Here is a 42,616-nt window from a genome sequence, read left to right as displayed (position 1 = left end):
CCCTTTCCGGCGGTTCCGACTCTATCAGATCCTTTCGGTTCCGATTTCCGGTCTCCCGGAGTCAAGTCGGTTTGTCTTCCCGGCTGTTGGTCCGTTCCGACTCCCGAACTCTAGCGGACTTTCCCGGCAACCCGTAATCGGGTCTTCCGGGCCCGATCGAAATGAATTCGGCATGCCGAAAACACTCCCGGTCGGGAGATCGTGCTGAGTTGGGTGGCCGCAGAATCTGCGGCGGATGGCTGTTGCAGAACCGTATCGGCTCCGCGACAACTCGAAGAACCTTACGGATCGGGGAGGGGTGTGTCAACTCCGGCCCCGGCTCCTGTCCACTGGTTTTTCAGTGCAGGTCAGTCGCGCGCGATCCGTCGATCGAGGTCAGTCGAGGTCGGTGAGGCGTCCGCCCGCGTCCGGCTGCGCGTGCTCCACCCGGCGGAGGAGGCGGATCAGCATCTCGCCGAGGAGGCCGCGCTCCTCGGCGGAGAGGTCCTGGAGGAGGTCCTCCTCGAAGTCGCTGGCCATGCGCATGGCCTCCAGCCACTTCGTACGGCCCTCGTCCGTCAGCTCGACGATGACGCGCACCCGGTTGTTCTCGTCGCGGTCCCGCGTGACCAGGCCTTCGCCGGCCATGCGGTCGATGCGGTGCGTCATCGCGGCCGGGGTCAGGCCGAGGCGCTTGGCGAGTTCGCCGGGGCCCAGGCGGTAGGGCTCGCCCGCCAGAAGCAGGGTCTTGAGGACCTCCCACTCCGCGTTGCTGATGCCGAGGGCGGCGACCTGGCGGCCGTACGCCACATTCATCCGGCGGTTCAGGCGGCCCAGCGCCGAGACGACCTTTTCCACCTGGGGGTCGAGGTCGCGGTACTCGCGCTGGTACGCGGCGATCTGCTCGTCGAGGGTCGGCTCCTGGGGGCCGTCGGGCTCGGCGGGCTCGGTGGTCTCAGCCATGTCGCGAGTATGGCACGGGGTCCGTTGGCGTCTAAGTCCTTGAGTGTGTATTGTTAAGGATCTAATTTTAGTGTTGAAGTCTTCAGTTCTGAGCCCTTCAGGTTCAAGTCCTCCAAGCTTCCAGACCCCAAGGTGGTGAAGTGTGACCAAGGCGATGGGTGCAGCGATGCGCCGGATCCAGGCAGGTAACGCGCTGAGCGCGTTTGGACTCGGGTTCACCGTTCCGTACCTCTATGTGTACGTGGCTCAGGTGCGGGATCTGGGTGCGACCACGGCCGGTGTCGTGCTCGCCGTCTTCGCCATGGCCGCGCTTGTGGTGCTGCCGTTCACCGGCCGTGTCATCGACCGGCGCGGGCCGTTGCCGGTGCTGGTCGGCGCCGCCGTGCTGGCCTCGGCCGGTGCGCTGAGCATGGGGTTCGCCTCCAGCGTGCCCGCCGCCGTGGCCTCGGCCGCGCTGCTCGGTGCCGGGACCGCCGTCATGCAGCCGGCGCTCGCCACGATGATCGTCTGGTGCTCCGGCCCGGCCACCCGCACCCGTGCCTTCGCCATGCAGTTCTTCCTGCAGAACCTCGGGCTCGGCATCGGCGGTCTCATCGGCGGCCAGATCGTCGACGAGAGCCACCCCTCCAGCTTCACCCTCCTCTTCTCCGTCGAAGCGGTGATGTTCCTGGTGCTCGCCGGGATCGCGGGCTCCGTGAAGATGCCGCGTTCGGCGGTCCTCTCGGACGCGCGTCCCAAGGGTGAGCAGGGCGCCGGCGGCGGGATCCGCACGATCCTCGGGCACCGGGCCATGGTGCAGCTGTGCGTTCTGGGCTTCGTGTTGTTCTTCGCCTGCTACGGGCAGTTCGAGTCCGGTCTTGCCGCGTACGGCACCGAGGCCGCCGGGATCCAGCCCTCGACGCTCGGGATCGCGCTGGCCGCCAACACGGCCGTCATCGTGGTCGCGCAGTTCCTGGTGCTGAAGTTCGTCGAGCGCCGCCGCCGCAGCCGCGTCATCGCGTCGGTCGGCCTGATCTGGGCCGTGGCCTGGATCGCGGCCGGTTACGCCGGGCACGGCAGCCAGGCGATGGCGACCGCCGCCTTCATCTCGACGTACGCGCTCTTCGGGCTCGGTGAGGCGATGCTGTCGCCGACCGTGGCGCCGCTGGTCGCCGATCTGGCGCCGGAGTCGATGGTCGGGCAGTACAACTCGGCGTTCGCGCTGGTCAAGCAGCTCGCGCTGGCTGTCGGTCCGGCGGTGGGCGGGCCCATGGGGGCTGCGCTGCACGGCCCGTACATCGTGACGTTCGTGCTCTTCTCGCTCGGGATCACCTTCCTCGCGCTGCGGCTCGGCAAGAAGCTGACGCTCGCGCAGGACCATCCGATGCTCGCGGCCACGTCGCGCGTGGTCGCGGTGCACAAGCCCGAGCAGGCGCCCGCCAACGCCTAGGCGGGCAGCGCGAACTCGCACCACACCGCTTTGCCGCCGCCCGGTGTGCGGCGCGAACCCCAGGACGAGGCGATCGTCGCGACGATCGAGATGCCTCGTCCTGCTTCGTCCCCGGGGTCGGCGCGGCGGCGGCGCGGCAGGTGGTCGTCGCCGTCCGTCACCTCGATGATCAGGCGGCGGTCGGTGCGGCGGAGCCTGAGGCGCATCGGCGGGGTGCCGTGCTGGAGCGAGTTGGCCACCAGTTCGCTCGCCGCGAGGACGCCCAGGTCGCGCAGTTCCACCGGGAAGCGCCACGAGGCGAGGACGCCGGAGGCGAACGCCCGGGCGCGCGGGGCCGCCTCGATGCCGCCGAGCAGGTCGAGCGCCGCGTTGTGGAAGAGCTCGGCCGCAGGTCCCGTACGGGCCGGGTGCTGGCAGACCAGGACCGCGACGTCGTCGTCGTGTTCGGCGGTGACGCCGAGCGAGCGGATCAGGCGGTCGCACACCACCTGGGGCGTGCCGACCGCGCCGGACAGGGCCCGCTCCAGGGACGCCACGCCCTCGTCGATGTCCTCTCCCCTGCGCTCGACCAGACCGTCCGTGTAGAGGACGGCGGTCGCGCCGGGCGGCAGCGCGATCGTGCCCGATGTGTGGAGCCAGCCGCCGGTGCCGAGCGGGGGGCCCGTCGGGTCCGCGGCGCGGTGGACGGTGCCGTCCTCATGGCGTACGAGAACGGGCAGGTGGCCCGCCGACGCGTACACCAGGCGGCCCTCGTTGGGGTCGTGCACGGCGTAGACGCAGGTGGCGATCTGGCTCGCGTCGATCTCGGCGGCCAGGCCGTCCAGGAGCTGGAGCACCTCGTGCGGGGGCAGGTCCAGGCGCGCGTACGCCCTCACCGCCGTGCGGAGCTGGCCCATCACGGCGGCGGCGCGCACCCCGCGGCCCATCACGTCGCCGATGACCAGGGCGGTGCGGCCCGCACCGAGGGTGATCACGTCGTACCAGTCGCCGCCGACCGCCGCGTCCTTGCCGCCGGGCTGATAGGTGGCGGCCACGCGCAGGTCGTCCGGCTGTTCCAGCTCCTGCGGGAGCAGGGAGCGCTGGAGGGTGACGGCGGTCTCGCGGTGGCGGCGCTCGCTCGCGCGCAGCCGCTCGGCGGCCTCGGCGTGGTCGGTGACGTCGGCGGCGAAGACGAGCACGCCGCCCTCGTCATGGCCGGGGATCCCGACCGGGCTGCACGTCACCGTGTACGAGCCGGCGGCCTGGGTCTTGCGGGACTTGACCGTACGGGGCTTGCCGCTGCGCAGCACCTGGTCCATCAGCGGGAGCAGGCCGAGCTCGTCCAGCTCGGGCAGCGCCTTGGCGGCCGGGGCGCCCAGCGGGCGGGGCCCGAAGGCCGCGGCGTAGGCGTCGTTGACGTACGCGACGCGGTGCTCGGGGCCGTGCAGGAGCGCGACCAGGGCGGGGAGCTGGCCGAGGATGTCGCGCACGGAAAGGTCGTCGAGGGCCGGGGCCTCGGCCGCATCGTCCGGCCAGGGCTGCGGCCCGGATTCACCGCGGGCCGCGGGCACGGAGCCCCGGTCGGCGCGGTCGGGCCGTGCTGCGGCGCGGCGCGGCGTACCGGGGAGCCGGGCGCTCCAACGCGTGAAGTTCACGGTGTTCCAAGCCTCGTGTGTTGCTGCGGGTGCTGTGCTGCCGGTCCTGGTGCGGTGCTGGGCCGCTGGATCACTCTGTGCAGGTGTGGGCCCACCTATGGTCACACGCCCAGTGTGACGGACCGCACTGACAACCGTCAGTTCTCCTGCGGGGCGGGGCCCTTGGCGGGCGGGCCGCCGCCGGCCGCGATCTCGAATTCGGCGCGCGGGTGTTCCAGCGAGCCGAGCGAGACGATCTCGCGTTTGAAGAGCCCTGCGAGCGTCCATTCGGCGAGCACGCGGGCCTTGCGGTTGAACGTCGGGACGCGGCTCAGGTGGTAGGCGCGGTGCATGAACCAGGCCGGGTAGCCCTTGAGTTTGCGGCCGTAGACGTGGGCGACGCCCTTGTGCAGGCCCAGCGACGCGACCGAGCCGGCGTACTTGTGCCGGTACTCCTTGAGCTCTCCGCCCCGTACGGACGCCGCGACGTTCTCGGCGAGGACCTTCGCCTGGCGGACGGCGTGCTGGGCGTTGGGCGCGCACTCCTTGCCCTTCTCCGCCGAGGTCACATCGGGTACGGCGGCCGCGTCACCGGCCGCCCACGCGTGCTCGGTGCCCGCCACGCGCAGCTCCGCCGTGCACTTGAGGCGGCCTCGCTCGTTCAGGGGCAGGTCGCAAGCGGCGAGGATCGGGGCGGGCTTGACGCCGGCGGTCCACACGACGGTGCGGGTGGGGAAGCGGGCGCCGTCGCTGAGGACGGCGACCCGGTTCTCGCAGCTGTCGAGCCGGGTCTGAAGGCGTACGTCGATGTTGCGGGCGCGCAGCTCGCGGATCGCGTACCGGCCCATGTCCTCGCCGACCTCGGGCAGGATCCGGCCGCTGGCCTCGACGAGGATCCACTTCAGGTCCTCGGGCCGGATGTTGTGGTAGTACCGCGCCGTGTAGCGGGCCATGTCCTCCAGCTCGGCGAGCGCCTCGACGCCCGCGTAGCCGCCGCCGACGAAGACGAAGGTGAGGGCCGCGTCGCGGATCGCGGGGTCGCGCGTCGAGGAGGCGATGTCCATCTGCTCGATGACGTGGTTGCGCAGGCCGATGGCCTCCTCGACGGTCTTGAAGCCGATGGCGTAGTCGGCGAGGCCGGGGACGGGCAGGGTGCGCGAGATCGAACCGGGCGCGATGACGAGGTGGTCGTACGCCAGCTGGATGGCGCCGGTGCCGTCCTCGGGGGACGCGAGGGTGGTGACGGTGGCGGTGCGCTTGGTGTGGTCGATGCGGTCGGCCTCGCCGATGACGATGTGGCACTGGTGCAGGACCCGGCGCAGCGGGACCACGACATGGCGCGGGGAGATGTTTCCGGCCGCCGCCTCGGGCAGGAACGGCTGGTACGTCATGTAGGGGTCGCGGGTGACCACGGTGATCCGGACGGCGCCGCTCTTCAGCTCTGCCTTGAGCTTCCGTTGCAGGCGCAGCGCCGTGTACATCCCGACGTATCCGCCGCCGACCACGAGAATGCGCACAGGTTCTGTCACCACCCCATGACGCAACGGGCCCCGGGCTTTGTCCACAGGCCCGACAAATTGTGTGACTGGAGGGAACTGCTGTGGCGGGTGGCTCATTCTTCGCGCCGCGATGACAGATGCGCAGGTCAGAGAGTGAGTGACACGTGACGGCCCGGGTCCGATTCGGTCCGGTTTCGTTCCTTGGTCCGATCGGGGGGCACACCGTGCGGAAGAACCTCTTCTGAATTGACTCCGGCTCAACTATGTTCGTATCCCGTCGGGGTGTCGGGTTAGGGACCGGTCCCCGACTGTCAGGGCGGGGAGTCTCCGGGGGGAGACGTTATTACCGGGGGATAAATGCACATTCAGGACTCTCATTGGCAGACCGCCGTCGCGGCTTCCGACGGAAACGGTCGCGTGGGTACGGGTCCGGGAGCGGGCGGATCGCGTTCCGCGCCGCTGCGGGTGGATGCCCAGCGCAACCTTGAGCACGTGCTGCGCGCGGCACGTGAAGTGTTCGGCGAGCTCGGCTACGGGGCGCCGATGGAGGACGTGGCGCGCCGCGCCAGGGTGGGTGTGGGCACCGTCTACCGGCGGTTCCCGAGCAAGGACGTCCTGGTGCGGCGGATAGCCGAGGAGGAGACCTCGCGCCTCACCGACCAGGCCCGCACGGCACTCGGTCAGGAGGAGGAGCCCTGGTCGGCGCTCTCCCGCTTCCTGCGCACCTCGGTCGCCTCGGGCGCCGGGCGGCTCCTTCCGCCGCAGGTGCTGCGGGTCGGCGTCGACGCCGAGGAGACCGACGGCGTACGTCCCGAGGGCCCGCGGTCCGACGGCGTGCGGGACGGACTCGACGAGGCGCGGGTGCCGCAGCAGCGTCAGGTGGGCCTGTCCGAGCAGGGCTCCGGCTGGGGCCGGGTCATCGAGCAGCGCACGGCGCCCGAGGCGGAGCTCGACGACGCGGGAGCGGCCGAGCTGCTCGACGTGGTCGGGCAGTTGGTGGACCGGGCGCGGGCGGCCGGTGAGCTGCGCGGTGATGTGACCGTCGCCGATGTGCTTCTGGTGATAGCCACCGCGGCGCCCTCGCTGCCGGACGCCACGCAGCAGGCCGCGGCCTCGTCGCGGCTGCTCGACATCCTCCTCGAGGGGCTGCGTTCACGGCCGTCCTGAGGCTCAACTCTCTTCCACAGGGCGCCAGTTGAGGTACGCGGCGACCGCTCCCGAGCCTTCGAGTCTTCCCCGAACGGGTGACGGGCAGTGCTCGGGTGCGGCAAGTCGCCCCGGATGAGTGGTTGCCGGGTCTGAGACTCGGCTCCGCTTGAGCTCTGTGGCACGCTTGCCCGGTGTTCGGGTCTGAGCGTGCTTACGGGAGCTTCCGCGATGGGCGTTGAAGAGCGGGACGAGTCGCGCTCGGGCGGCGGCGGTCCGGAATCCGGCGGCCCTGACGGCGGTCTTCCGCCGCACCAGGTGCCGAGCCAGGGCGGCCCCGGCGGAGGTTCGCCGGGCGGGCCCGCACCCGTTCCGGGGCAGCCCCGCGGGGATTCTGGTTCCGAGTCCGCCACGGAGCTCGGCGGGACCGTGCTGCCCGGGCCCTGGGGGCCGATGGACGGTGTCGGAGAGCCGGGCGCGACCGTGCCGCCACAGCGCGAGGGCGGTCTGCGCGACGGCGTGGCACTGGGGATCGCCGAGGGCGGGCAGTCCGACGCCGACCTGATCCACGCGATGCGGACCGGCGACGACAGCGCGTACGAGGAGCTGTTCAGGCGCCACTCGGACGCCGTGCGGCGCTACGCCCGCAGCTGCTGCCGCGACGCGCACACCGCCGACGACCTGACGGCGGAGGTCTTCGCGCGGACGCTTCAGGCGGTACGCGGCGGAGCCGGGCCCGAATACGCCGTGCGCGCCTACCTGATGACCACGGTGCGCAGGGTCGCCGCCTCCTGGACGCGGACCGCCAAGCGGGAGCAGCTGGTCGACGACTTCGCGGTCTTCGCCCAGCAGTCCGCGCGCTCGGCCGAGGTGTCCGACGACGACACCATCGACCTCGGCGCCGACGTGCGGGCCATGCACGAGGCCGAGCAGACCCTCGCCATGCAGGCGTTCCGCTCGCTGCCCGAGCGCTGGCAGGCGGTGCTGTGGCACACCACCGTCGAGGAGGAGTCGCCCAGCGAGATCGCGCCGCTGTTCGGACTGAGCGCCAACGCGACCGCGGTACTGGCGAGCCGGGCCCGCGAGGGCCTCAAGCAGGCCTATCTCCAGGCCCATGTCTCCAGCGCGCTGACCTCCGGCGGGGACTGCGCCCGCTATGCCGACCGGCTCGGCGCGTACGCGCGGGGCGGGCTGCGGATGCGGGCCGAGCGCGGGCTCAGCAAGCATCTGGACGAGTGCGCGAGGTGCCGGGTCGCGGTCGTCGAGCTCCAGGACGTCAACGCCGGGATTCCCGCGCTGCTTCCGGTCGCGGTCATCGGCTGGTTCGCCGCGGGGTTCTCGCTCAAGGCCGCCGGAGTGGTGGCGGGCGGCGCCGTCGGGGCCGCGGGCGCGGGTGCCGCGGCGACGGCGACGGGCGGCGGTTCGTCCGGCGGTACGGCGGGGGGTGCCGCGGCCTCCGAGGGGCTCGGCGCCCCGGCCAAGGCCGGCATCGCGGCGGCGGTGGCCGTCGCGGTGGCGGCGGGTGTCGTGTTCGCGCTGACCGGCCACGACGCGCCGGCGCCCAAGCCCGACGCGAAGCCGCATGCGGTGGTGCCCGTCGTGCCGCGGAAGCCGCCGCCGCCCTCGCCGCCCGAGGCCCCCGCGCCGAAGCCCGCGCCTCCGGCTCCGCCCGCGCCGAAGGAGCCGGCCGCCCGGCCGACACCGCCGAAGCCGACGCATCCCCGGCCCACGCCGCCCCGGCCGGTGCCGCCGCCCAAGCCGACCCCGCCGAAGCCGACGCCTCCTCCCCCGCCGCCGCCCGCGCCGACCGTGTTCCAGGTGAACCGGCTGCGGTACGGCGTCCTCGGCGACGGCACCGAGCCCGAGGTGCGGCTCGGCGAATCCAGCTGGCTGTGGCAGCGCTCGGGCATGCGCGTCGGCGAGCACCGGTATCCGCACGGGGTGACCGTGCACGGCCGGTCCTCGGTGACCATCGACCTCAACCGCCAGTGCCGTACGTACGACGCGTACGCGGGCGTGGACGACCTGGCGATGGGGCTCGGGGCGGTGCGGTTCTCGCTGTACGGGGACGGGGCGAGGCTCTGGCAGTCCCCGGTGGTGCACGGCGGCGACCCGGCGGTGCCGGTGCACGCCGACATCTCGGGCCGCAGGACGATCCGCCTCGTCGTCGAACCGGCGGGCCCGTTCGGCGGGTCGACGCTGGCGGACTGGGCGCAGTCAGCGATCAGCTGCGGGTAGCTCCGTACGAGACAGCGGGCCGTCGGTGGCTGGTCACGCGGTTCCCCGCGCCCCTTCAAGGGAGCTCAGCCCCCGGTGACCTCGTCCAGGAGCGGCGGGACCCCGGCCGGGGCCAACGCCGAGCCGGCCGAGCGTTCGGCCTCGTACGACTTCGGCGTGAGCGCGTCGCGGGCCCGGGCCGTGATGGACTCCTCCATCGCCTGCTCCGGCGCGGACCGCGGGATTCCGGCGCGCCAGGCCGTGGCCGCCGCCAGGACCCGTACCGCGAGCGCGTGCTCGTCGAGGTCGCCGAGGAACTGGGCCGCGCGCCCGGCGAGATGGGCCAGGACGATCTCGGTGCACTCGCCGGCGGCCGCCGTGCGCAGGGCGTCCGCCATGGCCCGCAGGCCCGCGAACGGTCCCGACTCGGCGGCGGTGATCCGGGCGCCCAGCGCGTCGAGCAGCGCGGCGAAGTGCGGGGGCAGCGGGCCCGTCATCGCGAGCGCGACGGCCTCTTCGCGCAGGGCGCGGGCGGTGGCGGGCTCGCCCCGGTCGAGGGCGATGGTGGCGAGCAGCGAGTGGATGTACGGAGTGGCGTCGCCGACCCGGTAGCGGTCCGCCTCCGTGGCGGCCTCGGTCAGGGACTTCTCGGCGGAGTCCAAGTCCCCGCTGCGGTAGGCGAGTTCGGCGACCCGGGCGATGAGGAACGGCGCCTCGTGGTGGGCGCCCACCTCGCGGGCCAGTTCCAGTGCCTCCTCGTAGGCGGGCCGGGCCTGTTCGGGGCGGCCGCGCATCATCGCGGCCTCGGCGGCGGCGCTGGCCACCTGGGCGCGCATCCAGCGGTCGCCCACGCGGCGGCCGAGCTCGCGCAGCTCGGCGAGGTCGTCGTCGATGCCCGCGAAGCCGCCGGGCGTGTCGATGGCCATGTGCGTACGGAACATCAGGGCCACTCCGGTCGCCCATGCGTCGCCGTGGAGGCGGCAGTTGGCGACGACCGCGTCGATCGACTCGCGCACGAGGCCCGGGGTGTCGGTGAAGAACGTGGTGAACGGCCAGAGCAGCCCGGGGAAGCGGGCCGACTCGGGCCCGCCGGCCTCGAAGGCCTTCCGGAGCTGGACGAGGCGGTCCTGCACGACCGGGCTGTCGAGGCCCTCGCGGGGATTGGCGTCGGAGAGCAGGAAGAACCGGAGCAGATCGAGGTGCAGCCGTGGCCAGTAGCGGGGATCGGACTCGTCGGCGGGCGCGGGAGAGAGCTCGGCGGCGGCGAGGCCCCAGGCGGCACCCTCGGTCCGGTAGTTGCGCAGCCACCAGAACCAGCCCATGGCGAGGGCCAGTTCGGTGGCGGCCACCTCGTCGGCGGTGGGCGGGGTCGTCGTGCGGCGCAGTACGGCCCGGATGTTGTCGAGCTCGGTCTCCAGGCGGGCGATCCAGGGGAGCTGCTCGCGTGAGCGGACCCTGGGTTCGGCGCGGCGGGCGAGCTCGCGGTAGTGCGCGGTGTGGGCGTCGGCGGCCTCGCGCAGCGCCTCGGGGGTCTCGGCGGCGCGCTCGGCGGCGTACTCGTGGATGGTCTCCAGCATGCGGTAGCGCATGCCGGTGCCGTCGGGCGCGGGGACGGCGATGACCAGGGACTTGTCGACGAGGGCGGCCAGGTCGTCGGTGGCGCCGCACACCGCCTGGGCGGCGGCGAGGTCCCAGCCGCCGGCGAAGACGGAGGCGCGGCGCAGGACGGCGCGTTCGGGTTCGTCCAGGAGGTCCCAGGACCAGTCGACGACGGCCCGCAGGGTCTGCTGCCTCGGCAGTACGGTGCGGCTGCCGCTGGTGAGCAGGCGGAAGCGGTCGTCGAGCCGGTCCGCGATCTGACGGGGTGTCAGTACGCGGAGTCGCGCCGCGGCCAGTTCGATGGCCAGCGGGAGTCCGTCCAGGCGGCGGCAGATCTCGGCGACGGCCTCGGGGTCGGCGTCCGGGTCGAAGTCGGGGCGTACGGTGCGGGCGCGTTCGGCGAACAGGCGGTGGGCCGGGATCGGCGGCAGCGGCTCGACCGGGCGGACCGCCTCGCCGGGCACGCCGAGCGGTTCGCGGCTGGTGGCGAGGATACGGAGCCGGGGGCAGCGGGTGAGGAGCGTCTCGGCGAGATGGGCCGCGCCGTCGATGACGTGCTCGCAGTTGTCGAGGACGAGCAGCGTGTCCGGGCGGCGGGAGAGGTCCTCGACCAGGCGGGCCGTCGGGTCGTCGTGGCCGGGCGCCTGGCCGGCCTGCGGCAGCAGGATCGTCTCGCGCAGGCCGAGCGCGGAGACCACGGCGCCGGGGACGGCCTCGGGGTGGTCGAGCGGAGCGAGCTCGACGAGCCAGGCGGCCGCTTCCGACCCCGCCGCGGCCTGTTCCGCGAGCCGGGTCTTGCCGGTGCCGCCGGGTCCGGTGAGCGTGACGAGCCTCGATGCCCCCAAGTCGTCCCGGATCAGGGCGAGTTCTGGCTCACGGCCGACGAAGGAGGTCAGACGGGGGCGGAGGTTGCCGTCGGCGGGGCGGGGGGCTTCGGCCGGGCCGGGGGTGCCGGTGGCGGGGCGGGGGGCTTCGGCCGGGCGCGCAGGCGAGGCTGCCAGCAACTCCGCGTGCAGGGAGGCCAGTTCGGGGCCCGGGTCCGCGCCGAGCGACTCCGCCAGGGTGCGGCGGGCCCTCTCGTAGGCGGCCAGGGCGTCGGCCCGGCGGCCCTCGTCTCTCAGCGTACGGATCAGCTGGGCGTGCAGCGTCTCGTCGTAGGGGTGTGACGTGAGCAGCTCCGTCAGCTCGGGGAGCAGTGCGTTCGTGGCGCCTCGCCTCAGGTCGGCCTCGATGCGGTTGCGCTGTGCGGCCAGGCGCTGGGCTTCGGGGCGTACGGCCGCGTCGCGTTCGGGGAGGTCGTTCAGGGCGGGGCCGCGCCACAGGGCGAGGGCGGCGCGCAGGGTCCGGGCGGCGGACTCCGGGTCGCCCCCGGCCAGCTGGGCCGCGCCCTCGGCCGCGCGGTCCTCGAACTCGTACAGGTCGATCGCGTCGCGCGGGGCCGTCAGGCGGTATCCGGCGGGGCCGGACTCCACGGCTTGCCTGCCGAGAGTGCGGCGGAGCCGTCCCACCAGGGCCTGGAGGGCTGCGGGGGCGTCCTGCGGGGGATCGCCCGCCCATACGTCGTCGATCAGGGTGGCTACGGGTACGGGGCGGGGGGTGCGCAGCGCAAGGGCGGTCAGCAGGGTGCGCAGCCTGGGCCCGCCGAGGGGTATGGCGGTGCCGTTGTCGTCGTGCGCCTCGGTGACGCCCAGGATCAGGTACCGCACGGTTGCCATTGTGACGGGGATTGCCGGTGCAGGGGGAATCGTTTTCCCCGGCGGGGCGATTCCAGGCCCCCTCAAGACCGCAGCGTAGGCCGCCTCGGCGGAGTCACTCCCTGCGCCACCGCCCGCTGCCTCGGCGCTGCCGTGCCTGTCCAGCACGTTCCCCTTCGCGACAGCAGTCGCCTCAGCCACAGCTCCGTCGAGATCAGGTCCGCCAGGCCGTCCAGGGGGAGGGCTTCGCCTTCCGCCGCCGCTCTCAGCGCCTTGCGGACCGTCCGGGCTTCCACCAGGCCCGCGTCCGCGAGCAGGGGGGCCTCGAAGAGGGAGATCAGCGGGTCGGCCGACTGGCGCAGGCCCGCTCTTGCGGCGGCCGTCGAAGGGGCGTGGGACGGGGCGCCCCAGCCGGGGGGCAGGTCGCGGACCCCGGATGCCGAGAGCACCGTACGCAGGATCGTCGCGCGGGCGCCCGGCTGGACCCGCAGGGATTCCGGCAGGGCCCGGCACGCCCGTACCACCTGGTTGTCCAGGAACGGGGCGTGCAGGCGCTGGCTGCGGACCTCCGCGGCCTGTTCCAGGATGCGGTGGTCCGCCGCGTAACGGGCGAGCGCCGCCGACGCGCGGGCCTCGCCCGGGCGCTGCGACGGCGCCGGGCGCGTCGCCGAGGCCATCAGGCGAACCGATACTTCGGCGAGTGCTTCCCCGGTCAGCCAGCGCGCCGCCGGGCCGGGGCGCGTCCATGACAGTGCGGCGAGCGAGATCGACAGCGGGCTCGCCGCGTCGTCGGGGCGGGGCGCCCCCGTGCCGTCGGCCGCCGACGCCCGCAGCGCGTCCGCCGCCGATTCGATCCCGGTCCGGTAGGGGGTACGGGCCAGGCGTCGGGCCGCTCTGTAGACCGTCAGGGGGACGAACAACGAATGCGCCGACGGGCCTCCTGCTTTTGCCAGGGCTGTTGCCGGGCGGAGCAGGTGGCGGCGCTGACGATCCATCAGCAGATCGGCCAGGCGGGCCGGATGGGCGTCCAGGACCTGGCGGGCGCCGCTTCCCGTGAAGTGGTCCGCGCTGCCCGAGAGCAGGCGGCGGCGGTGGCGCGGGGCCGCGATCAGGGAGGGCCCGGGCTCGTCCGTCAGGGGGCCCTCCAGGTCCGCGTACGGCAGGCACTCCTCGCCCCCCGTCACCACCACGTGGTGCAGGCGGGGGTTGGCCGCCATCGCTCCGGCCCGCTCCAGCTCGGCCTGGCGGCCCGCGCCGGGGACCGTGAGGTCGTTGAAGGTGACGGCCAGGAGGCGTTCGCCCGCGCCCGTGCCATGGCCGAGCACCGTGCCCGGCACCCCGGGCAGCCCGGCCGCGAGCAGGGCGAGGGTCGCGGAGGCGGGGCCTCCGGACAGGTCGGCCCCTATGCCGGGGGCCGGGCCCCCGCGGGCGGCGCGCCGCTCGGCCGGACCCATGCCGGGGACCGGGCCGGGGTCGGGCGGCAGGGTCTCGGGCGCGTGCCGGGGTGCGGTGAGCCTGGCCCGTACCGCGGAGACCAGGGCGTCGCGGACACCCTCCACCGCTGCGGCGGGCGCCAGTTGGGGCGCGGCCACCGCGAGCGAGGCGACCGGCTCGTACCCGGTGATCTCGCGCGAGCCCTCGCGCAGGACGAGCGCGTGGCCGGGCGGGATGCGGCGCACGCCCGCGTACGGGGTGGAGTCGCCGAGCGCCTCGGGCACGTCGGGACAGGCCAGCAGGGCGGCGAGGTGGCCGATGTCGAGCTGGGCCTCGATGAGGTCGGCGAGCGGAAGTGCCGCCGTTCCGTAGGCCGTTCCGCCCGCCCAGGGTGTGTAGAAGACGGGCCGGGCGCCGGCCAGGTCGCCGACGACCGTGACGCGGCGGGCCACTTGGGCGACGGCCGTGTAGCTGCCGGGCCACGCGGAGAGGTGGCGCAGCGCTCCCCCGCGCGCGGCGAACAGGCCGACCCGGAGCTCCTCGTCGGTGGCGGCACAGCAGCCCAGTACGGCGAGGCGGGTGTCGGCGCCGACGCTGACGATGCGGATCTCGTCGGGGCGCCAGTCCCCCACCGCCCACAGCGGATCCGGGTCGCCCCACAGGAGCTGGGCGCCGACGGGGTGGACCGTGCGCCCCTCGTCGGGCTCGCCGACCGCACCGGCCGTGCCGTATCCGCCCGGACCGTAGCTGCCCGCGCGGAAGCTTGCGGCGACGCTGCTCCACCCCACCAACCACCGCATCGCGCCTCCACAGGCTGTGGACAACTCGTGGACAACCTCGGGCCGGCCTCGACATGACGAGCCGTCAGGTTGCTCGGCGCTGGGGCTCAGCACCGGGCTCGCGTACGGGCCGAAGGAGGCCGGGACCCCATGCTGCCACGACAACGGCGCCCCGGAGGGGCTACGGGTAGCGGGCGCAAAAAGTGAATGCGCCCCGGCGGGTGGCCGATTGGCGTCGCCCCCGGGACACGGGGTGCCCGCCATCGGTGATCGGCAACCGGCTCCGGGGGTCTCGACCCAGGGGCGATATCCAGCCATTCTCGGGGCTCGGGGGGCTCGTCACACCCGCCTCCGGAGGCCCTCAACACACAGTCCGGGAGGCGCTGTTCGCCTCCCGGACCGGTCCGCCGCCCGCGGGGATTGAGGCGGCGGTGTCCCCCAGCCCACTGGATCCATGCAGCGGGCCGACCCACGCACCACACATGGAAGCGCTCCCCTGGGCGACCGGCGAGAGCGCACGGCCGGGCGCACGGCCACACGGCGGGAGCGCGGCGGCGGCCGGTCCCGCCTCACCCCCGGCGCAGCGGCCCGGCGATCGCCGCGCGCCCGTGGGTGTCAGCAACTGTTCGTACGGAAAACAATCTCGCCATACGGAAGACCGCCTCTTAACGGTCGGGATGCGGCGAACTACGCTGTGTTTACTGCTGTTCCCCGCGAGCGGCATATTCCCGGGGGTTCGGCCACGTGCTTTTGCGGCCGACGATCCGGACACCACACCGCCCGGGGGGACGCCGTCTGTGTCGAGGGGTGGCGCATGTCCAGGGAGCAACGCGGGCCGAACGAGAAGCTCGGCACGGTTCTCGCCCTCGCGGGAATAAGCAATGCGGGCCTGGCGCGACGGGTCAACGACCTCGGCGCGCAGCGGGGCCTGACCCTTCGCTACGACAAGACCTCCGTGGCCCGGTGGGTCTCCAAGGGCATGGTGCCCCAGGGCGCCGCGCCCCATCTCATAGCGGCGGCGATCGGCGCCAAGCTGGGCCGGCCCGTCCCGCTGCACGAAATCGGCCTCGCGGACGCGGATCCGGCCCCCGAGGTCGGGCTCGCCTTCCCGCGCGACGTGTCGGAGGCCGTGCGCTCGGCGACCGATCTGTACCGGCTGGATCTGGCCGGGCGGCGGGCCGGCGGCGGCATCTGGCAGTCCCTCGCGGGCTCGTTCGCGGTCAGCGCGTACGCCACGCCCGCGTCCCGCTGGCTCATAACGCCCGCCGACTCCTCGGTCGCCCGCAGCATCGACCTGACCGACCTGCCACCGCTGAAGGTGGGCCACAGCGATGTCGCCAAGCTGCGCGAGGCGGCCGAGGACGCGCGCCGGTGGGACTCCAAGTACGGCGGCGGCGACTGGCGTTCCTCGATGGTTCCCGAGTGCTTACGGGTCGACGCGGCCCCGCTGCTGCTCGGTTCGTACAGCGACGAGGTGGGCCGCGCGCTGTTCGGCGCGACCGCCGAACTGACCAGGCTCGCCGGGTGGATGGCCTTCGACACCGGCCAGCAGGAAGCCGCCCAGCGCTACTACATCCAGGCGCTGCGGCTCGCCCGCGCCGCGGCCGACGTGCCGCTCGGCGGCTACGTCCTCGCGTCCATGTCGCTCCAGGCCACCTACCGCGGCTTCGCCGACGAGGGCGTCGACCTCGCGCAGGCCGCCGTCGAGCGCAACCGCGGCCTCGCCACCGCCCGCACCATGTCCTTCTTCCGCCTCGTGGAGGCGCGCGCCCACGCCAAGGCCGGCGACGGGCACCCCGCCGAGGCCGCCCTGAAGGCCGCCGAGGCCTGGCTGGAGCGCTCGCGCGACGGCGACTGCGACCCGTCGTGGCTCGGCTTCTACTCCTACGACCGCTTCGCGGCGGACGCGGCGGAGTGCTACCGCGACCTGAAGGCGCCCCGGCAGGTGCGCCGCTTCACCGAGCAGGCGCTTTCACGGCCGACCGAGGAGTTCGTGCGCTCGCACGGGCTGCGGCTCGTGGTGAGCGCGGTGGCCGAGCTGGAGTCGGGGAACCTGGACGCGGCGTGCGCGGCGGGCACCCGCGCCGTCGAGGTCGCGGGCCGCATCTCCTCGGCCCGTACGACCGAGTACGTGCGCGATCTGCTGCACCGCCTGGAGCCGTACGGGGACGAGCCGAGGGTCGCCGAGCTGCGCGAGCGTGCGAGGCCGCTCCTGGTGACCCCGGCGTAGACCCCTCGACCGGACGTTTACCGGGATTGTCAGTGGGTCAGTGCAGTATGTGGTGAGGGGGTCCGGGGCCGTCCTCCGGGAAAGACGCGACCGGGGTGGGAGGTGTGTGGGTGACGACGTACGACTGCGATGTCCTGGTGGTCGGCGGCGGGATCGTGGGTCTGTCGACGGCGTACGCCCTCACGCGGGCCGCGCCGGGCACGCGCGTGGTGGTCCTGGAGAAGGAGAGCGGCCCCGCCCGGCACCAGACGGGGCGCAACAGCGGGGTCATCCACAGCGGCATCTACTACAAGCCGGGCTCGCTCAAGGCGCGCTTCGCAGTGCGGGGCGCGGCCGAGATGGTCGAGTTCTGCGCCCGGCACGGCATCGCGCACGAGGTCACCGGCAAGCTGATCGTGGCCACCGAGCGCGCCGAGCTGCCCCGGCTGCACGCCCTGGTCCAGCGCGGCCGGGAGAACGGCATCCCGGTGCGCGAGCTGGGCCCGGCCCAGATAGCCGCGTACGAGCCGGAGGTACGCGGGCTCGCGGCGATCCACGTCGGCACGACGGGGGTGTGCGACTACGCGGCGGTGGCGGCCCGCCTCGCCGAGCTGTCCGGCGCGCAGGTGCGGTACGGCGCGGAGGTCGTCCGCATCGACCGCCGCCCCTCGCTCGGCGTCGCCGTGCGCACGGCCGACGGTACGGTGCTGCGCGCCCGGGCCCTGGTGAACTGCGCGGGCCTGCACTGCGACCGGGTGGCCCGGCTCGCGGGCGACGATCCCGGGGTGCGGATCGTGCCGTTCCGCGGCGAGTACTACGAGCTGGCCCGGCCCGGCCTGGTCAAGGGCCTGGTCTACCCGGTGCCCGACCCCGCCTTCCCCTTCCTCGGCGTCCACCTCACCCGGGGTGTCGACGGCTCGGTCCACGTCGGCCCCAACGCGGTACCGGCCGCGGCCCGCGAGGGCTACGACTGGCGTACGGTCCGCCCCGCCGAGCTGGCCGGCACGCTGGGCTGGCCCGGCAGCTGGCGGATAGCCCGCCGTCACTGGCGCTACGGCGCGGGCGAACTGCACCGCTCGCTGTCGAAGCGGGCCTTCACGGAGGCGGTCCGCCGCCTGCTCCCCGGGGTGGAGGAAGCCGACCTCCGCACGGCCCCGGCAGGCGTCCGGGCCCAGGCCGTCCTGCGGGACGGCACCCTGGTGGACGACTTCCTGATCCGGGAGACCCCGAGGGTGGTGCACGTCCTGAACGCCCCGAGCCCGGCGGCGACGGCGTCGTTGCCGATCGGGAGGGAGGTCGCGGCAAGGGTGCTGGCATCCCTGCCGCGCCCCTGACCCGGCGCCCCGCTCGCGCGGGGCCGTGGGGCCGAGGCCCCGCTGGACGGCAGCACCCCCGCCGGCGCCGGGGTCGTAGAATTGGGCGCATTGTGTCTGAGCACCCCCACACCCCAGAAGCCCCGGCCGCGGCGGCCACCGAAAAGGTCCTGCCCAGGGACAAGGCGCCCCGGTTCCCCGGCGGCCCGGCGGCCGACCCCGCCGGATCGCACCACGAGCGCAGGATCCGCAGCTTCCAGCCCCGCCGCAGCCGCGTCACCACCGGCCAGGGCGAGTACCTGGAGCGGCTGTGGCCGGTGTGGGGCTTCGACATCGACGGGCTGCGCACGATCGACCTGGGCGAGATGTTCGACGGCCTTCCCGTCGTCCTGGAGATCGGCTTCGGCATGGGCGAGGCCACCGCGCAGATGGCCGCGGACGACCCCGCCACCGGCATCCTCGCCGTCGACGTGCACACCCCCGGCCAGGGCAACCTCCTCGGGCTCGCCGAACGCGGCGGCATGAGCAACATCCGCGTGGCCAACGGCGACGCGATCATCCTGCTGCGCGAAATGCTGGAGCCGGAGGTCCTGGACGGGCTCCGGGTGTACTTCCCGGACCCTTGGCCCAAGGCGCGCCACCACAAGCGCCGTCTGATCCAGCCCGAGTTCCTCTCGCTGGCCGCGACGCGGATGAAGCCCGGCGCCGTCCTGCACTGTGCGACGGACTGGGAGGACTACGCCGAGCAGATGCTCGAAGTGCTCGGCGCGCACCCCGACTTCGAGAACACGGTGGAGGGCGGCGGCTATGCGCCGCGGCCCGCGTTCCGGCCGCTGACGCGGTTCGAGGGGCAGGGTCTCGACAAGGGCCACGTGGTACACGACCTGCTGTTCCGACGGGTCGGGCACAGCGGGTAGTGCAGGCACCGTCGCGGATTGTCAGTGACCCTCGTTAGGGTCGTCTGGTGTCCTTCGAGTCGCTTCCGCATCGCCCGCATCCCGGGCAGGCGCCCCAGCAGGCCGGGTCGGCCCTTCCGGCCCAGCCGGTTCCGGCGTGCGCGGACGAGCCCCGGTTCGACGCGGTCCCTCCGGACCGGTCGAAGTGGCGCTACCGGCCACGCCGTGACTTCTGGCGTTCCAAGGCGGTCCGCGCGGGGGCGCTGATCACCCTGCTCGCCCTGTGCGGCCTGGTCATCCTCGCGCTCGTACGGGAACAGACTGGCACCGAGGGGTTCCTGGTCGGCCTGGGGCTCGCGGTGCTTCCGGTGCCCTTGCTCGGCGCCGCGTTCCGCTGGCTGGACCGGGTCGACCCGGGGCCGTGGCGCAACCTCCTGTTCGCCCTGGCGTGGGGCGCCTGCGCCGCCGCCCTGGTGGCGATCATCGCCAACTCGTTCGCGACGCGCTGGATAGCCACGGCCACCGCCGACCCCTCCTCTGCCGACCATCTGGGCGCCAGCGTCATAGCCCCGATAGTCGAGGAGAGCGCGAAGGCGGCGGCCGTCCTGCTGCTCTTCCTCTTCCGCAGACGCGACTTCAAGGGGATCGTCGACGGCGTGGTCTTCGCCGGTTTCACCGCGACCGGCTTCGCCTTCACCGAGAACATCCTCTACCTGGGCAACGCGTTCGGCGAGGACCAGGCAAGCCACAGCGCGGGCCTCGCCTCGACGACGGCGGCGACCTTCTTCGTACGGGTCGTCATGTCGCCGTTCGCGCACCCGCTGTTCACGGTGCTCACCGGCATCGGGTTCGGCGCGGCCGCGCTCGCCCCGCCCGGCAAGCGGCTGCGCCGCGTCGTGTTCCCGCTGGGCGGCCTGGTGTGCGCGATGGGCATGCACGCCCTGTGGAACAGCTCGACGCTGTTCGGGGTGTACGGCTTCTACATCGTGTACGGGGCGTTCATGGTGCCGGTGTTCGGGCTGCTCACCTGGCTCGCGATCTGGAGCCGGCAGCGCGAGCTGCGTACGGTCGCCGCCGAGCTGCCCGCCTACGCCGCGGCCGGCTGGCTCGGGCCCGCGGAACCGCTCGCGCTGTCCTCGATGGCGGCCCGCGCGGCGGCCCGCGACTTCGCGCACCGCACCTTCGGGGGGAAGCCGGCGGCGCGGGCGGTCGCCGAGTACGAGGCGTTCGCGACCGCGCTCGCCTTCCTGCGGCACCGCGCCTACCGCAGCGCGGGCGCGGTCGGCCCCGGTCCCGACTTCGCGGCCCGCGAGCAGGAGCTGCTCCACCATCTGTGGGAGCGCAAACCGGTCGCGGGCCCGGCGCTGCTGTACGCGGCGGGGGCCACGGGCCGGATCTGGCTGCCCCCGCAGCCGGGCCCGCCGCACCCCTACACCCAGCACGCGCAGTTCGCGCCGTATGTTCCCTACGTTCCGCAGGTTCCCTACGGGCAGCCGGGCCCGGCCGCGGGCCCCGCGCCGTACAACCCGTACCTACGCTGAGGCGGCCGTCAGCTCGGAGACCTGCGCGTCCGTCAGCTCCAGGTCGGCAACCGCGAGCAGCGCCGGGAGCTGCTCGACGGTACGGGCCGAGGCGATGGGCGCCGCGACGGTCGGCCGGGCGGCCAGCCAGGCCAGCGCCACCGTGGCGATCTCGGCGCCGGTCTCCTGGGCGACCTTGTCGAGCGCGGCGAGCACCTTGCGGCCCCGCTCGGTCCCCAGGTGCTCGCCCGCGCCCTCGGCCCGCCGGCTGTTCACCGACTGGCCCGGGCGGTACTTGCCGGTGAGGAAGCCCGAGGCGAGCGCGAAGTAGGGGACGGCGGCCAGGCCCGCGCGGGACGCGGTCTCCTGGAGGGCGCCCTCGTACGTGCCGCGCGAGACCAGGTTGTAGTGCGGCTGGAGCACCGCGTACTTGGCGAGGCCCTCGCGGTCGGCGAAGTCCAGGGACTCCTGGAGCCGCTCCGGGCTGATGTTGGAGGCGCCGAGCGCGCGGACCTTGCCGTCCCGCACCAGCTGGTCCAGGGCGGTGACGATCTCCTCGACGGGGACGGAGGGGTCGTCGAAGTGCGTGTAGTACAGGTCGATGAAGTCGGTGCCGAGGCGGCGCAGCGACTCCTCGACGGCGGCCTTGATGTTGGTCGGGGCCAGGCCCTTGTACCCGGGGTGCGCGCCCACCTTGGTGGCCACGACCACGTCGTCCCGGTTGCCGCGGGCGGCCAGCCACTTCCCGATGATCGTCTCGGACTCGCCACCGGAGTTTCCTTCGCCCCACGCGGAGTACAGGTCGGCGGTGTCGATGAAGTTGCCGCCGCCGTGGGTGTAGGCGTCCAGGACGGCGAAGGACTGGTCCTGGTCGGCCGTCCAGCCGAAGACGTTGCCGCCGAGGGAGAGGGGGAAGACGGAGAGGTCGGAGCTGCCGAGCGTACGGAGAGAGGTCATGGGTTGATCAACTCCCTTACGGGAGTGGGTATTCCGGACCACGCCCACCAGCACCCCCTGGGGCTCCGCCCCAGACCCCGGGATGCCCCACCCCGCCCCTCCCCGTGAAGATGCTTCTGGGGCTCCGCCCCAGACCCCGTTCGCGCCTGAAGGGCGCTCGTCCTCAAACGCCGGACAGGCCAGGAGTGGGCTGCTGTCCGAGATCGGCTGACAGGCTGAAGACGCTCGGCCTGCCAGCATCAACCCTGTTAGGGGCGGGGCTGTGACATGTGCGGCTCCGCCGCGATGGGGGTCCCCCCTGTTCGAGCGGAGCCGAGAACTTGGGGGAGCGATCAGCCACGTACGGCCCGCACCCGAACGCCATCCAGCCCCTCCGGCGTTTGAGGAGCGGGGGTGTGGGGGCAGCGCCCCCACCAGGGACCAGCCCGCCTCAGGGATTCAGCCCCTTCGACTGGAGCCAGGTCATCGGGTCGATGCCCGTGCCGGACGGGGTGTGGACCTCCAGGTGGAGGTGCGGGCCCGTCACGTTCCCGGTCGCGCCCACGCGGCCGATCACGTCACCCGTCGACACCTTCTGCCCCACACTCACCGCCAGCGACGACTGGTGGCAGTACCAGAGCTCACTGCCGTCATCCAGCGTGATCACCGTGCGGTAGCCGTACGCCCCGGCCCAGCCCGCCGACTTGATCGTCCCGGAGTGGATCGCCTTGAGCGGCGTGCCCGTGGGGGCGGCGAAGTCGAGGCCGGTGTGGTGGCCCGAGGACCACATCGAGCCGGCCTCGCCGAAGGTGGAGGTCAGCGTGTACGAGCCGACCGGCAGCGAGTAGCTCGCGGCCAGCTTGGCCAGCCGCTCCTCCTCCGCCTTCTTGGCCGCGGCCTCCTCGGCCGCCTTCTTCTCGGCGGCTGCCTTGGCGGCGGCCGCGTCCTGCTTGGCCTTGGCCTCGGCGGCCGCCTTCTCCGCCGCGGCCTTCTGCGCGGCCGCCTTGGCCTCGGCGATCGCACCGGCCTTCTGCTGCTCGGCCTGCTGGAGGATGCGCGCGCGCAGCGCCTCACCCGCGTCGGTGGCGCCCGCCTCGGCCTCGCCGGTGGACAGCCCCGTCATGGTCAGCGGCGAGGCGGCGATCTTCTGATCGGCCCTGGCGGCGGCGGTCTTCGGAGTGTCCGGGCTGTCGTGCGAGACCAGCTCGCCGACGCCGGGCAGCGACCCGAGGTCGGGCAGGTTCTCGGATATGGAGTCGGGCAGCGATATGGAGACCGGCGGCTTGGTCTGCGCGGTGGCCATGCCGCCCGCGCCGACCGCGGCGATGACGCCGACGCCCAGAACCGTGGAGCTGCGGGCGAGCCCGCCGCGCTGCTTGGCCACCCGGTGCCGGCCGCGTACCGGACGCACCGACTCCTCGGTCGGGTCCCACTCCTCCCAGCTCTCGGTCTCGCCGGGCACGTCCCCGTACAGCGAATGCGGAGGCAGGGGGGTGTCGAGGGCAGGCTCGTTGGACGCCACGAAGGCGTGCTCCTTTCCTTCCTTACCGCCTACCGGGTTAGCGGTGGGGGTCCCCCCTGGCCCTCAAGGCCTTGGGGGAGGGTTCGGAGCGGAAGGTCTCCTACGAGCGTCCCTGACGGACGTCCGATTCACCCCAAGTTGGTGGTTCCCCGGTTCCCTCGCGGGATTCGGCGCATGCGCACGGTGCCGCCTTTTCGGCGGCTGGGACGACCGCGCTGCGTTATCGAACGTTAATAGACAGCGGGGGCGGATTCCAAGCCGTTCCCACTGATCGTTAACGGTCCTGGCCAGGACTTAATACCCCATAGGCATGTCAAATCGGGCGAGTTGACGGCCCCTCAGGGCCCTTCCGCCTCACCCTCGCCACACCCAATTTCTGACGGTGTGTCAATTGTTATGCGGAGGGAGACCCTTCAGGCACACACCGTCACGCCCTCTACTTCACGATCTTGACCGTGCGGCGCCGCTGCGGCTGGCCCTCGGCCGGGCGGGCCACCGCGAGCAGTGCCATGTCGTCGTTGGAGCCGCCGCCCGTGTAGCGGCGCACGTCGTCGACGAGCGCGTCCAGGACCTCGTCCGGACCGGGGAAGATCGCGCCGCGCAGCCGGGTGCCGGGGTCGTAGAAGACACCGGAGCCGTCGCGCGCCTCGGACAGGCCGTCGGTGTAGAGCAGCAGCGTCGCCCCGGGCGGGAAGGGGCGCACGTCCGCCCGGTCCGGCCACACCCCGAGGTCCGCCATTCCGAGCGGCAGCGCGGGCTCGGACGGCACGAGCATGTCGAGCGAGCCGTCCGCCCCCAGCATGAACGGCTCGGGGTGCCCCCGGTTCACCAGGCGTACGGTGCCGTCGCCGCGCGGGATCTCGGCGAGCAGCGCGGTGGTGAACCCCTCGACCGCGTCGAGCCGGTCGCGCCGGGTGCCCTCGCGGGCCAGCGCCCGCTCCAGGCGCTGGGTGACCGCCTCCAGGGACGACTCCTGCTCGGCGGCCTCCCGGAACGCGCCGATCACCACGGCGACGGCCTCCACCGCCTGGAGCCCCTTGCCGCGTACGTCGCCGACGATGAGCCGGACCCCGTAGGGGGTGTCCTGCACGGCGAACAGGTCCCCGCCGATGAAGGCGTCCGCCTGCGCGGCCTCGTACCGCGCGGCGACATTGAGCCCGCCGATGCGGGCCGCCGGTGTGGGCAGCACGGCGCGCTGGGCGGTCTCCGCGATGACGCGCTGGGAGGCGAGCTGTTCGCCGCTGCGGCGCAGGATGCGGTTGATGACGAGGGCGAGGGCGCCCACCGTGAGCACGGTGAACAGCTCGCTGGACCCTTCGCCGAGGTTGGGCAGATCGTGTATGAACCAGAGCGCCACGACGGCGGCCACCGAGCCGAGGCCGATGAAGGCGGTGCCGCGGCCCGAGTAGAACGGGGCGGCGGCGACCGGCGCGCCCGCGAACAGCGCGGCGGCCGTCAGGTCGGGCGGGGTCGAGGCGTCGAAGACGAAGCCGACGACGACCAGCAGTACGGGTAGCGCCCGTACCAGGCGCCTGTCGCCCTCTGCTCGCTGCCGCACCCGTCCAGCCTGGCGCTTCCCGGCTCCTCCGGCGACTCGGCGCGCCCAACCGGGGCAGTCAATGGCGGCGGCAGCGGTGGGGCCCCGGGCGTCCCCGGGCGCAGCTCCCCCTGGTGTGGCGATGGTTGGCACCCTGATCGGGCACGCACGGCAGCTCGACCCAGCCGCCGCGATTCAGCCGGCAGCCGTGCGCGGGGCCCGCGGACCCGGCGGCCGGCACTCCCTTGACGGGGAGGGGCTCCCCCAGTTCCTCGCAGCCGCTCAGCAGGAACACACCCGCGGCGAGCAGCAACACGACAGGCACCTTCCGCCGTGTCCCCGCCCGTGTCCCGGTCCTCGTACGCTCACTCATGGCGCACGCGAGACTACTCCCCGCACGTGCTCCCGGTGTCCGGCCCGTCCGTGAGGTGCCGCTCGGCGTACACCGTCAGGCCGTCCCTCACGAAGGCCGCTGTGCCCTCGCCGTGCTGGTCGTAGTTGACGCCGAAGCGCGGGTCGTCGACGTACATCCGGCCGAGCCCGATGACGTACGACCTGCCGACGCCCGCCGTGGTGGACAGCCAGGCGACGTGGCGCCGCGCGATGTCCTGCGCCTCGGCGCCGTCGGCCGCGAGACCGGCCTTGTGCGCCCGCCCCCAGTCCCGGGCGATGTCCTCGTGCTCCTTCAGGAACCCCTTCTTCTGCTGCTCGGTGAGCGAGCGCCACCAGCGGTCGCCCTTCTCGTAGGCGTCCCGCCCCCAGCGCCGGCTCACCTCCTCCTCGTACTGGGTGTGCTCGAAGCCGTCGAACACTTCCTCCGCCATGAGCTCCTCTCCCTTCTCGGTCTTGTGCAGGGTGGTCCGCACGGACGCGATCTGCCGCGCGATGCGCTCGCGCTCCTGTTCGAGGAGGCGCAGATGGGTCCGCAGGGCGGCCGCCGGATCGCGCTCGCCCTCCAGGAGCTCGCCGATCACCGGCAGCGAGAGCCCCAGCTCCCGCAGGAGCAGGATCCGCTGGAGCCTGACCAGGGCGTTCTGGTCGTAATAGCGGTATCCGTTGCTTCCGATGCGGCTCGGGGCGAGCAGGCCGAGGTCTCCGTAGTGGCGCAGGGTGCGGCTCGTCGTCCCGGCCTTCTTGGCGATCTCCTGGATCGACCACTCCTTGCCGTTCACACCGACCACGCTAGATCTTGACGTTGCGTAAAGGTCAAGGCGCGTTTCGAGGGATCGGGGGAACGCGAAGAGGCCCGGCACTTGATGACAAGTGCCGGGCCTCTTCGTTCAGTAGCGGGGACAGGATTTGAACCTGCGACCTCTGGGTTATGAGCCCAGCGAGCTACCGAGCTGCTCCACCCCGCGTCGGTAAACACAACTGTACGCCATTCGGAGNGGGGCCGGGGGGCACTGCGCGACCGGCCACGACGGCTCGCGGCCGACGTGCACGCTTACCGGATTACCTGGACGAGGCGCTGCGACGGCGACGCGCGCCCAGCCAGGCAACCGCTCCGCCGAGCGCGACCAGAGCCGCGGCGACACCCGCGTACAGGCCGGTGTTGGAGTCGGCGCCGGTGTGGGCCAGGCTGCCCGTGGCGGACGTGGCGGTGGTGAGGTTGGCGTTGCCGGCCGCCGCTACCGGCGCCGCGGAGCCGGCGGCGGACGCGGCGGGCTTCGCGGAGGGCGTGCCGGTGGGCTTCGTGGACGGCTTGGTGGTGGGGGTGGTGGTGCCCTCGTCGATCGGGCCGAGGGAGAACTGCGCGGTGGCCCCGCCGAACGGGTAGGTGTTGCCCGAGGCCAGCGAGACGTCGGCCTCCGCGGTGATCGGGGTGACCTTCTTGATCTGGGTCTTGACGCCCAGGTTGATCCGCAGCGGCAGGGTCCGCACGCCGGAGGCCGAGCCGAAGCCCTTCGGGATGGTGGGCAGGGCGACGCTGCCGTATTCGACCTTCAGGTCCTGCCAGCGGCCGTCGATCAGCGCCTGCACGAAGAAGGCCGGGGTCTTCACCTGGGGGCCGGCGTACGAGAGCTGGAGCCGGGTGGTGAGCGCGCTGCTGAACACGCCGTCGCCGGTGGCCTGGTAGTGCAGGTCCAGGTACTGGCGGTCGTTCGGGTGGTCCATGGTCGAGCCGGGCTTCTTCTCGAACCAGGTCTTCAGCCGGCCGGCCTTGATCTGCGGGTCGGCCTTGAAGGTGTGCGAGGCCTGGTGGTTCTGGGCGACCTCGCCGTTGAGGCTGGTCGCCGTGAGCTTGAAGTCCCCGTCGTTGGTGGGGTAGCCGGCGCCGAGGCCGATGGTGACCTTCCAGGTCAGCTTGCCGTTCGCCGGGACGTCGAAGCCGGCGCTCAGGTCCTTGCCCGACGGGTAGAACATGCCCTGCCAGCCGCCGTCCTGGTGCCCGACGAAGGACTTGGTCGCGGGTGCGTCCACGGCCTCGACCTTGAAGGTGACGTCGTCGCTCTGCAGCGGGCTGGCGCCGACCGCGTCCCCGAGCATCCAGGGGTGGAAGGCCTGCGTCTTCGCCGTGGGGTTGCCCACCGTCAGCTCGAACGTCTCGGCGGCCCCGCCCCGGGTCAGCGGCCCGTTGGGCGCCGGGGTCCCCATCGTCATCACCAGCGGACGCTGGGCGTCGTCGGACGTGGCGGCCTGCGCCGACATCGGCAGCAGTACGGTGCCGGCGACGGCGGCGACGACAACGGCGGTGGCGGCAGGACGGAAGAGGCGGTGGGCGATGCGAGCGGACATGGTGGACTCCCCCCAAGGAGACACAAGGGCGTTCTGCGCAGCGGCAGTCGGCGAAGAAGACAGAGAGGTTCAGCGAAAGACCGGCCGGCTGCGGCAGAGCGCCGGAGCGACGGCACGATCTGGGTGGTGCGAAGAGTGATGCGAAGGTTTGTCGCCGCTTCGCGGGTCTTGCACTCCCCCCCGCTGCTGCGATGTGCTCATCTTCTGCCAGAACCTGACCCGGAACAATCTCCACTCTGTCACCGGTAGGCAACAGAGGTTCGGCCTCGTCAGCGGGGGTTCGAGGCCAGGGAACGCGCGAGGTCCAGCCAGCCGGTGAGGGTGCGTGCGGCCGCCCCGGAGTCGATCGAGTGCCGCGCCTCGCGCAGCCCGGCCTCGAAGGCATCGTCCAGACTCCGCTCCTCCAGCCCCCGGTACGCGGCGAGCGCCCCCGCGGCGTTGGCGAGCACCGCATCGCGGACCGGCCCGGTCTCGCCGTCCATGACGCGCCGGACGGCGAGCGCGTTGTAGGCGGCATCGCCCCCGCGCAGCGCGTCGGGCGCACACCGGGAAAGCCCGAACTCGGCGGTGTCCAGGCGCAGTTGACGCACCGACTTCCCGGCGGCGACCCACACCCGGGTGGGAGCGGCGGTGGTGATCTCGTCCAGTCCGTCGTCGCCGCGTACGACCAGCGCACTGGCCCCGCGGGCCGCGAGCACGTCCGCGAGGACGGGGGCCAGCGCCGTGTTGGAGCAGCCGACGACGGCGGTACGGGGCCGTGCAGGGTTGGTCAGCGGGGCGACGTAGTTGATGACGGTGGGCACGCCGAGGCTCTTGCGGACCGGTCCCGCGTGGCGCAGCCCGTGGTGGAAGCGGGGCGCGAAGGTGAAGCCGATGCCGGCGTCGTGGACGCAGCGGGCGACGGCGTCCGGGGTGAGGTCGAGCGGCAGCCCGAGCGCTTCCAGTACGTCGGCCGCCCCGGCCTTGCTGGAGACGGACCGCCCACCGTGCTTGACGACGGGCACCCCGGCCCCGGCGACGACGACGGCGGCCATGGTGGACACGTTGACGGTGTGCGCCCCGTCGCCCCCGGTCCCGACGATGTCGACGACGCCGGCCCCGTCCACGGCAAGGGGAACAACCCGCTCCATCAGCGCGTCGAGCAGCCCGTGGATCTCCTCGGCGCTCTCGCCCTTGGCACGCAGCGCCACCAGGAACCCGGCGACCTGGGCCGGCTCGGCGGCGTCGTCCATGACCTGCCGCATGGCCCAGCGGGCATCGTCCGCGCGGAGGTCCTCACCACGCAGCAGTACGGCCAGCAGGTGCCGCCAGGAGCGGTCGGTGTCGGTCACGGTTTCCCCTCGATGCGGGCACGGCGGGACCGCGCGGTGGTCCAGCCCACGTTATCGGCAGGCCCCGCCCGCACCTGGTGCCGGGCGAACCGATCGCCGCCGTCGCCACTACCGTGCAGCCGTGACCGCACCTGCACAGCGCCCGCTGCTCTTCCTCGACGTCGACGGACCGCTCATCCCGTTCGGGCGCCCGGGCGGGTATCCGACGTACGAGCCGGACCCCGAACCCGGGGGTGGCACCACCAACCCCCTCCTGACCAGGCTGAATCCAAAGTTCGGTCCTCGGCTGGCGGCGCTTTTCTGCGAGCTGGTGTGGGCCACGACATGGATGGCCGACGCGAACGAGTGCATCGCCCCACGACTGGGCCTGCCGGAGCTGCCGGTACTGAGTTGGCCGGATGCGTACGACGACGATCAGGACGGGCTGCACTGGAAGACCCGGGCCGTCGTCGACTACGCGGCCGGGCGGCCCTTCGCCTGGGTCGACGACGAGATCACCGCCGCCGACCGGGCGTGGGTGGCCGCGCACGCCCAAGGGCCGGTCCTGCTCCACCGCGTAGACCCGCGCCAGGGACTCACGGATGCCGACTTCACGGCGCTTGAGGGGTGGTCGCGGGCCGCGGGACAGGGATTTCCGCCCTGACACCCACCGGAGAAGGCAGCGCCGCCGCCCGTCCCCGAGGCCGGTCAGGGGAGCAGGCTGAAGCCGAGCAGTACGGCGGCCTCGACCCGCACCGTGCCGGGGGCGAACGCCCCGTCGGTCTCCGGGTCTCCGCCGAGGCGGCCGCCGTGGCTGCGCCGCCCCACGGTTTCCGGGTCGACGTCCTGGATGTGGATCACGGGGCCGAGTTTCACCCCGCACGTCTCCGCATACACCTCGGCCTTGCGCCGGGCCGCGGCCACCGCCCTGCGGCGGGCCTCGTCCCGCATCGCCGGCTTGTCGAGCACGTCGAAGTGGACCTCGTCGACCCGGTTCGCCCCGGCCTCGACAGCGTCCTCGATCAAGAGCTCCAGCCGGTCCAGGTCCTCGGTCTGCACGGTGTACTGCGCCACGCAGCGGTAGCCGCGAAACGTCCGCTCCCCGCCGTATCCGTCGAACTGCGACGTGAGGTCGAGGCGCGATCCGGACACCTCGGAATCGGGTATGCCGTGCTCGCGCAGCACGGTACGCAGCCTGGCGACCGCCGAACCGGCCTGCTCGAAGGCCTCCTTCGGCGAGGGCGCGAGCAGGTCGACCGCCAACTGCACTTGAGCGACCCTCGGTTCGGCCGACACATTGCCCGCACCCAGCACACTGAGCCCCCAGGGCTCTCTGATCTCTGCCATACGGGGATCCAACCACTGGGCACTCGCGCCAGGTGCCGAACGTGCCGGGAAACTCGTGGCGTTGGGGAAGGCGCCCTTCAGGTGCCGCTCAGCAGCAGATTGGCTTCGCCGTCCCGCTCAAGGAAGCCACATGACCGAATCCGTGGTTGAGGGTCGGCCTCAGCGTCCGACGAGAGCGATCAGCGCAACCAGGAGCGCCACGATTCCGGCCGGCTCGGCAGCCACCGTCAGCGTCGGGCGCCGCGGAGGGACACCGGGGGGCGGCACCGTGGGACGTCCCACGCAGAAGAGATCGTCATGCCTGAAGCCGCACCGCACCGGCCACCGGCTCCTTCGACGTCGTCCAACCTGCGGCATCCTGCCTCTCGCCGCGGCCCGGATCCCGGCCGCCCCACAACGACCGAGCGCCCCGGCCGGGATTCCCGGTCGGGGCGCTCGACTGCAGGTCAGAGGGGGTTAACCCCTCCCCCACCACAGGTAGGCCATGTCGGACTCGAACCGACAACCAACGGATTAAAAGTCCGCTGCTCTGCCAATTGAGCTAATGGCCCTTGGCGAGTCACCCCCGAGCATAGCCGGACGGCGCCCGGCAGCCGATCGGGTATCGGCTGCCGGGCCCGTCGCGGGTCGAACACCCCGCCCGCGGAACCCCTCCCGCCCGGGACAGAGCGGGTCGAATCACCCCGTACCCCTCATTCCCGCAACTCCCCCGCCTCGACCGGCCGCAGGAACCACCGGCGGGCCGAGACCAGCCACCACACCGTCGCGAAGCCCAGGACCGCCAGGACCGCTATCGGGGCGTAGTTGAAGGTTTCCCAGGTCACCGGGGAGACCTGGGGCAGCATGAACAGGACTGTGATGACCGCCACCCAGGCCACCGCCGCGACGCCGATCGGGCGCGACCAGCGGCCCAGGTGCCAGGGGCCCCTCGCGAAGGCGTCGCCGCGGAACAGGCGCAGCAGGGTCGGGATCACGTACGCGATGTACAGGCCGATCACCGCGATCGAGGTCACGGCCGCGTACGCCGTCACGTTGATGAGGTAGGGCAGGCCCAGGACGAGCGCCGCCCCGGCCGCCAGCCACACCGCCGCCACCGGCGTGCGCGTGCGCGGGCTCACCGTGTGCCACAGCCGTGAGAACGGCAGCGCGCCGTCGCGGGAAAAGGCGTAGATCATCCGGGAGTTGGCGGTCACCGAGGCCATTCCGCAGAAGAGCTGGGCGCCGATCACCACAAGCAGCAGGAGTTTGCCGCCGGTCGCTCCCAGGGAGTCCAGGAGGATCTGGGCCGGGGGCGCGCCCGTGTCCGAGTTCAGCTGGGTGTCGTACGAGCCGATCGCGTACGTGAAGCCGAGCAGGAGGACGAAGCCCGCTATCCAGGACGTCCAGATCGAGCGGACGATGCCGCGCGGGCCCGCCGTCGAGGCGTCGTGGGTCTCCTCCGTCATGTGCGCGGAGGCGTCGTACCCGGTGAAGGTGTACTGCGCCATCAGCAGGCCGATCAGGACCACGTACACGCTGTTCGTGAAGCCCGTCTCGTTCACGAAGTGGGTGAAGACGAAGGATGTGGACTGGTGGCGGTCCGGGACCAGTGCCAGCGCCGCCACGATCGCCGCCACGCCCAGGACGTGCCACCACACGCTCACGCTGTTCAGGATGGCGACGATGCGCACGCCGAATGTGTTCAGGAGGCCGTGCAGCAGCAGGATCGCCGCGAAGAGCAGGATCGTGCGGGCCGGGGTCACCTCGAAGCCGAACTGGAGGTTCAGGTACGCCCCGAGGAACGACGCCGCGCCGAAGTCGACGCCCGCCGTCACCGCGATCTGGCCCAGCACGTTGAACCAGCCCGTGAACCACGCCCACGCGGCGGCCTGGCGGGGCGGGGCCAGGCGGTGGGCCCAGAAATAGAGGCCGGCCGAGGTCGGGTAGGCCGAGCAGATCTCCGCCATCGCCAGGCCCACGACCAGCGTCATCAGACCCACCGCGACCCAGCTCCACGTGATGAGGGCCGGGCCGCCGGTCTTCATGCCGTACGCGTACATCGTCAGGCAGCCGGAGAGCACCGAGATGATCGTGAACGAGACGGCGTAGTTGGAGAAGGCCGACATGCGGCGGGCGAGGACCTGCTTGTAGCCCAGCTGCGCCAGGCGTTCCTCGTCCGACCCCGGAGTGCCCCCGGGCACTCCCTCGCTGGTGGTGCCGACGTCACTTGTCATGCCCCCGGTGATGCCCGCACCGGGGGCCCGACATGCCGTCGGTCAGGGACGGATTGACCGGATCCGGATGGCCGGCCGGTCAACCTGCCTGTTAATACAGCGACTTGTACATGTTCCAGCCACCGCCGAGCAGCTTCCGGTCGCCAAAGGCGCCGTTGCCCGCGCCCGGGTACAGCCAGAGCGTTCCGCTCTGCTCGCGGGCCAGCAGATCGGGCCTGCCGTCGCCGTCGAGGTCGCCCGCCCCCACCAGGGCGTCGAAGCCGCCCCAGCCGGCGCCGAGCCGGATCCGGTCGGCGAAGCCGCCCTTGCCGTCGCCGGGGTACGTCCACAGGACACCGGAGGCGTCCCGGGCAAGGAGGTCGCCCTTGCCGTCGCCGGTCAGGTCGCCCGCGCCGACGACCAGGAGTCCGCCCCACCCCCAGCCCGCCTTGACCGGCTCCTTGAAGCCGAGGGCGCCGTTGTCGGAGTAGACGTACAGGTCGCCGCCGGACGTGCGGGCCACCAGGTCCGCCCGGCCGTCGCCGTCCACGTCACCGGGCGAGACCAGGGTGTCGTACGCGTTCCAGCCACGCCCCAGGCTCTGGTACGCCGTCGACGGCGTCAGCGGGGCCCCGCAGGCGGGCGTGTACGCGCGCAGCTCGCCGCTCGCCATCCGCACCAGGACGTCGTTGCACCGGTCGCCGTTCACGTCCCGGTACGGGATCGCGGCGGTCAGCGCGTTCGCCCCGGTCCAGCCCTCGCCCTGGGCCTGCGCCTCGCCCGCGACGCCGGGTCCGGTGCGCAGGTCGAAGCGGCCGGACGGGGTGAGCGCGAGGAGGTCGGCGCGGCCGTCGGGGCCGCCCGCCCCGACGAAGTCCCGCGCGACGGGGGCGCCGCCGGTCAGGCCGACCGTCCCGGTCCGGGTGAGCGCCGCGCCCTGTCCGTCGGCCGGGGTCACCGTCAGCGTCCAGACGTAGGCGCCGTTGGCGGCGTACTGCCCGCCGTCCGTCTTCCCGTCCCAGGCGGGCTTCACGAGCCCGCGCGCCTCGCCGCCGGTGAGGGTACGGACGGTGGCGCCCGCGCTGTTCTTGAGCGTGAGCTGCCAGGAGGCCGCAGGCTTGTTGAGCCACCAACGAGCCGCCCAGGAGCCGGAGTTGGCGTTCACGCGGGCGGGCGCGTCCGTGTCGAGCACATTCAGGGCGGAGGTGGGGATGCCCGTCGGGACGACGTGGACGGCGTCCTCGGCGTCGGTGTACGCGACCGGTCCGCCGAAGCGGTCCACGGCCCAGCCCTTGCCCGGCTCACCCCGCCTGGGCGTGCCCAGCGCGCGCGTGCCGGAGGCTCCCCGCACATCGGTGACGCTCAGCACGCCGCCCTGCTGCCACGCCACGTACCCGTCGCCGAGCCGGGCACTCTGGTGCGCGGGCAGCGCGACGTTCCGCTTGGCGGCGGTGTCGTACACCCCGGAGGCCGAACTCCCGCACTCCCACAGGAGGTTGGTGCCGTTGGCCTGGAGGGAGGTGATGTCGCAGTCGCTCACCTTGGCGGTGGCGAGGGTCTTGCCGGTCCGCACGTCGACGGCTTCGGCGGAGCCGGTGCCGTTCTCCAGCCAGAGGGTGGAGCCGTTCAGGGCGTACGCCTGCTGGCCGACCTCCGTGTCGGGCTTGCCGGTGTAGACCGGCTGCCAGGTGTCGAGGTCGAACACCTCGACCCGCGAGGGCAGTCCCGTGACCCGGGCGACCCCGTACCTGCCGGACGCCTCGAACGGCGAGCCGGGCTGCTGGTAGGTGGCCACCGGGCTGCGTGTCGTACGGGGCAGCGACTCCCCCTCGGCGAGAGCGACGAGGCCGTCGCCGTTGATCCGCTGGAAGGCGAGCCTGCCGTCGCCCGTGGACTGTATGTCCGCGCACCACAGCGTGTCGCAGTCCCGGAAGAGGTCGGTGCCGGCACCCCGGTCCACCCGCTCGCCGGCCTTCGCCGGCCCACTGACCGTGAGGTCGATACCGCGCAGCTCCGTGTCGTTCCACGGCTTCTGCTCGACCGTGCTCAGCTTTCCCTGCGCGAGGGAGATCCCGGTGACCTTCGTACGGATCTGCGGAGCCGGGCCCGTCTTCGTCACGGTGAGCGCGCCGTCGGCGCCCTGCCGCACCGAGACCACCTCGACACCCGTGCCGTCGTCGGCGGCCCGCGTGATCAGCATGGCCCCGTCCGGCGTGAACAGGGTGTTGTAGCCCACCTTGTCGACCACGAGCTGCTCCGCGCCGCCGGTCAACGGCACCGCGAAGACGGCCTGGTTGCCCGCGACGAACCTGGCCAGGAGCAGCCTGTCCCCGACCACGCCGACCAGCCGCGCGCCCGGACGGTCGACCGCGACCTCGTTGGCCGGCTTGGACAGATCGGTGGTGCTCCACACCCGGACGCTGGGGCTCGAACCCCACCACGCGGCGAACCGGTCCCCGTTCACAGGAGTGTTGCTGGAGGACGGCACCGCGGTCGTCCGAGCCTGGCCGGAACGGTCGACCCAGAGCATGGTCCGCTTCTCACCGCTCGGCGCCGACGGGTCCGGCGCCGAGGTGTAGACGAGCACGCCGTTCTTGTTCTGCGCGCCCCCTGCCTTCCGGCTGTTGGTACCCGTGGGCACACCGGTCACGGCGCGGTCCTGGACCTGGCCGTCGTTCCAGGTCAGCACGTGCAGGCCTGCGGCACCCTCGTACGTCAGGACAGCATCGCCGAACGCGGCGGCGAACGACTGCCCCGCGCCGAGTGTGGCGGTCCGTTCCGAGCCGTCCTTCATGTTGCGCTGGACGATCTTGTTCGTACCGGGCCCCCAGAAGACCACAAAGTCCTCGCCCGTGGGCGCCGCAACCTGCAGCCCCTCCGGAACGGGCACCGGCCTGACCGAGCCGTCCGCGTACGAAGTCCAGTTGTAGCCGTCGCCCGCCTGCCCCCACAGGTAGCCCGTCGCGCCGCCGCCGACCAGCAGGCCGGCGTTCGGGTCGGGCTGGTGCTGCGCGGGAATCGTCAGCTCTCCGGGTACGGAGTCGGCGTAGGCCGCCCCCGCCGTCAGCGGCAGGAACCCCGTCGCGATCCCCACAGCCGCGGCCACCGCGACCGCGCTCCGTATCCGCACGTGCCGTCTCAATTCCGGTTCCTCCCCAGCGGCCCCGCAGGGCCCCACCCTCATCGGCGCACGGGTGCAGCGCGGTACGCCGACGCGTACCGCGCTCAAGGTGAAGCGGAAGCCCCCCGGCCCTGCCCCCGTGCGAAGTTCGCGCCGACTTTAACAGCAGGCCCACAGGAATCACCCCCGGAAAACAATCAGGGCCCGCACCACACCGCGAAGGTGTCGTACGGGCCCTGATGAGCCGTCAGGCAAGGGCGTCAGCCGTTGCGCTTCCAGCGGGGCTTGTCGTCGCGGCGGCCGCCGAAGGAACCGGTGTTGGAGCCGGAACCGCGGTGGTCGTCACGGCGGCCGTAGGGGCGCTCGTGGCCGCCGGAGCGGAAGCCGCCGCCGGCGGGACGGTCGTCACGACGGTCGCGGTTGAACGGACGGTCGCTGCCGCCGCGGTTGAAGCCGCCACGGTCGCCACCGCGGTCATCGCGGTTGAAGCCACCCGCGGGGCGGTCGTCACGACGGAAACCACCGGACGGGCGGTCGTCGCGACGGAAGCCGCCACGGTCACCACCGCGGTCGTCACGGTTGAAGCCACCCGCGGGGCGGTCGTCACGACGGAAACCACCGGACGGGCGGTCGTCGCGACGGAAGCCGCCACGGTCACCACCGCGGTCGTCACGGTTGAAGCCACCCGCGGGGCGGTCGTCACGACGGAAACCACCGGACGGGCGGTCGTCGCGACGGAAGCCGCCACGGTCACCACCGCGGTCGTCACGGTTGAAGCCACCCGCGGGGCGGTCGTCACGACGGAAACCACCCGAGGGACGGTCGTCACGACGGAAACCACCCGAGGGGCGGTCGTCACGGCGCTGGAAACCACCCGAGGGGCGGTCGTCGCGACGGAAGCCGCCGGACGGACGGTCGTCACGGCGGAAGCCGCCACGGTCACCACCGCGGTCGCCGCCACGGTTGTCACGGCGGTCGAAGTTGCCCCGGTCGTCACGGCGCTGGAAGCCACCGCGGTCCTCGCGGGACTCCTGCTGGACCGGCACGGCAGCGGCGGCGGCAGCAGCCGCGACCTCGGCCTCGGCTTCGGCCGCGACCTCGGCGACCGCGGCCTCCGGGTCCTCGCCGCGCTCGCGGGCGGCACGGGCGACCAGGCGGTCGGCCTCCTCGCGGAGCTCACCGGCCCGGCGCGTCAGGCGCTCCAGCTGCTTGGTGAGGTCGGCGACCTCGCGCTCGGCCTGCTTGGCCGAGTTGTTCGCGGAGTCGGCCTGGACCTCGGTCAGCGAACGGGCGCCGGTGATCTCGGCGACCTCCGGGTCGAACGCGCCGGCGCTCTGGATGATGTGGCGCGAGGCGTCGACGCCCGCGTCCTCCATCAGCCGGAAGATCTGGCGGCGCTGGTGCGGCAGCGACAGGGAGACGACGACACCGGACTTGCCGGCACGGGCGGTACGGCCCGAGCGGTGCAGGTAGTCCTTGTGGTCACCGGCCGGGTCCACGTTGAGGACCAGGTCGATGCCGTCGACGTGGATGCCGCGCGCGGCGACGTCGGTCGCGACGAGCGCGTTGACGTAGCCCTTCTTGAAGTCCTCAAGAACGCGGGTGCGCGCGCCCTGGGTCATGCCGCCGTGCAGCGCGTCGGCCTTCACGCCCGACTCGCAGAGCTGCTCGGCGATGCGGTCCGCGCCCAGCTGGGTGCGGACGAAGATGATCGTGCGGCCCTTGCGGGCGGCGATGGCGGCCGTGACCGGCGCCTTGTCCTTCGGCTTCACCACGAGGACGTGGTGGGTCATCGTCGAGACGTTGCCCTGCGCGCTGTCGACCTCGTGCGTGACGGGGTTCGTCAGGTAGCGCTTGACCAGGGTGGAGATCTCGTTCTCCATGGTGGCGGAGAAGAGCATGCGCTGGCCGCCGCCGGGGATCTGGTCGAGCAGCTCGGTGACCTCGGGCAGGAAGCCCAGGTCGGACATCTGGTCGGCCTCGTCGAGGACGGCGACCTGGACGTTGGCGAGCGAGCAGGCGCCGCGGTTGATGAGGTCGCGCAGACGGCCCGGGGTGGCGACGAGGACGTCGACGCCGCGCTCCAGGGCGTAGATCTGGTTGCTCATCGACGTACCGCCGCAGACGACCTTCATCTTCAGGCCGAGCACGTCGCCGTACGGCTGGAGGGCGTCCGCGACCTGCATCGCGAGCTCACGCGTCGGCGTGAGGATGATCGCGCGGGGCTTCTTCTTCTCGGTGTGCCCGCCGGCCAGGGCGGCCAGGGTGGGCAGACCGAAGGAGAGGGTCTTGCCGGAGCCGGTACGGCCACGGCCGAGGATGTCCTTGCCGGCCAGGGCGTCCGGGATGGTCGCGGCCTGGATCGGGAAGGGGGTGGTCACCCCGTTCTGGGCGAGCTTGCGCACGACGCCCTCGGGCAGACCGAGGTCCGCGAAGGTGACGGTGGGCTCGGTGTTCTCGTCCGCCTCGGACTCGACGATCTCCACGACCTCGATGACGTCGGTGGCCGCTACGGCCTCGACGACGTCGTCCTGGCGGGTCTCGATGGAGTCGTTGTTCTCGTTCTCGGGCAGGACGGAGTGATCAGTGCTGGAAATGGACATGCGAAATGCGAAACCTTCCGGAGTCTCGGCACGCGCCCGTCAACTCCGTGAATTCGCAATTCGACCGCCTCAATGCGGTCAGCCACGGCTAGGGAGAGTACGCGCCACACGGCGCTCTTCTGTGTCGGCGCCGGGCAATGGGATCAAACGATCTACTACCATACGCACCCTCACCCCCCTAAGGCAAACCGAGCCCCCCTAAACCGGTCCCACCTGCGGTGATGCGGTCGGCTCCTGCTGGAACGGAGCCTGCATGCCGCGCAGCGCGCTGGTGTGCGTGTCGGCCCCCGGAGTCGTCGACGGCGAGGCCGGCGGGGTCGGCGGCACCGGGGTCGGCGACGGCGAGGCGGGCGGCGTCGGCGGCGCCGGACGGCTCGGCGACGGAGAGGGCCGCGAGGGGCCGCCCTGCGGAGGCTTGGCCGGGCCCGGACCGCCGCCCGGCTTCGGAACGCCCGGCGAGGGCGTGGCCGCCGCTCCCGGCGCCCCGGCCGACCCGGACGACGACCCGCTCGGGCTCGGCGCCCCGGAAGGACCGCCCGGCGCCTTCGGGTCGTGCTTGCCGGTGCGGCCCCTGGCCGCGCCCTGCCCGCCCTTGCCCTCCTCGGTCCCGGCCGCGTCCCCGTGCCGCCCGGCGGACGCCGACGGCCTCGGCCCGCCCTGGTTGTCGCTCACACTCATGCAGCCGGCCGACGCCGTGAGCACCAGGACGGTCACCGCCAGCTCGGCCAGGCGGACAGGGGTGGTCAACTGGCGCACGGGGGCACCTCCGGAACACGGAGCGATGGGGACGTAGGTTCCAACTCCCGGCCCCCCGCCGGGGACACGCCCGGGCCGCACCCGGCTTGCGCCCGACATCCGTCCGAGCGTGCCGAGGGGGCCGGGCGGGCGCACAGCGCCCCACGGACTCACCCTCGCCCGAGCACGACCGGGTCCCCGCGTCTCACCCGTAGCCGAGGGCGTGCAGCCGCTCGTCGTCGATGCCGAAGTGATGGGCGATCTCATGAACCACCGTCACCTCCGTCTCGGCGACGACCTCCTCGCGCGTCGCGCACATCCGCAGCGTGGGGCCCCGGTAGATGGTGATCCGGTCCGGGAGCACCCCGGCGTACCACTCGCCGCGGTCGGTGAGCGGGGTCCCCTCGTAGAGGCCGAGCAGCTCGGGGTCGTCGGCGGCCGGCTCGTCCTCGACGAACACCGCGACGTTGTCCATCAGCCGCGTCAGCTCCGGCGGGATCCGGTCCAGCGCCTCGCCGACCAGTTCCTCGAACTCCTCGCGCGTCATCTCCAGCACCCGGCCATTGTCGGTCACGCATCGGCATACCGACCTGCCCGCGGGGGCATATGGCCCCAATGCGAGCCATGTCCGCGAGCCGTCAGGCCCTGGCACGGGCGGCGGGCCTGTGCTGCGTCGTGCTGATCGGCGCCTGGCTCGGGCTCCTCGTCGTCGGCAACGTACGCACTCCGGTGGGCCCCATGGACACCACCATGACCCTGCGGCCCTCCCTGACCGGCGGCACCAAGATCAACGTGTCGCCGCTCGGCGCCCTCGAACTGCGCTCGCACCTCGCGCCGCTCCGCCTGGACGTCGACGTCGACCGGCTCGACCCCGACCGCGCCCAGGCCCTGGTCAGCCACCCCGAGCGGATCTCCGGCCTCCAGCAGGAGATCGCCCGCGACGTCGGCCACGGCACCCGGGACGTGGCCCTTCGCTCGTGCGTCGCGGTCGTCTCCGGCGCGACGGCGCTCGGCCTCGCCGTGTACCGCCGCCCCCGTCGCGCCCTGGCCGCCGGCGGCCTCTCCCTCGCCCTGCTCGCCGCCTGCGGCCTGTCCGCGTACGCGACCTGGAACCCGGAGTCGGTGATGGAGCCGAAGTACTCGGGGCTGCTCACCTCCGCCCCGCAGGTCGTCGGCAACGCACGCTCGATCGTGACCGAATTCGGCGTCTACCAGCAGGAGTTGGCGAAGCTCGTCACCAACGTCACCAAGCTGTACGACGCCGCCTCCACCCTCCCCGCCTACCAGCCGGACCCGGCCACCCTGCGCGTCCTGCACGTCTCCGACATCCACCTCAACCCGGCCGCGTGGCACATCATCGGCTCGCTCGTCACCCAGTACCGGATCGACGTGATCATCGACTCCGGCGACACCATGGACCACGGCAGCACCGCCGAGAACCGCTTCCTGGACGCGATCCCCGACCTCGGCGCCCCCTACGTCTGGGTGCGCGGCAACCACGACTCGGCGGAGACCCAGCGCTATGTCGCCGGGCTGAAGAACGCGCACGTCCTGGACGACGGGCAGAGCGTCACCATCGCGGGCGTACGGATCGCGGGGATGGGCGACCCCGAGTTCACCCCGGACCGCTCGACGGCGGACACCGACCCCGACGGCGCCGAACGCACGGCCGGGGGCCGGCTCGCCGCCGCCCTGCGCGCCCAGGCCCGCGCGGGCACCCCGGCCGACATCGCCGTCACCCATGAGCCGGCCGCCGCACGCGAGACCGACGGCACGGTCCCGCTGGTCCTCGCCGGGCACCTCCACCGCCGCGAGACGGAGGTCATGAAGCTCGGCACCCGCCTGAAGGTCGAGGGCTCCACGGGCGGCGGCGGCCTGCGCGCGCTGCAGAACAAGGACCCGGAGCAGGTCCGCGCCTCGGTCCTCTACCTGGACAGCAACACCCACCACCTCCAGGCCTGGGACGAGGTGACCCTGGGCGGCCTGGGCCTGACCACGGCCGAGGTGAGCCGCCATCTGCCCACGCCCCGGTGACCTCCCGGGAAACCGTTTTGGCGATACCTCCCCGCATCCCATATGCTTCTCACGTCCCCGACGCGCTGCGAAGCGCCCAGGCGGGCCAATTAGCCCTCATCGTCTAGTGGCCCAGGACGCCGCCCTTTCAAGGCGGTAGCACGGGTTCGAATCCCGTTGGGGGCACGCACAATCCTGTGCGAGACTTGTTCTCGCGCAAGCTTGGTCCTGTGGAGCAGTTTGGAGTGCTCGCCACCCTGTCAAGGTGGAGGCCGCGGGTTCAAATCCCGTCAGGACCGCTGTAGTTCACTTCGGTGGACTACGTGGCTGGGTAGCTCAGTTGGTACGAGCGATCGCCTGAAAAGCGATAGGTCGCCGGTTCGACCCCGGCCCCAGCCACCACCCGAAAGCCCCGTTCACCGAACGGGGCTTTCGTCGTGTCCGGGGCGGGACCGCCCCGTGTCCGGGATGGGCCCGCCCCCCCCAGCGGGCCCCCTCCCCTCAGCTCTCCTCCGGCTCCCGGGAGCGCGCCCGCCAGCCCCGTACGCCCAGCACGACCGCCGCCAGTGCGGCCAGGGCTGTCAGCAGGGCCCAGTCCGGAACCGCGTCCGCGATCCCCTTCGTCCACTCCTCCACCGCGTACGAGTCGTCCACGTCCAGCAGACCGGGCAACGCCGTCGCCCCGTCGTACGCCAGGAAGAGCGCGCCCAGGGCGATGAAGAACAAGCCCGACAGCAAGGACGTCGTGTGGAGTTCGAAGCGGCCCACCTTCAGCACCCTGCCGCGCAGCCACTTGCGGCCGCCCAGTTCGAAGCGCTCCCAGAGCAGGGCCAGGAGGAAGAGCGGGACCGCCATGCCCAGGGCGTACACCGCCAGGAGCAGGCCGCCGTAGACCGGGCTGCCGCTCACCGCCGCCACCGTCAGGACACTCCCCAGGATCGGCCCCGCGCAGAACCCGGCGAGGCCGTAGACCGCGCCAAGGGCGTACACCGACAGCGCGGTCGTGGGGCGGATCTTCCCGGACAGTTCCGTCATGCGGCGGCTCGCGAAGCCCATGCCGACGATCTGGGCGACGCCGAGCGCGATGATCAGCCAGCCGCCGAAGAGCACCAGCTGGTCCCGGTGGCCGTAGAAGATCCGGCCCGCGTACGAGCCCGCCGCGCCCAGCGGGACGAGCGTGGTGGCCAGGCCCGCGTAGAAGATGCCGGTGCGGGCGAGCAGCTTGGTGCGGCTGGAGATCGAGTACGCGAAGAACGCGGGCAGGAGCAGCGCGCTGCACGGGCTGAGCAGCGCGAGCAGGCCGCCCAGGAACGCGGCGAGGTAACCGATGTTCGGGGTCACTTCTTCGCCTTCGCCGCCGCCTCGATGGCCTGCGCGAACGCGTCCATCGGCTGGGCGCCCGCGATCGGGGTGCCGTTGATGAGGAAGGAAGGGGTGGAGCTGGCGCCGAGGCCGTACGCCTCGTCCTGGTCCTTCTTCACGGCCGCCTTGGCCGCGTCGCTGTCCAGGTCGGTCGCGAAGCGCGCCGCGTCCGGCACGCCGGCCTCCTTGGCGAGCTCCTTCAGGCGGTCCGCGCCGAACCCCTTCTCCTTGGAGCCCTCCGCGTACGCCGCCGCGTGGAACTGCCAGAACTTCCCCTGCTGCCCGGCCGCCCAGGCCCCGCGCGCGGCGGCCTCCGACTCGGCGCCGAAGATCGGGAAGTTGCGCCACTCGATGCGCAGGGTGCCGTTGTCGACGTACTTCTTCACCAGCTCCGGCTCGGTGTCGCGGGCGAACTTGCCGCAGTACGAGCACTTGAAGTCGGCGTACTCGATCATCACGACCGGCGCGTCCGCGCGGCCCTGGGCGAGCGGGTCCTTGGCGTCGCGGCGGGCCAGCTTCTCCAGCTCGGGGTGGGCGCCCGCGGCCGGGTCGGCGGTGGACGCGGAGCCGTTGACGGTGGGCTTCGGGTCGGGGGAGGTCGCCTGGTAGGAGGCGATCCCGAGGACGGCTGCGGCGGCCACCGCGGCGATGCCGATCAGGACCGGCTTGCGGGACGCGGCGGCGGGCTTCGCGGCAGTCCTGCTCGGCTTGCTGTTCTTGCTGGACTTCGTGTTCTTGGGCATGCGGAACTCCGGTGCGTACGAAAAATGCGTACGGATAAGGGGACGGCGGTCGCGAGAAGGCGGGAGCGGCGTCTAGACCCTGAGCACCGAGAGTTCGACGGGGGTGGGCGCGCTGGGCGTGGGCCCGCGCACCGGCGGGTTGCGGTGGGCCGCGTACAGGCCGCACAGT

Annotated in this window: 29 protein-coding genes, 5 tRNA genes and 1 riboswitch (1 of these 35 running past the window's edge); of the genes, 13 read left to right on the top strand and 21 right to left on the bottom strand. The window is 72.7% G+C overall.

What is annotated here, in order from left to right:
- Positions 1-375: 375 nt before the first annotated feature.
- Positions 376-942, bottom strand: a complete 567-nt coding sequence (locus ABD346_RS03000; protein WP_053725975.1) for a MarR family winged helix-turn-helix transcriptional regulator — start codon at positions 940-942, stop codon at positions 376-378.
- 154 nt (positions 943-1,096) lie between these two features.
- On the opposite strand from ABD346_RS03000, the gene ABD346_RS02995 reads away from it, so the two are divergent.
- The gene (locus ABD346_RS02995) at positions 1,097-2,371 is read left to right on the top strand and encodes an MFS transporter (RefSeq protein WP_344371223.1); all 1,275 of its coding nucleotides are present in this window, start codon (positions 1,097-1,099) and stop codon (positions 2,369-2,371) included.
- Here ABD346_RS02995 and ABD346_RS02990 read toward each other — a convergent pair.
- The gene (locus ABD346_RS02990) at positions 2,368-4,005 is read right to left on the bottom strand and encodes an ATP-binding SpoIIE family protein phosphatase (RefSeq protein WP_344371196.1); all 1,638 of its coding nucleotides are present in this window, start codon (positions 4,003-4,005) and stop codon (positions 2,368-2,370) included. The two genes, ABD346_RS02995 and ABD346_RS02990, sit on opposite strands and share 4 nt — an antisense overlap.
- Positions 4,006-4,142: 137 nt before the next feature.
- Positions 4,143-5,465 (bottom strand): NAD(P)/FAD-dependent oxidoreductase, encoded by a 1,323-nt coding sequence (locus tag ABD346_RS02985; protein ID WP_381225351.1) that lies wholly within the window; start codon positions 5,463-5,465, stop codon positions 4,143-4,145.
- Positions 5,466-5,840: 375 nt separating this feature from the next.
- Here ABD346_RS02985 and ABD346_RS02980 point away from each other — a divergent pair, with 375 nt between their 5' ends.
- Positions 5,841-6,650 carry a TetR/AcrR family transcriptional regulator gene (locus tag ABD346_RS02980; RefSeq protein WP_344371195.1) on the top strand — a complete coding sequence of 270 codons (810 nt, stop codon included), beginning with the start codon at positions 5,841-5,843 and terminating at the stop codon, positions 6,648-6,650.
- A 210-nt stretch (positions 6,651-6,860) separates the two neighbouring features.
- Positions 6,861-8,867 (top strand): sigma-70 family RNA polymerase sigma factor, encoded by a 2,007-nt coding sequence (locus ABD346_RS02975; RefSeq protein ID WP_344371194.1) that lies wholly within the window; start codon positions 6,861-6,863, stop codon positions 8,865-8,867.
- 65 nt (positions 8,868-8,932) lie between these two features.
- Here ABD346_RS02975 and ABD346_RS02970 read toward each other — a convergent pair whose 3' ends face one another.
- Together ABD346_RS02970 and ABD346_RS02965 are read right to left on the bottom strand one after the other, a co-directional pair.
- Entirely contained in the window at positions 8,933-12,151 is a 3,219-nt protein-coding gene (locus ABD346_RS02970; RefSeq protein WP_344371192.1) for an AfsR/SARP family transcriptional regulator, read from the bottom strand.
- Positions 12,152-12,222: 71 nt separating this feature from the next.
- Entirely contained in the window at positions 12,223-14,373 is a 2,151-nt protein-coding gene (locus ABD346_RS02965) for an asparagine synthase-related protein (RefSeq protein WP_344371191.1), read from the bottom strand.
- 793 nt (positions 14,374-15,166) lie between these two features.
- Here ABD346_RS02965 and ABD346_RS02960 point away from each other — a divergent pair.
- From ABD346_RS02960 to ABD346_RS02945, 4 genes are all read left to right on the top strand, one after another.
- Positions 15,167-16,582 carry an NsdA family TPR-like regulatory protein gene (locus tag ABD346_RS02960; protein WP_161245700.1) on the top strand — a complete coding sequence of 472 codons (1,416 nt, stop codon included), beginning with the start codon at positions 15,167-15,169 and terminating at the stop codon, positions 16,580-16,582.
- A gap of 110 nt (positions 16,583-16,692) precedes the next feature.
- Positions 16,693-17,895 carry an L-2-hydroxyglutarate oxidase gene (gene lhgO, locus ABD346_RS02955; RefSeq protein WP_344371190.1) on the top strand — a complete coding sequence of 401 codons (1,203 nt, stop codon included), beginning with the start codon at positions 16,693-16,695 and terminating at the stop codon, positions 17,893-17,895.
- 89 nt (positions 17,896-17,984) lie between these two features.
- Positions 17,985-18,791, top strand: a complete 807-nt coding sequence (gene trmB, locus ABD346_RS02950; RefSeq protein WP_381225354.1) for a tRNA (guanosine(46)-N7)-methyltransferase TrmB — start codon at positions 17,985-17,987, stop codon at positions 18,789-18,791.
- A gap of 47 nt (positions 18,792-18,838) precedes the next feature.
- A complete protein-coding gene (locus ABD346_RS02945) occupies positions 18,839-20,311 on the top strand; it encodes a PrsW family intramembrane metalloprotease (RefSeq protein WP_344371189.1) in 1,473 nt (490 codons plus the stop codon).
- On the opposite strand, the gene ABD346_RS02940 is transcribed toward ABD346_RS02945, so the two are convergent.
- From ABD346_RS02940 to trpD, 7 genes are all read right to left on the bottom strand, one after another.
- Entirely contained in the window at positions 20,303-21,247 is a 945-nt protein-coding gene (locus ABD346_RS02940; RefSeq protein WP_344371188.1) for an aldo/keto reductase, read from the bottom strand. The two genes, ABD346_RS02945 and ABD346_RS02940, sit on opposite strands and share 9 nt — an antisense overlap.
- Positions 21,248-21,677: 430 nt before the next feature.
- A complete protein-coding gene (locus tag ABD346_RS02935) occupies positions 21,678-22,748 on the bottom strand; it encodes a M23 family metallopeptidase (protein WP_381225022.1) in 1,071 nt (356 codons plus the stop codon).
- Between the two features lie 11 nt (positions 22,749-22,759).
- A riboswitch (cyclic di-AMP (ydaO/yuaA leader) is annotated at positions 22,760-22,931 on the bottom strand.
- 253 nt (positions 22,932-23,184) lie between these two features.
- Positions 23,185-24,369 carry a PP2C family protein-serine/threonine phosphatase gene (locus tag ABD346_RS02930; protein ID WP_381225357.1) on the bottom strand — a complete coding sequence of 395 codons (1,185 nt, stop codon included), beginning with the start codon at positions 24,367-24,369 and terminating at the stop codon, positions 23,185-23,187.
- Positions 24,370-24,671: 302 nt separating this feature from the next.
- On the bottom strand, positions 24,672-25,457 hold the full coding sequence (locus tag ABD346_RS02925) for a MerR family transcriptional regulator (protein WP_344371186.1): 786 nt from the start codon (positions 25,455-25,457) through the stop codon (positions 24,672-24,674).
- A 112-nt stretch (positions 25,458-25,569) separates the two neighbouring features.
- Positions 25,570-25,643, bottom strand: a tRNA-Met gene (locus tag ABD346_RS02920).
- Positions 25,644-25,737: 94 nt separating this feature from the next.
- Positions 25,738-27,021 (bottom strand): LPXTG cell wall anchor domain-containing protein, encoded by a 1,284-nt coding sequence (locus ABD346_RS02915; RefSeq protein ID WP_344371185.1) that lies wholly within the window; start codon positions 27,019-27,021, stop codon positions 25,738-25,740.
- A gap of 269 nt (positions 27,022-27,290) precedes the next feature.
- Positions 27,291-28,352, bottom strand: coding sequence for an anthranilate phosphoribosyltransferase (gene trpD, locus ABD346_RS02910; protein WP_344371184.1), 1,062 nt, complete (start codon positions 28,350-28,352; stop codon positions 27,291-27,293).
- Positions 28,353-28,473: 121 nt separating this feature from the next.
- Between trpD and ABD346_RS02905 the strand changes: the two genes are divergently transcribed.
- A complete protein-coding gene (locus tag ABD346_RS02905; protein WP_344371183.1) occupies positions 28,474-28,995 on the top strand; it encodes an HAD domain-containing protein in 522 nt (173 codons plus the stop codon).
- A gap of 44 nt (positions 28,996-29,039) precedes the next feature.
- Here ABD346_RS02905 and ABD346_RS02900 read toward each other — a convergent pair whose 3' ends face one another.
- From ABD346_RS02900 to ABD346_RS02880, 5 genes are all read right to left on the bottom strand, one after another.
- Positions 29,040-29,678, bottom strand: coding sequence for an SIMPL domain-containing protein (locus ABD346_RS02900; protein ID WP_344371182.1), 639 nt, complete (start codon positions 29,676-29,678; stop codon positions 29,040-29,042).
- A gap of 478 nt (positions 29,679-30,156) precedes the next feature.
- Positions 30,157-30,229, bottom strand: a tRNA-Lys gene (locus tag ABD346_RS02895).
- A 141-nt stretch (positions 30,230-30,370) separates the two neighbouring features.
- Positions 30,371-31,891: an amino acid permease gene (locus tag ABD346_RS02890; protein ID WP_344371181.1), complete on the bottom strand. Its 1,521-nt coding sequence runs from the start codon at positions 31,889-31,891 to the stop codon at positions 30,371-30,373.
- A 91-nt stretch (positions 31,892-31,982) separates the two neighbouring features.
- The gene (locus ABD346_RS02885) at positions 31,983-35,000 is read right to left on the bottom strand and encodes an FG-GAP-like repeat-containing protein (RefSeq protein ID WP_344371180.1); all 3,018 of its coding nucleotides are present in this window, start codon (positions 34,998-35,000) and stop codon (positions 31,983-31,985) included.
- Positions 35,001-35,251: 251 nt separating this feature from the next.
- Positions 35,252-37,594, bottom strand: a complete 2,343-nt coding sequence (locus ABD346_RS02880) for a DEAD/DEAH box helicase (protein ID WP_344371179.1) — start codon at positions 37,592-37,594, stop codon at positions 35,252-35,254.
- A gap of 253 nt (positions 37,595-37,847) precedes the next feature.
- Here ABD346_RS02880 and ABD346_RS02875 point away from each other — a divergent pair, with 253 nt between their 5' ends.
- On the top strand, positions 37,848-38,387 hold the full coding sequence (locus tag ABD346_RS02875; RefSeq protein ID WP_344371178.1) for a hypothetical protein: 540 nt from the start codon (positions 37,848-37,850) through the stop codon (positions 38,385-38,387).
- A gap of 147 nt (positions 38,388-38,534) precedes the next feature.
- Here ABD346_RS02875 and ABD346_RS02870 read toward each other — a convergent pair whose 3' ends face one another.
- Positions 38,535-38,885: a metallopeptidase family protein gene (locus ABD346_RS02870; RefSeq protein ID WP_053725918.1), complete on the bottom strand. Its 351-nt coding sequence runs from the start codon at positions 38,883-38,885 to the stop codon at positions 38,535-38,537.
- 68 nt (positions 38,886-38,953) lie between these two features.
- Between ABD346_RS02870 and ABD346_RS02865 the strand changes: the two genes are divergently transcribed.
- From ABD346_RS02865 to ABD346_RS02850, 4 genes are all read left to right on the top strand, one after another.
- On the top strand, positions 38,954-40,363 hold the full coding sequence (locus tag ABD346_RS02865) for a metallophosphoesterase family protein (protein ID WP_381225036.1): 1,410 nt from the start codon (positions 38,954-38,956) through the stop codon (positions 40,361-40,363).
- A gap of 92 nt (positions 40,364-40,455) precedes the next feature.
- A tRNA-Glu gene (locus ABD346_RS02860) sits at positions 40,456-40,528 on the top strand.
- A gap of 38 nt (positions 40,529-40,566) precedes the next feature.
- Positions 40,567-40,641, top strand: a tRNA-Asp gene (locus tag ABD346_RS02855).
- Between the two features lie 26 nt (positions 40,642-40,667).
- Positions 40,668-40,744, top strand: a tRNA-Phe gene (locus ABD346_RS02850).
- Positions 40,745-40,843: 99 nt separating this feature from the next.
- On the opposite strand, the gene ABD346_RS02845 is transcribed toward ABD346_RS02850, so the two are convergent.
- The 3 genes from ABD346_RS02845 to ABD346_RS02835 form a co-directional block, all read right to left on the bottom strand.
- Entirely contained in the window at positions 40,844-41,683 is an 840-nt protein-coding gene (locus tag ABD346_RS02845) for a cytochrome c biogenesis CcdA family protein (protein WP_344371175.1), read from the bottom strand.
- Positions 41,680-42,447, bottom strand: a complete 768-nt coding sequence (locus ABD346_RS02840; RefSeq protein ID WP_344371173.1) for a DsbA family protein — start codon at positions 42,445-42,447, stop codon at positions 41,680-41,682. Before ABD346_RS02840 ends, ABD346_RS02845 begins: the two co-directional genes overlap by 4 nt.
- Positions 42,448-42,519: 72 nt before the next feature.
- A protein-coding gene (locus ABD346_RS02835; protein WP_344371171.1) for a hypothetical protein crosses the window boundary here: on the bottom strand, positions 42,520-42,616 show its final stretch. The gene runs 281 nt beyond the window's last position; only the last 97 of its 378 coding nucleotides appear in the window; its start codon lies beyond the right edge, outside the window; its stop codon occupies positions 42,520-42,522.

The organism is Streptomyces mauvecolor (genome assembly GCF_039532965.1).
Classification (GTDB): Bacteria; Actinomycetota; Actinomycetes; order Streptomycetales; family Streptomycetaceae; genus Streptomyces; species Streptomyces violascens.
This window is presented reverse-complemented; position numbering and strand designations above follow the sequence as displayed.

Excerpts from the sequence above, each read along its gene's own strand:
- ABD346_RS03000 (WP_053725975.1), bottom strand. The coding sequence starts at position 942 with ATGGCTGAGACCACCGAGCCCGCCGAGCCCGACGGCCCCCAGGAGCCG.
- ABD346_RS02995 (WP_344371223.1), top strand. The coding sequence starts at position 1,097 with ATGGGTGCAGCGATGCGCCGGATCCAGGCAGGTAACGCGCTGAGCGCG.
- ABD346_RS02985 (WP_381225351.1), bottom strand. The coding sequence starts at position 5,465 with ATGTACACGGCGCTGCGCCTGCAACGGAAGCTCAAGGCAGAGCTGAAG.
- ABD346_RS02980 (WP_344371195.1), top strand. The coding sequence starts at position 5,841 with ATGCACATTCAGGACTCTCATTGGCAGACCGCCGTCGCGGCTTCCGAC.
- ABD346_RS02975 (WP_344371194.1), top strand. The coding sequence starts at position 6,861 with ATGGGCGTTGAAGAGCGGGACGAGTCGCGCTCGGGCGGCGGCGGTCCG.
- ABD346_RS02965 (WP_344371191.1), bottom strand. The coding sequence starts at position 14,373 with ATGCGGTGGTTGGTGGGGTGGAGCAGCGTCGCCGCAAGCTTCCGCGCG.
- ABD346_RS02960 (WP_161245700.1), top strand. The coding sequence starts at position 15,167 with ATGTCCAGGGAGCAACGCGGGCCGAACGAGAAGCTCGGCACGGTTCTC.
- ABD346_RS02940 (WP_344371188.1), bottom strand. The coding sequence starts at position 21,247 with ATGACCTCTCTCCGTACGCTCGGCAGCTCCGACCTCTCCGTCTTCCCC.
- ABD346_RS02915 (WP_344371185.1), bottom strand. The coding sequence starts at position 27,021 with ATGTCCGCTCGCATCGCCCACCGCCTCTTCCGTCCTGCCGCCACCGCC.
- ABD346_RS02900 (WP_344371182.1), bottom strand. The coding sequence starts at position 29,678 with ATGGCAGAGATCAGAGAGCCCTGGGGGCTCAGTGTGCTGGGTGCGGGC.
- ABD346_RS02890 (WP_344371181.1), bottom strand. The coding sequence starts at position 31,891 with ATGACAAGTGACGTCGGCACCACCAGCGAGGGAGTGCCCGGGGGCACT.
- ABD346_RS02880 (WP_344371179.1), bottom strand. The coding sequence starts at position 37,594 with ATGTCCATTTCCAGCACTGATCACTCCGTCCTGCCCGAGAACGAGAAC.
- ABD346_RS02875 (WP_344371178.1), top strand. The coding sequence starts at position 37,848 with ATGCCGCGCAGCGCGCTGGTGTGCGTGTCGGCCCCCGGAGTCGTCGAC.
- ABD346_RS02865 (WP_381225036.1), top strand. The coding sequence starts at position 38,954 with ATGTCCGCGAGCCGTCAGGCCCTGGCACGGGCGGCGGGCCTGTGCTGC.
- ABD346_RS02840 (WP_344371173.1), bottom strand. The coding sequence starts at position 42,447 with ATGCCCAAGAACACGAAGTCCAGCAAGAACAGCAAGCCGAGCAGGACT.